Here is a 57,166-nt window from a genome sequence, read left to right on the forward strand (position 1 = left end):
TGGGGAACTGAAACATCTAAGTACCCAGAGGAAAGGACATCAAACGAGACTCCGCTAGTAGTGGCGAGCGAACGCGGACCAGGCCAGTGGCTTATATGAGTAAAGTGGAACAACTTGGAAAAGTTGGCTAAAGTGGGTGATAGCCCCGTACACGCAACACGATTATAAGTCCTTGAGTAGGGCGGGACACGTGAAATCCTGTCTGAACATGGGTAGACCACTATCCAAGCCTAAGTACTCGTGCATGACCGATAGCGAACCAGTACCGTGAGGGAAAGGTGAAAAGCACCCCGACGAGGGGAGTGAAATAGTACCTGAAACCGAATGCCTACAAACAGTTGGAGCCCAAGATTTGTTCTGGGTGACAGCGTACCTTTTGTATAATGGGTCAGCGACTTAGTGTATCGAGCAAGCTTAAGCCGGTAGGTGTAGGCGCAGCGAAAGCGAGTCTGAATAGGGCGATATAGTTCGATGCATTAGACCCGAAACCAAGTGATCTAGCCATGAGCAGGTTGAAGGTACGGTAACACGTACTGGAGGACCGAACCCATATCTGTTGCAATAGATTGGGATGACTTGTGGCTAGGGGTGAAAGGCCAATCAAACTTGGAGATAGCTGGTTCTCCGCGAAATCTATTTAGGTAGAGCGTCCAGCGAATACCCCCGGGGGTAGAGCACTGAATGGGCTATGGGGACTCACCGTCTTACTGATCCTAATCAAACTCCGAATACCGGGGAGTACTACTGGGCAGACACACGGCGGGTGCTAACGTCCGTCGTGAAGAGGGCAACAACCCTGACCACCATCTAAGGTCCCTAAGTTATGGCTAAGTGGGAAAGGATGTGAGGATCCCAAAACAACCAGGATGTTGGCTTAGAAGCAGCCATCATTTAAAGAAAGCGTAACAGCTCACTGGTCTAAATAAGGGTCTTTGCGCCGAAAATGTACCGGGGCTAAAGCCATACACCGAAGCTGTGGATGCACATTTGTGCGTGGTAGCGGAGCGTTCCGTAAGCCTGTGAAGGGACAGTCGTGAGACATCCTGGAGGTATCGGAAGTGAGAATGCTGACATGAGTAACGATAAAGGGAGTGAGAGACTCCCTCGCCGAAAGTCCAAGGGTTCCTGCTTAAAGTTAATCTGAGCAGGGTTAGCCGGCCCCTAAGGCGAGGCCGAAAGGCGTAGTCGATGGGAACCACGTTAATATTCGTGGGCCTGCAGGTAGTGACGGATCGCGTGTGTTGTACATTCTTATTGGATTGAATGTGCAGCGAAGCGGTTCCAGGAAATAGCTCCTGCATATAGACCGTACCCTAAACCGACACTGGTGGACTGGTAGAGAATACCAAGGCGCTTGAGAGAACTGCGTTGAAGGAACTCGGCAAAATGCACGCGTAACTTCGGAAGAAGCGTGACCTCCATTCAGGCAACTGGGTGGGGGTGGCACAGACCAGGGGGTAGCGACTGTTTACCAAAAACACAGGGCTCTGCGAAGTCGCAAGACGACGTATAGGGTCTGACGCCTGCCCGGTGCTGGAAGGTTAAGAGGAGATGTGCAAGCATTGAATTGAAGCCCCAGTAAACGGCGGCCGTAACTATAACGGTCCTAAGGTAGCGAAATTCCTTGTCGGGTAAGTTCCGACCTGCACGAATGGCGTAACGACTTCCCCGCTGTCTCCAACGCAGACTCAGTGAAATTGAATTCCCCGTGAAGATGCGGGGTTCCTGCGGTTAGACGGAAAGACCCCGTGCACCTTTACTATAGCTTTACACTGGCATTCGTGTCGGCATGTGTAGGATAGGTGGTAGACTTTGAAGCAGTGGCGCCAGCCATTGTGGAGTCATCCTTGAAATACCACCCTTGCCTATATGGATGTCTAACTGCGGCCCGTTATCCGGGTCCAGGACCGTGTATGGTGGGTAGTTTGACTGGGGCGGTCGCCTCCTAAAGAGTAACGGAGGCGCGCGATGGTAGGCTCAGAACGGTCGGAAATCGTTCGTCGAGTGCAATGGCATAAGCCTGCCTGACTGCAAGACTGACAAGTCGAGCAGAGACGAAAGTCGGTCATAGTGATCCGGTGGTCCCGCGTGGAAGGGCCATCGCTCAACGGATAAAAGGTACGCCGGGGATAACAGGCTGATGACCCCCAAGAGTCCATATCGACGGGGTTGTTTGGCACCTCGATGTCGACTCATCGCATCCTGGGGCTGGAGCAGGTCCCAAGGGTATGGCTGTTCGCCATTTAAAGCGGTACGTGAGTTGGGTTCAGAACGTCGTGAGACAGTTCGGTCCCTATCTGCCGTGGGTGTAGGAATATTGATAGGATCTGTCCCTAGTACGAGAGGACCGGGATGGACGTATCTCTGGTGGACCTGTTGTCGTGCCAACGGCATAGCAGGGTAGCTATATACGGACGGGATAACCGCTGAAGGCATCTAAGCGGGAAACCCACCTAAAAACGAGTATTCCCTATCAGAGCCGTGGAAGACTACCACGTTGATAGGCCGGGTGTGGAAGTGCGGCAACGCATGTAGCTTACCGGTACTAATAGCTCGATCGACTTGATCACTCCCATTTACAATATCCATCGAACAACGTTCGATAGATATCAGTTAAGACTATGTCCTTACGGCTGAGCGCCTGACTTCGTCAGGCTAGCCTGCGGACGGCACGCCGAAACATCGGCGACGGCCAGTCGGCCTTGCGAAGCTTACGCTTCGAGGCTCTTAAACTGATATCATTACAATCAGCACGAAAGACAACCAGCTTCTCAATTTGTGTTCTTCGCCGACCTGGTGGTTATGGCGGAGCGGCTGCACCCGATCCCATTCCGAACTCGGCCGTGAAACGCTCCAGCGCCAATGGTACTTTGTCTTAAGACACGGGAGAGTAGGTCGCTGCCAGGTCTGCTAAGCACACAAATCAAAACATCTTCTCAAATCCCATACAAAACAGATCATTTAAGCGATATACGCGAAAAAATACCAAAACCGGTTACAATATAACACCCATAACGCGGGGTGGAGCAGCCCGGTAGCTCGTCAGGCTCATAACCTGAAGGCCGCAGGTTCAAATCCTGCCCCCGCAACCAATCGACATAACAAAAACCCCGCTAAACCAATCGGTTATCGGCTTTTTGTTTTGGCTGCGCCAGGCGTGCAAGCCGCCCTATCAATAAAATCATCAACTTAGTTTTGCAGGTTCAAATCGGTGGCGTGTACCTCGCAACCAACCACACACCTGCGTATGATAGTCGCTTTGTCGGAAATTTGCATACAGATTTCGGACGCTACACTTGCGGGCCGTCCGAAATATCACTACATATTTCGGACATGACAGACACTGCACTAGATTTGAAAACCGCGATCCTGACGCGCATCGAAAAGGGTGCAACCAGAGGGGTTTGGACGCCGCGAGACTTCCTCGATCTTGGCGCGCGCGACGCCGTGGACAAGACGCTGCAGCGGCTGACACGCGCTGGAAGCTTGCGGCGGGTGGATCGGGGGCTTTACGACAAGCCATCATTCAACAGTCTGACACAGAAAAGCAATCCTCCCGACCCAAGACAGGTTATCGAGGCCATCGCTCGGCGGGACCAGATCCGCGTACTCGTCGATGGCATGACTGCCGCCAATGATCTCGGACTCACGAATGCGGTTCCTGCAAAAATCGTCGTGCACGCGGATGCTCGGCTCAAGTCGGTCTCGCTTGGCCAACTCGGAATCACGTTCAAGCCAACCGCTGCGAGCAAGTTATACTGGGCCGACCGGCCGGCCATGCGCATCGTCCAGGCATTGCATTGGCTACGTGACACCATGGGCCAGGTCGATGACGACGCAATTCTTAAGCGTCGTCTGAACGCAATTCTTCATGATCCGAAAGATGGGCCAGCGCTCCGGGCGGACCTGTTGTCGGGCCTGTCGACGCTGCCGAGCTGGATGCAGAGCCTGTTGCGGCCGATGTTGAAAGAACAGGCCGGCACATGATGAACCCCGCATTCGATCAGGTCATTGCAGCAGACGATGAGACAAGGTTGGGTCTTTATACGACGACGGCCCAGCGCCTCGGCACGACGCCCCAGAATGTCGAAAAAGACTTCTGGGTCTGTTGGACCCTTGATGCGCTCTTCAATGGATTGGCAGACAGGCCACGCTTGCTGTTCAAGGGCGGCACATCGCTATCCAAAGGGTTCGGCGTGATCAAGCGCTTCTCGGAAGATATCGATGTCACTGTCTTCCGTGACGATCTGGGAGAAGCAGCTTCCATCACGGAACTGGAAGCTCTCAGCGGTAAGAAACGCGGCAAAGCTCTGGATGCGATCAAAGCGGCGTGCGAGGCTTACATCAATGGCTCGTGCCTAGCGGGGCTGTCCGCGATCACAGGCGAAACGGCCAAACGCAATGGGTTGAGCACGGAACAGCTCCGCATTGAGCCTGACCCCGAAGACAGTCAGGCGCTCTATGTGCGTTATCCGACGGCAACACCCGAAGATGCCTATGTCGGCAAGGCTGTAAAGATCGAGTCCGGCGCGAAGTCGGCTCTCGATCCCAATTCGGATCGCGTCATCCGGCCGTATCTGGAAAGCGATATCCCGGATATCGACTTGGGTGTCGGTAACGTCACAACGGTCGATCCGGAACGGACCTTTTGGGATAAGGTCGTGATCCTGCATGGGTTGCGGCGCTGGTTCGACAATCGCGGAGAACTCAAAGGAAACGGCCAGCGGGTCTCGCGCCACTACTACGATGTACACCACCTGTTGGCTTCAGATACCGGACAAAGGGCGTTGAAAGATCGCGAACTGGGCGCCGACTGCGTGGCCCATGCCCGCATGTTCTTTAATCGCCCAGCCTTCGATCTCGCGGCGGCAACACCCCCCACATTCTCTCTTCGTCCTGAAGGAAAGATGCTCGACGACCTTCGCCGCGACTATCGCGCGATGTCGGGCATGATCTTCGGCGAAGCTCCTGCCTTTGAAGCGATTACTGAGGACATCATTGAACTTGAGACGGCTCTGAACGCTCCGACGGAAGGGGCTGAAGAAAGCGATAACCAGGAACATGGCTAAGAAGACAAAAAGCCTAAAGCCGCGCCGAAATCCTAAGCCATCGTCCAAACCGGCCAAGGCTGCATCCAGGGCTGGATCTAATGCAGGCCGGGGTTTTCGTTACCAGGATGCCGTGTCCGCTTGGTTGACGGTAGAAATATGGGCTGGTCAGCGAGCGCCCGCCATCGTGATTCCGGAAGGTGGTGACGACATTGAGCTGCGTGGCGAAGAAACGAGCTTTGTCCTGGTCAAGAGCCGGCGGGAACACCTTGGGGACTATACGGAAGGCGAGACGGCTGGACACATTGAGGACCTGTGGAATCGGTCGCTTGGCTCCGCACCGCAGCCGCAGCGATTGGAGCTCGTTCTTGAGCGAGAGGTGGCGGGCCTCAGTCCCCTCGACGACCAACCTGCAGCTCGTTTGATTGAAGGTCCGATCAGCACCAGACTTTCAAATTTCGGTGGGTCCTGTGATCTTCTCCCACGAACATCAATCGTCGTGGCGACCTCACCGCAGGAATGGGCGATCAGCCTGATCGTAGATCGGCTGAACTGCGCCCCGATCGCTGCCCAGATGTGCTTTGCCGAACTGCTTGTTCGCGTGGGCTCTTTGGCAGACGCCAATGGCCGGTTGGCGTCCGAGAACTATCGTGGCGTTTCGATCTCTGACACGGAAACGGCAATCAGAGATGTCTTGGCCGCTATCGACATTGACGCGATCGAATGCGCCCTCAGGGATGGCGTCTGTGAGCCGGTCGATTTCCTTACGCCTCTCAACGATCCAAACTTCTATCTCGGGGTCGATGTAGAACCCGGTCACATCGCGGCAGGTTTGGTGGCCGAACGTCCCCGAAGCAGATCGGCGTTGGTGGAGGGGATTGAACAACGCCGGGCCGCGTTGATCGTCGGACCGTCAGGGGCCGGAAAATCCGCTTTGATGTGGGAGGCCGCCAACGCGTTGCGCCATACGGTGCGGTGGTTTCGTATCCGTCGTCTGAGTGCGGAGGATATTCCATCTCTGCGCCAGTTAGTCCGGACGTTTCGCGCTGGACTTCCCCTTCAAAAGTGGAGGGCTTCTGTTAGATAAGACTGACAGGAGACATAGAGTTGAAGCAGCGAGAATTTACAGAAGAGTTCAAACGCGAAGCCGTTCGGATTTTAACGACGAGTGGTCGAAGCATTTCATCGGTTGCCGAGGACCTTGGCATTGGCAAATCAACACTTGACCGCTGGCGTCGTAATTTTGCTGAGAAAGATTTGCTCTCCGGTCCGCATGAAGACATGAGCCAGGAGCTTGCTCGGCTTCGCAAGGAAAACGAACTTCTGCGCCAGGAACGAGATTTATTAAAAAAAGCGACGGCCTTCTTCGCTCGGGAGACAAGTCGATGAAGTTTGCATTCATCGACATGGAGAAGGCCCACATGTCTCTGTCACGGCTTTGCGCTTTCGCAGGCGTCAGTATCAGCGGTTATTATGCATGGAAGCATCGTTTGCCCAGTCGTCGCCAACTCGACGATATGATCATTCTGGCTCACATTCGTAATCAGTTTGAGCTGTCACGTGAAACTTATGGCAGCCCTCGAATGCATGTTGAACTGAATGAAGAAGGTAAGAGGTGGCTCGGTTTGTCTGAACAGTTTCGGGCGTTTCGCTAAGTGGATTTCCGCCTCGATTATGCCGCCACCATCATTGGTGCCAGCGCGTTGAAGTAGGCCTGATCCGGTGTCTGCCGGTCAAGGGATGAATGTGGGCGTCGGCTATTGTAAAAGGTCAGATAGCGGCCGATGCCAGCGCGGGCCTCGGACACTGTTTTATAGGCGTGGAGGTAGACTTCCTCGTATTTGATCGAACGCCAGAGCCGCTCGACGAAGACGTTGTCCCGCCACGCACCCTTGCCATCCATCGAGATGGCGATTTCCGCCTTCTTCAGCACCGTCGTGAAGTCCATCGAGGTGAACTGCGAGCCCTGATCGGTATTGAATATGTCGGGTCTGCCATAACGGGCCAGCGCTTCCTCGACTGCTTCGATGCAGAAGGCTGCCTCCATCGTGATCGACAGTCGCCACGACAGAACCTTCCGGCTGAACCAGTCCACAACGGCGCAGAGATAGACAAATCCGCGAGCCATCGGAACATAGGTCAGGTCCATCGCCCAAACCTGATTGGGTCTGGTAACCGCCAGCTTGCGCAGGAGGTAGGGATAGATTTTGTGCCCAGGTGCCGGTTTCGACGTGTTCGGGCGACGGTAGATCGCCTCGATGCCCATCTTCTTCATCAGCGTGGCGACGTGCAGTCGACCGGTTTGTAACCCTTCTCCCCTCAAGAGCCCTTGCAACATCCGGCTTCCGGCAAACGGGTATTCGAGATGCAACTCGTCGATCCGGCGCATCAGAGCCAGATCGCCGTCAGACACCGGACGCGGCGAATAATAGACACTGCCACGGCTGAAGCCGAGAAGCTTCGCCTGACGCACGACGGACAGCTTGTGCTCGCGGTCGATCATTTCTTTCCGCTCAGCAATCCCGCCTTGCCGAGCGCTCCGGCTAAAAAATCATTCTCCAGCGTCAGCTCCCCGATCTTGGCGTGCAGCGTTTTGACATCGACGGTTGGACCCGTCGGTTCCGCCTTCGCTTCATCGCCGAAAACGCCTGTCGCCCCCTCAAGGAGCTGGTCTTTCCATTGCTTGATCTGGTTGGCGTGCACGTCAAACTGTTGGGACAGTTCCACCAGCGTCTGCTCGCCTCGAATGGCGGCGAGCGCCACTTTTGCCTTGAAAGCCGGGCTATGGTTCCGGCGCGGTCGTCTCGTCATGGTATCTCCTGTTCACGGCATCTAAGCCGAAGTCAGGCAGAAATTCCACTTATCCCCCCTGTTCAAATTTCCCGAGCCAGCTCTGTATTCGAGCAGGACGTCACCGCACGGCGCGACTGATGCGCGAAAACGGTCTTAAAGCCCGGCAGAAAACGCGCTTCAAACGCACAACCGACAGCAATCATGGTGAACCCGTCGCTCCCAATCTTCTGGATCAGGACTTTACCTGTAATGGACCGGATCAGAAATGGGGTATCGATATCAGTTACATATGGACCGCCGAAGGCTGGTTATATCTGGCGCACTGTATTCCAGAACAGAAATGACGCAACCAAAGCCATTGGCGAATATATTGACGGGTTCTATAATCCCGTGCGCAGACATTCTGCCCTCGGGTATAAATCGCCGATCCAGTTCGAGATCATGAACCGGAATTTTGAGACAGAACCTCTCCACTAAATAAGGGCAAGTCCACCGTGACCGCAGACGAAAAGGAAACCGATATCAGGTTGCGTTCCGTAGCCTCTCCCCATGAGGCGGTGATCGAACTCAAGCTCGGAGATGGACGCACAGCTAAAGACTTGCGCGACACAATCGAGAATCAGTTGGTGAAAAAGTACATGGCAGCGGAGCACAGCCGTGCCGGTGCCATGATGGTGACCCTTGCGAACGATCGGAAATGGGATCATCCAGATGAGGGCCGTAGAATCAACGTGGACGAACTTTTTTCCCTGCTGCGCGAAGAGGCGGAACGGATTGAAGAGGCGTTGGGTGGTGCTGTCGCAATCGCTATACATTTTCTTGACTTGCGACCGCGGTTGCCCCTTGAGAACGATCGCAACCGGAAAAGGGTAGAGAAAAAGCAGCTTTCAAAAGCTAAGGGAGAGGCCGATTGATGATTCCCGGATTGAAAGTGAGGACCCGCTAAATCGCAACTTCCAACAAATGTTGGTATCGGTAGTTGCATGCCCCCGCAACCAAATCCCCTTAAATCACTAAAAGCTCTGATGCATACGCCATCCTGGTCGTAGCTGTACGGCTCGTGCAAGCTTCATCGAGCAGCCATTCGACCGCAAATCGATCCTCTGGATCGATTTTTTTTTGCTCTCACCCCGGCAGGATCACAAGCCGAAGCGGGACGACGACAAGGAATTGATCCCGTGAACCAGTTCCCCGACGAACGGATCAAATCCGACCGGCAACAAAACATAAAACCCCGTGGCATATGCCGCGGGGTTTTTGCGTTGGTGAATGAAATTCTGTCTCAGAGGTGACTGCGAGGATTGCGGCATACGCAACCATCGCAGCTCTTTGCTCCTCGAAGTATCGTCATCGTAATCAAGGCTTGATGGGCCGCACTGCAACCCTGGGATCGACCACGATAGAGCCGTGCCATCGGGCTCGCTATCCAGCGAGCTGAACTGGACATTTGATATCCGCCAGCCAGATCGGGGAGGGTTCTGGACAGGATCAGCTGGGCTGGCCATTTCGTATGTAAGGCCATTTCCAATCCCTTATTTCCGGCATGTCCTCGCCATGTTCGCGAATATAGCTTCTATGAAGCGTCAGTTTCTCCTCGAATTTGGTAATCAGGGGGCCTGCAACCTCCTTGGTGAGTGGCAGTCGTTCGATGGCCGCAATTGCGAGATGGAAGCGGTCGAGTTCATTCATGACCGTCATGTCGAACGGAGTTGTGGTCGTTCCCTGTTCGATGAAGCCGCGCACATGAAAGTTGGGATGGTTGGTGCGTTTGTAAACGAGCCTGTGAATGAGGTAGGGATAGCCGTGATAAGCAAAGATTACTGGCCGGTTGGTTGTGAAAATCCGGTCGAATTCGTCGTCGGCAAGCCCGTGCGGGTGATGTTGAGGTGACTGAAGCACCATCAGGTCCACCACATTGATCACACGGATGCGCAAATGCGGTAGCGACTGGCGCAGAAGATCGACAGCGGCAAGGGTCTCCATCGTCGGAACATCACCCGCGCAGGCCATCACGATGTCTGGTTCCAGACCATCCTCGGTTCCCGCCCAATTCCATATGCCAAGACCGGCCTCGCAATGGTGCACGGCTTCATCCATGGATAGCCATTGCGGCTCGGGTTGTTTTCCCGCGACAATAACGTTCACGCGATCCCAGGTTTTCAAGCAGTGATCGCCAACCCACAGCAATGTATTCGCATCGGGTGGGAAATAGACGCGGATGATGTCAGCACTCTTATTGGCGACAAGATCGACAAAGCCAGGATCCTGATGCGAGAAGCCATTATGATCCTGACGCCACACATGAGATGTCAGGAGGTAGTTGAGCGAGGAGACGGGCTTTCGCCATTTCAGTTCGCGTGCAACCTGCAGCCATTTTGCATGTTGATTGAACATGGAATCGACGATGTGAATGAAAGCCTCGTAGCAGGAGAAGAAGCCATGCCTGCCAGTCAGCAGATAGCCTTCAAGCCAGCCCTGGCATAGGTTCTCGCTCAACACTTCCATTACGCGGCCATCGGCCGAAAGATGATCGTCTATGTCGAGGGTTTCAGCCATCCATACACGATCACTGGCATCGAAAACAGCGCTGAGCCGGTTTGAGGCGGTCTCGTCGGGGCCGAATACGCGAAAATTCTTCTCGGGTTCGTTCAGCTTAAGCACGTCGCGCAGATATTCGCCAAGTATCTTCGTCGACTGAGCGTCTGTTGAGCCCGGTTCAGTGACGTCAACAGCATATTGGCGAAAGTCGGGCGTATGAAGTTCCTTGCGCAGCAATCCGCCATTTGCGTGTGGATTGGCACCCATGCGTAACTCGCCTTTCGGCGCAAGCGCTCGCAGTTCAGGTTTCAATGCGCCTTTTTCGTCAAACAAGTCCTGCGGGTCATAGCTTTTCATCCAGTTTTCGAGGATTTTGCGGTGCGCATCATTTTCACGACAATTGGCGACGGGCACCTGATGCGAGCGCCAGTAATTCTCGACGATGAGACCGTCGACTTCCTTCGGGCCGGTCCAGCCTTTCGGGCTTCTAAGGATTATCATCGGCCAGCGGGGGCGGTCGGGAGACGTTACGTCGGCATTCTTTTTGATTTCTTCGATCCGCTCGAAGATCGTATTGAGGGTCGCCGCCATCTTCTGATGCATGGCTTCGGGTTCGCTGCCCTCGACGAAGAACGGTTCATAACCATATCCCTTGAAGAGATCGGTTAGATCGTCATCGGAAAGACGGGCAAGGACCGTGGGGTTTGCGATTTTATAGCCGTTCAGATGCAGGATGGGCAGAACGGCACCGTCGCGCGCAGGATTGAGAAACTTGTTGGAATGCCACGAAGTTGCAAGTGTTCCCGTTTCCGCTTCGCCATCGCCAACCACACAAGCGACAACGAGATCGGGATTGTCGAAAGCAGCGCCATAGGCATGCACCAGTGCATATCCAAGTTCGCCACCTTCATGGATGGAGCCCGGCGTTTCCGGCGCGACATGGCTCGGGATGCCGCCGGGGAACGAAAACTGCCGGAACAGCTTGCGCATGCCCGCTTCGTCCTCGCTGACAGTCGGGTATATTTCAGAATAGGAACCTTCGAGATAGGTGTTCGCCACCATGCCTGGACCGCCGTGACCTGGCCCGCATATGTAGATTATATTGGCGTCCCTTTCCTGAATGATGCGATTGAGATGGGCATAAATGAAGTTCAGGCCAGGCGTCGTACCCCAATGGCCGAGCAGTCGTGGCTTGATATGCTCCGGCTCCAGCGCTTTGCGCAGTAAGGGGTTCTCCATCAGGTAAATCTGTCCGACGGAAAGATAGTTTGCCGCTCTCCAGTAACGATCGATCAGTGCAAGTTGCTGAGGTGCCAAGGGCCCCTGGACTATTGCTTTGCTCATGCTCTGTCTCCTTCGCTGATTGTTATGCAGTCGCGACGGGCGCGGTTGCTGCGGCGTTCTGGATGGCCTCTCGTGTTTCGGAAGCGATGATCTGTTCTTCGTCGGTGGCGAGTACAAAAGCTGCCACCCGACATGATGGGTTCGTGATCCGGAAAGCGCTGGCATCGTTGGCGGATGCATCGATTTCAAAACCGAGCCATGCGAGGCGCCGGCAAACTGCCTCACGGATTGCGGGTTGGTGCTCTCCGATTCCTGCTGTGAAGATGAGGGCATCGAGACCGCCGAGCGAGGAAGCAAGACGGCAGATCTCCCCGGCTATGCGGGCGGTGAAGATGGCAAGCGCTTCCCGGGCGTGGGCATCATCGCTTGCAAACAGGTCGCGCGTATCGCCGCTCTGCCCTGACATTCCGAGCAGGCCCGAGCGATGATACATAAGATCCGAGAGCTCATCGGCCTGCATGTTTTCCTGTTGCAACAAATGCAGGAGAACGCCTGGATCGAGGGCCCCGCAACGAGTGGCCATCGGAATGCCGTCTAGTGTTGAGAAGCTCATGCTGGTATCGACGCTTTTGCCGCCATCCATGGCGCATAAACTGGCCCCACTTCCCAGATGGGCAGCCACGATTTTTCCACCTGCGAGCTTCGGCTCCCGCAGGGAAAAATTGCCGATGATGGATTTGTAGGACAAACCATGAAAGCCATATCGTTTTATCCCGCGCTCATGGAAGTCGCGCGGAATTGCGAAACGCCGGATATTGTCCGGTATGGTCTGATGAAAGGCGGTATCGAAGGAAGCCGTTTGTGAAAGATGAGGAAAGAGATGCCGGATAGCCTTTATCAGGGCGACACTTTTCGGCTGGTGAAGCGGAGCGAACATGGACAAGCGGTCGATAGCGTCGATATATTTGTCGTCTAACAATATCGGTTCAGCGAATTGGTCCCCACCAAAGACAACGCGATGACCGACGGCAAGAATGTCTGTCGGAGTGATATGGGCCGACAATTTTGCGAACAGTTCTTCGAGAATGGTGACAATATCGTCGGTACTTTTAGCCGACAGCGCAATGTCCAGGTTTCCTTTTTCACCGCGCAAACGAAAGGTCAGCGGCGATCCGTTCAGATCGACTTCACCTCTCGATACTTTCCGAATTTTCTGCCCGTCATATGCGAATGTACCGATCTTCACGGTCGAAGAACCGGCATTGAATGTAACAAACTGCTTGTCCACGCGGCAGCACCCCTTGGTCGTGGCTGATGTGGTACAACATAGAGGAATGTTTCGGACTGGCGATATGCCCGGTGCAGATCGTCTGATTTATCTTGACCACCCAAATTCATGGTCCCGAGCGGCCGCCGATATGGGGTTGAATTTGGCGAAAACTCTCGCCCGCAACTTTGTCGGGAACAAAATGGCCTCTGATTCATTTATTTGGAGCGTTCGTCCGAGAATCACCGGATGATTTGCTGTGTCCAGGTTTCCGGTCATGACAAATCGGGAGTTTGGGGCATTTCGATTTTTCAACGATTGGAGTTCATTATGGGGATTTTCGATAAGATTAAGAACGCTATTTGGGGGCAGGCACACGCAGCAACCCCTGGGACGGAAACGGCTGCACAGCCTGCACCGGCACCGACCGCTTCAACAAGCGCTGCCGCTCCGGCACCCTCTGCATCCGCACCCGCTTCAACGGGCGCGGTCGATATAGGTGCCATACTGGACGCTGCAGTTGCCAAAAGCGGCCAGAAGCTCAACTGGAAGACTTCGATCGTCGATCTGATGAAGGCCCTTGGCCTCGACAGCAGCCTGGACCACCGCAAGGAACTCGCCAAGGAGCTGGGTTATACCGGCGACACAGGCGATTCCGCGACCATGAATATCTGGCTGCACAAGCAGGTCATCCAGAAACTCAAGGATAATGGCGGCAAAGTACCCGCCGGATTGTAATCAGGAGGGTTCTCGATGGGAAGCGCAGGAATTGGCTGGATTGCGGCAATCATCATAGGCGGCCTTGCCGGCTGGATTGCCTCCAATTTCATGAACAGCAATACCGGGATATTCATGAACGTCATTCTCGGTATCATCGGCGCAGCCGTAGCGAGTTTTATATTCGGATTTCTCGGCGTTTCGTTCGGCGGCTGGCTGGGCTATCTGATCGCGGGCTTCGTCGGCGCGTGCATATTGATATGGCTGGGCCGATTGGTAAGTTAGCAAAAGGCGCCGAGAGGCGCCTTTTTCTGTTGCGGTCCAATTGGAACCCTATGCTGGGTAAGAACGGTGCGGCCATACGGATTGGCCACTTCGGCATATGGCTCACAGATTTCCGGTTGTGCGGGCGATAACCTTGATTTCAAAATCGAAACCGGCAAGCCAGTTGATGCCGACCGCTGTCCAGTTGGGGAACGGCGGATTGCTGAAAACCCGGTTCTTGACCTGCATGATGGTCTCGAACTGGTTTTCCGGATCGGTATGAAAGGTTGTCACATCGACGATATCGTCGAAGGTGCAACCGGCAGCCTTCAGTGTTGCTTCAAGATTATCGAAAGCGAGCTGAACCTGCTTTCCGAAATCCGGTTCCGGCGTCCCGTCATTGCGGCTTCCAACCTGACCGGAGACGAAAACCAGATCGCCTGAGCGGATGGCGGCGGAATAGCCATGCGCTTCATAAAGGGCATGGCGGTTTGTTGGAAAAATAGCCTCTCTTTTCGTCATTCTCGTTTTCCTTCGTCGTGTTGCGGCGTGGATCGTTGGGAGATTTTGCCTGTCCGTGGCTTCACAAGCGGTGGGATTATTTGATATACGCCATGTATATTAAACAGCACATATACGGTCTATATGTCAATTCATATACGGGCCGTATATAAAATGGATATGACGATGGCCGTGAACCTGCGCATCAAGGCGATGGAAGAAAATCGGGTGAAGCTGATCGCGGCGGCCCGGAAAGCTTTCGCTGAGAAAGGATATGCTGCTGCATCGATGGATGAACTGACCGCCGAAGTCGGTCTGACACGTGGCGCGCTCTATCATAATTTCGGCGACAAGCGCGGACTGCTGGCCGCCGTGGTCAGCCAGATGGACAATGAAATGGCGGCACGGGCGCAGGAGATTGCCGCGCGGGCGGATACTCTGTGGGAGGGGCTTCTGGCGGAAGGGGTCGCCTATATCGAGATGGCACTTGATCCGGATGTCCAGCGCATCGTCTTGCTCGATGGACCGGCGTTTCTCGGCGATCCCTCACAATGGCCGAGCCAGAATAGCTGTCTGCAAGCGTCGCGGCAAAAGATGACCCTGTTGATCGAGCAAGGCGTGCTGAAGCCGATCGACCCGGAAGCCGCCGCCCGATTGTTGAACGGCGCGGCGCTGAATGCGGCGCTCTGGATCGCGGCCAGCGACGATCCGAAAGCTATTCTCTCGAAGGCGATTGACGCCTTTCAAGCGCTTGCGACCGGCCTGCTTGCGAAACCGGTTTAGAACATTCCCACAAGGGTGATCCGGTTCATTTTTGCCCCGTTCTGGCTAACCATATGAATGTAATCACTAATCAGCTCCACTGCTACAATGCGAATGAAGTTTCAGCTCGGTTGACGGAGATGCATTAATTGTTCAGTTTTTATTGACTGGATATATTAGCAAAACACAACAAGCGGATTCCGACACGGAGGTCATATGGCGACTGAAGGACTTGGACAGACACTCGGACCCGCTGTGGTTCTACTCGCCGCCGGTGTCGTCGCGGTGCCCTTGTTTCGGAAATTGGGTCTGGGTTCCGTGCTGGGTTATTTTGCGGCCGGTGCTCTGGTGGGGCCGTCGGTTTTCGGCTTCTTCACCGACCCCGCTACGATCCTGCATTTTTCCGAGCTTGGCGTCGTCATGTTCCTGTTCGTCATCGGGCTTGAAATGCGCCCCGGCAAACTCTGGACGATGCGGCAGCAGATATTCGGTCTTGGCCTTGCACAGGTTATCGGCTGCATTGCCCTCCTGACTGGAGCGGGCGTTCTTCTGGGCTTGTCTCCGATAACGGCACTGATAGCCGGTGCAGGCTTCGTCTTGTCTTCTACCGCCGTCATCATGTCGATACTGCAGGAGCGCGGGGAAATCGCCACGCCGGATGGCCAGAAGGCAGTCTCCATTCTCCTGCTCGAAGATCTGATGATCGTGCCGTTACTGGCGCTTGTCGCCTTTCTTTCACCTGCTCAGCATGAATCCGGCGGGATTTTGGGTATTGCGATAGCTATTGGTGCCATTTTGCTGCTGATCGCTGTCGGGCGCTGGCTGCTCGATCCGTTCTTTTCGTTACTGGCGCGTGCCCGGACGCGGGAGGTTCTGACGGCTGGCGCCTTGATCGTGGTGTTGGGGGCAGCTCTGCTGATGGAGGCAAGCGGCCTTTCCATGGCGATGGGCGCTTTCCTGGCAGGGGTCATGCTGTCGGGTTCCAGTTACCGGCACCAGATCGAAAGCGACATCGAGCCGTTTAAGGGGCTTCTGATGGGGCTGTTCTTTCTGGCAGTCGGCATGTCGCTCGATCTTGGTGTGGTGGCTTCGGACTGGCCCTCGGTCCTCATCTTCCTCGTCGCCTACGTGGTTACAAAGGCAATTGGCATCTATGCTGTCGCCCGTATTTTCGGCTCCAGTCATTATTCCGCGCTCGAACGAACCCTGCTCTTCGCGCAAGGTGGAGAATTCGCTTTTGTGCTCTATACGTCGGCATTCGGTAACGGGTTGATTTCAGCGCGCGACAACGCGCTGTTTTCGACGGTCATCATTTTGTCGATGGCGGTCACCCCATTCGTGCTTCTTCTTGGGTCCCGGCTTCTGCGTGCGGAAGCACCATCGCTTGAAGGTGTTGAATCCGCGCATAATCTCAAAGGCCGGCTATTGATGGTCGGCTTCGGGCGCTTCGGACAAATCGCGGCACAACTGCTTCTGGCCCAAAGATCGGATGTTTCCATTATCGAGTCCGATCCCAACCGTATTCGTGAAGCGGGACGGTTCGGTTTCAAGATATTTTATGGTGATGGATCGCGTCTCGACATTCTGCACCATTCGGGTGCCGACGAGGCGGAAGTCATCATGGTCTGCGTGGACGACCGGAAAACGGCCAATCGGATTGTGGAGCTGGTCAAGTCCCATTTCCCCGCAGCAAAGCTCATGGTGCGTTCCTATGATCGCACGCATTCCATCGAATTGCTCAAAGCAGGCGTGGATTTCGAACTGCGTGAAACATTCGAATCCGCCCTTCTTTTCGGAAAGGAAGCGCTTTGCGAGCTTGGTCTCGATGAGGGGCTCGCCGAGGATACGCTACGCGATATTCGTCTGCGTGACGCAGAACGGCTGACGGCACAGGTGCAGGGTGATCTCTATTCGGGCCTTGATCAATTGCATACCGGCGTTCCGATTCCCGAACCGCTGACGCCTCCCGGCAAGGTCACAAAACTTGCCGGGGAAGAAGGCTCAAGCTGAACGATACGCTCTCAGAACCCGATTAGTCCCGCAGCGCCATCTGCAGTTCGGCCTGACGTCCCAGTGTCGTCATCCATTCGGTAAACTTGGGATTGGCCCCGATCTGGCGTCCGTAATGCCTGCGCAATGCGGTCGTCAGTTCGCCTTTGCGTCCAAGCTGTTCGTCGGCAAAGCCGATCATCTGGGAATTTGGCCAGGCCTGTGGACGAATAGCGATCAAACGGTTGAAGAGGCTTTCGGCCGCCTCGTCCGGATTGGCCTGCGCCATAAGAGAAACCATGGCTGCGGTCGAGCGCGACACACCCATATGGCAATGGACCAGCAGATGGCTCGGCGCTTGCGGGTTTTGTGCGCTCTGAAATTCCGAGCCGAACTGGAGAATTGCGTTCATGTGATCGGGCGTCGGCATTGTGTGGTTGTTGGCGGCGTTGATGATGTCATGAAAACGCAGCGTCACACGATGGTGTTGCTCGAAAGTCTGAAACGCATCCAGTTCCGGAAGGTCGGGATCGACCAGCGAAAGAACATGTGTGACTTTGCGCGCCCGCTGTTCGGGTAGTTCCTGAATTCCACACACTGTCAGTTGCGGGACAAAATGCACACTCATGCCGGTCTCCTTGAATTTCGGTTACGCTGCCCAATTCGAATGGACGCTGTGGTGATACATCGGCTGGACGACATTTTCATGGCTGCGATCAATCCTTGGGAAGCTGCCGTCTGGCCCATTCTCCTTCGGGAATGGCGGGACCGATATTGTAGCTGAATGAGTTGATTACCATGGTTTCCGCATTCGCCTTGCACGTGAAGTCGATTGCGTACCATTTGCGCTGGCTACGAAAAGCGCCATCGCTGACCGTAAGGCCGCTTGTCGAAACGGAGCCGCCTTCACGCGCGAGCATATCCGGAAAAGCGCCGCGCCGATGGCGTCGCACCTGTTCGAGCGCTTCGATGCTGCAAATCTGGATGATGCGGTCCTTGGGTGCGAGTTTCCCCAGCGCCTGTTTCACACGAGGATCGGACATGGCGTCCTTCGAATAGATTTCACGCGCCCGCGTCAGTTTTTTGGCTGGCGTCGCCGGTTTGGGAGCTTCCGCCTTTTGATCCTGCGCCGGTTGAGCTGTTTCGGCGGCGAGCTGGCCGGATTCGGAGGGCTTCTCTGTCTGCGGAAGCTGCTCGCCAGGCTGGGTCTCTGCCACAGACGGCTTCTCTTCCGTCTTGTCAGCATCCGTAGAGGCTGCAGCCTCTGATGGTTCGTCCGGCTTTTGCACCTCTTCAGGTGTCGTTGGCGGCAAGTCCTGTTCTGGCGGTGACTTCACCTCTTGCCTGGCCGCAGCGGACTCGAATGCCTGCGGTTGTGGTGGAGGTGGAGGGGGAGCCTGTTCCGGCCGTTTCGGTGCCTGCTGAGGCTTTTTCTCAGGCGGCGGTGGCTGAACCAGCTCGACATTGACGCTTTGTTCAGAAGCAGGCGAGGGAAGTTCCGGAAGGCGGACCAGAAAAAGCAATGCCAACGTAAGATGCAGAGCCACCGAGGCGGGCAAACCCCAGCCGGCCTCTCGCAAAACTCTTCTGGTGAACTGCAGCATGGCTCCAACGATCAGGGAATCGAAAGCTTCAATCTAGAGCGCATCCCGAAAAGTGTGAAACGGTTTTCGGAAAAGATGCACGTCGGAATAAGCAGTTAGAGACCGACATTCGGCCTGTCGATCACTTCACGCAGGGCAAAGCTGGAATTGATCTTCACGACATGCGGAAGGGCCGATAGCCAGTCACGATGGATGCGCTCGTAATCCTCAAGGTCGCGCGCCGCGACACGCAGAATATAGTCGTATTCGCCCGACATCAGATAGCAGACCAGCACGTTGGGACAGCGTTTCACTGCAGCCTCGAATTCGGCCAGCGTCTTGGCAAACTGCCCGGAGAGCGAGATATGGACAATCGCAATCATCCGGTATTCGAGCGCCTTCTGAGAGAGGCGGGCATGATACCCCGCAATCACCCCGTTTTTCTCGAGAATATCGAGCCGGCGCGAACAGGCGGAAGGTGACAATCCCACCTTTTCCGCAAGGTCTGCATTGGTGATGCGCGCATTGGCCTGCAATGTCCTGAGAATTGCAAGATCGATAGGATCAAGATTGCTCATTCGAAGAACCTTCGAAAAAGAGGGCCGCCTGCGCAATAATTCACCAAAAAACCGGGGTGTGCAAATCTTCTTTGCAAGGACATTGCATGCCGCAGATGTTCTCATTTTCGGATCGACAACGACCCACGGCAAGTGGGCAGAAAAATGAGAGGAACGCTTATGCGTGTCGGTTGCCCGAAGGAAATCAAGAACCATGAATATCGTGTCGGACTGACCCCCGCCGCAGTTCGTGAATATGTGGCTCATGGCCATGAAGTCTGGATTGAAACAAAGGCAGGTGCCGGTATCGGTGCCGATGATGCCAGCTACATCGCCGCTGGCGCGAAAATTGTTGCTTCCGCAAAAGACATTTTCGAGAAGTGCGACATGATCGTGAAGGTCAAGGAGCCACAACCCTCCGAATGGGTGCAGCTTCGCGAAGGCCAGCTTCTCTATACCTATCTCCATCTCGCGCCCGACCCGGAACAGACCAAGGGTCTGCTCGCTTCCGGCGTGACGGCAATTGCCTATGAAACGGTAACGGATGATCGCGGCGGGCTGCCGCTGCTCGCACCGATGTCGGAAGTGGCGGGTCGTCTGTCGATCCAGGCTGGCGCTACAGCGCTCCAGAAAGCCAATGGCGGCCTCGGCATTCTGCTGGGCGGCGTGCCCGGCGTACTTCCGGCAAAAGTCACGATCATCGGTGGTGGTGTCGTCGGGCTTCATGCAGCCAGAATGGCGGCGGGGCTTGGTGCCGACGTGTCCATTCTGGATCGCTCACTGCCGCGTCTGCGGCAGCTTGATGATATATTCAGCGGTCGCGTCCACACACGCTATTCCAGCATTCAGGCGCTTGAAGACGAAGTCTTCTCCGCCGATCTCGTCATTGGCGCTGTGTTGATCCCCGGTGCTGCAGCGCCGAAACTCGTCACCCATGAAATGCTGTCCGGCATGAAGAAGGGTGCGGTTATTGTCGACGTGGCTATCGATCAGGGAGGCTGTTTCGAGACCTCGCATGCAACGACACATTCCGATCCCACTTACGAAGTGGACGGGATCGTCCATTACTGCGTGGCCAATATGCCGGGCGCCGTTCCCGTGACTTCTGCTCACGCCCTCAACAATGCAACCCTTCAATACGGTCTAGCGCTTGCCGATCGTGGTTTGAGAGCAATCGCCGAGGACAAACATCTGCGCAATGGCCTGAATGTCTACAAGGGACGCATCACCAACAGACCGGTCGCGGAAGCGCTCGGTTACGAAGCTTTTGCGCCCGAAAGCGTTCTGAACGTGGCCTGAAGCTTTTGAAGCTTGGTAAGGCGGCACTGGTCATTCGGTGCCGCCTTCTTAGTTTGGGTGTGGACAGTCGGCGTATGGGTGGATTGACAAGCTGTCCGAACCGTCTATAACCGTAAATGCAGACTGAAGATTTAAGACCATCTGCAAGGATGGTCTTATTGTGTCTGGAATCCGGATAAGTCCTCTTGCAGATGTCTTAGCGACGTTGGGAGGACGCCGTAATGCACGGTAGTAAAATAGCCCTGAGGGGCGTGCCGGATATTATTTCCTACATTGATGCGAATGACGGTATTCGAGGCCGCGCCGGTATTATCTGGTGGCTTGCCCTCGGTGGCCTGTTCCTTGATGCCTTCGCCAATTCGGCGCTGAGCGCAGGGCTTGGGCCGATGACGCGCGACCTGGGACTGGATGCAGCGCAGGTCGCGCTGATGACATCCTTCGCCTCTTGGGTAGCGATTGCATTCAATCCGATTGGCGGCTGGATCGCCGATCGCTGGGGCCGCATGCGCCCGCTGGTCTTCGCAAAGCTCATCGCGCTCATCGGCGCGGTGCTGGTGATGACGGCCCATTCCTATGAAGTTATTCTTATGGGGCGCTTCTTCGTGGGTGCCGCCTACGGTATCGACTTTGCCATCGCAATGGCCGTGCTTGCCGAGTTCACACCGGCACGCCTGCGCAGCCGTCTCAACACCTGGCAGGGCATCTGGTACACAGCCGTTTGTACAAACGTGCTTCTGGCCATGCTGTTCTATAGCTGGGATGTGGGTGATGCCATCTGGCGCTATTCGGTTGCCGCAACCGGTGTCTTCGCCTTCGCGATCATGATGCTGCAGCTCGTGTTCATGGTTGAAAGCCCGATCTGGCTTGCCCGCAAGGAACGGCTGGAAGAGGCCGCCCGTGCGATGACCCGTATCTATCATCGCGATTTCGTCGCTGCCCTGCCTGAAGATCGTTTGCCGGTTCTCAATCAGGCTCGTCGAGGTATTGCCAACGTTGCCCTGATTTTCCGTGGCATTTATCTGCCGCGCACTGTTCTTGCCGCGACCGTTCAGATCGGGCAATCCATCCAGTATTTCGCCGTGGGCTGGTATCTGCCGCTCATCAGTGCGGCACTGTTCGGCAAGGATTTCCTTTATGCCATGCTGGGCACGCTGGTGTTCAACGTATTCGGCATCATCGGCGGATTCTCTTCGCCGGTCATCGGGCGCGTACTTGGCTTGCGCAAGGCTTCCGCCATCGGCTTCGGCGCAGTCTTCGTCATGCTGGTCATCATGGGCCTGTTCCATGACACCATGCCAACCTGGCTTGCGGTGATCGTGCCTTCGCTGTTCATCCTGTTCCATTCCGGCGGTCCGGGCGCAAACGGCAAGAGCCTGTCGTCGCTCTCGTTCCGCAGCGAACTGCGTGCAGGCGCCAATGGCATCATCGGTGCGCTCGGCGCCATGGGTGCGGCCCTTGGCCTGCTGGTCTTCCCGCTCTTCCGCGAGAACTACGGCCTCGGCCCGACATTCCTGATCCTGTCGGTGGTTCCGCTGATTGCCTGCATCATCTGCTCGATCATTCAGTGGGATCCGACCCGTACCGAGGTCAGCCCGGATGACGAGCCGAACGCGCCGCAGTTCGCAGGCGACCGGTAACAACGGAGGGTAATGTGAACGGACGCAGACAGGCCATTCTGGCCATTGATGAAGGAACGTCCGGAACCAGGGCCGCGCTTGTCGCGGCCGACGGTTCGGTCTCCGCCGTCAATTACACGACGCTTGCCGTATCTTCACCACGTCACAACGTGGTGGAACAGGACGCCGATGTTCTTTTGCAAAAGACCATCGAAGTGTGCGGCAAGACCATTGCAGCCGCACGTGATGCGGGCGTGGAGATTGCCGCAATGGCAATCGCCACGCAACGCGCAACCGGTGTTCTGTGGGATACGGAAACGGGCCGGGCGCTGGTTCCGGCCATGGTCTGGCAGGATTCGCGCTATGCCGAAGAGCTGAAACCGCTCGGGGCTATATGGGACGCGAAACTCGTGTCACTTGCCGGGCGCCCTGTCGGCGGACGCGCGATCTATCTGTGGGCGGCGCGCCACATGCAGGAGACGCCCGCCGTGCGCGAGGCATGGAAGGCAAAGCGGCTTGCTTTCGGCACGGTCGACACGTGGCTGCTGTGGCACCTGTCCGAAGAACGCAAGGCCGTCACCACGCCGACGAATGCGACTTCTGCCGGTGCCTATATTCTCGCTGAGAACCGCTATTTCACCGACTGGGTGGAGGCGCAGGATTTTCCATTGGAGCTGTTGCCCGAGCTGAAACAGGACGCTGACGATTTCGGTTATACGCGGCAGGATATTCTGGGTATCCGCATGCCGATCAAGGCATCTTGCGGCGACCAGCTCGGCGGTCTTGTCGGGCTTGGCTGTCACGATGCAGGGCAGGCCATGTGCGTGCACGGTACGGGAAGCTTCGTCGATCTTGTGATCGGAAAACAGACGCCAAAAAATCCCGGCCTCTATGAAGCAACTTTCACCATGACGGCCTGGCGAAGCGAGAACCTCTCGCATTTCGCGGTCGAGACCTATGCCGCCACAACCGGATCGGCGCTCAACTGGCTCTGCAATGAAATGCGCTGGTTCGAGAATGCCAAGGAAATCAGCGAACTGGCTGCAACCGTACCGTCTTCCGCAGGTCTGTTCTTCATGCCGACCCTGACGGGATTGCGCCAGCCGAACATCGTTCCCGATGGGAGGGCATCGCTGACCGGGCTTTCGATGGCACACAGCCGGGCGCATCTTGCTCATGCCATTCTGGAGGGCATTGCGCATTCGGTCGTTTCCTGTGCGGAGGCGAGCTCTAAAGTGGCGGGCGTTCCGGTTCGGGAAGTGGTGGCAGGCGGAGGGCTTTCATCCAGCGATACGCTGCTTCAGTTGCAGGCTGATCTCAGCGGTGTGCCGGTGCGGCGCATGGCGGATCAGGATCGCGCCAGTCTGCGGGGAGCCGCATTTCTGGCAGGCAGCGATGGCTTGCTCTGGAGCGACCTTGCGGAAGCTCGTGCCACGCTGCCCGAAGGTAATCTTTTCATCCCCAAGACCAGCGAAGCGGAAAGACAGGACCGTAGAGCGCGATGGCACTCCCTCACGGACGAGGAAGTCGCACGCGTTCAATCCGGTCACTACCACTAGTTTTTTGTTCTAACGCGCATTTTCCGAGAACCGATCCCACTTTTCGGAATGCGCTTTGACAGGAGTTGAAATGCTGAATCTGCGCTCCCGGCGCGCTGACAAAGATCGCGCCCGGATGATCCGCACCGAGCCGCTGCGGCTGAACCGGTCGGAACAGGAAGACCGTCTTGCCACCGAAACCTACGATATTCTGATCGTCGGTGGCGGTGTGACTGGTGCTTACTGCGCCTTCGATGCAAGTCTGCGCGGTTTTCGTGTTGCGCTGGTCGAGAAGGATGATTTTGCATCTGGCACATCATCGAAATCGTCGAAGATGGTGCATGGCGGCTTGCGTTATATCGAGCAAGGCAATCTCGGCCTGGTTCGTCACTCCCTGCTGGAACGCCAGCGTTTGCGCCGCAATGCAAGCCATCTGGTGCAGCGCCTGCCTTTCCTGTTTCCCATTCTGGAACGAGACGGGGTTTTTGATTCACGCTTTGCCAAGGCGTTTGAAGGCTTGCTCTGGACATATGATCTGGCTGGCGGCTGGCGCGAAGGCATTCTGCACCAGAAACTGACTGCTGCGGAAGTGCTGGCGCACTGCCCGACCTTCAAGGACGAATATCTGCGCGGCGGCCTGATGTATTTCGATGCTCGCGTCGACGATGCTCGCCTGACATTGGCACTTGCCCGCTCTGCCGGCTTTCATGGGGCGACGGTCCTCAATCATTCGAAGGTGGCCGAGATTACCCGCAGCTCGGGCCGGGTCGATGGCGCAATCGTTCATACCGTCGAGGGCAAGGAAATCCGGGTGCGCGCCAAGACCGTCGTCATGGCGACAGGCGTTTGGCTGCGGGACTGGATGGGGCTTGGCAAGGATGGCGAAAAGCCGTTGCATGTGCGCCCGGCCAAGGGCGTTCACGTGGCTATCCCCTGGTTGAAAATCCGCAACGATTGCACGGTGACGGTGCCGGTGCCGGGGCGCAGCCGCCGCGCGACCATCACGCGCTGGGGCAACGTTTCCTATCTCGGCACGACCGACGAGGATTATCAGGGCGACCTCGATGACGTGCATTGCACGCGTCGGGAGCTTGATTTTCTGATCGAGGGCGCATGCAGCGCGCTCAATATCGACCTGACACCGGATGATGTCGTCGGCAGCATTGCCGGGTGCCGGCCACTGGTTGCCGCTTCGTCAGGTGGCAGCACCATGGACGTCAAACGCGACCATTCCGTGCATGTTGCGCCTGATGGCCTTGTCACGATTGTGGGCGGGAAGCTGACGACTTCGCGCCATATGGCTGAACAGACGGTGGATGCCGCCGCAAAAGTTCTGGGTGATCGCCGTCGCTGCACCACGAAGAAGGCATTTCTGCTGGGTGCTGCCGGTTATGATGCGCAGGCAATCGTGGCTTCCGGCGGCATGGAAGCGCATCTGGGCGAACGTTACGGTACGGAATCGCGCTTTGTCAGCGATCTGATGGCCGCTCGTCCTGAACTGGCTGAACCGGTTGTGGAAGGACTGCCCTATACCAGTGGCGAAGTCGTCTACGCCGCCCGGCACGAACTTGCCCGGACCATCGATGATGTGCTGTCGCGTCGTATGCGTGCCCGTCTGATGGCGCGCGATGCTTCCGCCCGTGCCGCCGCCAAGGTGGGCGCTTTGCTGGGTGAGGAACTTGGTCTCCCCCAAACCGAAATCGACCGTCAGGTCGCCGCTTATGTGGCTGCGACCGAAAAAGAAAAATCCATTCTCACAGGAGCGAACTGAACATGATCAGCAAGGAAGCCATCAAGCGCGGTTATAATCGCGGAAATTATGTCGTTGGCGCCCCGACCCAGCCGCATTATGCCGGCAGCATCAAAGAAATCGGCACCGAGGCCGAACTGGCACAGGACGCCGTTTCAGTGGACGCTGCTCTCGTCGAGAAGCTGCAGGGCGTTGCAGACGAAGTTCTGACGGCGCGCGAAGATGTCGTCGTGAACACCCGCGACTGGTGGGCGCGCACGATGGTTGCGGAAACGGGCGGAAAGCCCGCAACTGTTGACGGCGTATTCGTTCGCGTTTCGACTGTGGAACAGGTTCAGGCCGTCATGCGCCTTGCGCATGAAGCCAAGGTTCCGGTCACGGTTTCTGCCGGGCGCTCCAACGTTACGGGCGCGGCACTGCCGTTGCGCGGCGGTATCGTGCTCGACGTCTGCAATCTCAACCGTCTTGTGGGCTTCGATGCCGACAGCCAGATCGTTGAGGTTGAAGCTGGCATGTTCGGCGATATTTTCGAGGAAACCATTCAGCGCGACTATGGCATGACCATGGGGCACTGGCCGTCTTCATACGGTATCAGCACTGTCGGAGGCTGGATCGCCTGCCGCGGGGCTGGCCAGCTTTCGACGCGTTACGGCAAGATCGAAGACATGGTCTACGGCATGGAAGTCGTGCTGGCCGATGGTTCGCTGGTTACGGTTGGAAATTATGCCCGCGCAGCAATCGGGCCCGATCTGCAGCAGATCTTCATCGGTTCGGAAGGCACGCTCGGCATCATTGTGAAGGCACGCTTTAAACTGCATCGCCTGCCGGATTATGCCCGCGCTATCGCCTATGGCTTCAAGAGCTTTGCCATTGGTCTGGAAGCCTGCCGCCGTATTATGCAGGGCGGTGCCAATCCCGCAGCGCTGCGTCTCTACGACGAGCTGGAAAGCGGTGTGCAGTTCGGCCTGCCGGAAAGCAATGTGCTGCTGATCGCCGATGAAGGCGCGCAGGAAATGGTCGATGCCGTGATGGCGATCAGCGAAAAGGTGTGCGCCGAACTTGGTGACAAGCTCGATGGCGATGCGATCTTCGAGAAGTGGCTCGATACGCGTTATCTGACCGGCAAGAGCGCCGAGGGCTTCAAGCGCAGCCCGGGCTTTGTTGCCGATACGCTGGAAATGACGGGTTGCTGGCGCGATCTGCCTGCGATCTACGACGAGGTCGTCGCTGCGATCAACGCAGTGCCGGGTACGCTGGCCGGTTCGGCGCACCAGTCGCATGCCTATGTCGATGGCGCCTGCCTTTATTTCTCGCTGCGTGGCGACGTGGAAGTGGAAAAGCGCGCTGAGTGGTATCGTGCTGCTTGGGATGCTGCCAATGCCGTTCTAATCAAGTATGGTGCAGCATTGAGCCATCATCACGGCGTCGGACTGCTCCGTGCGCCTTACATGAAGGACGCTCTCGGATCGGCATTTCCGCTGCTGGAAACGGTGAAGAAGGCGCTCGATCCGGATAACCTGCTTAACCCCGGCAAGCTCGGACTTTCGCTCGACATGCCAAGAGACGGAAAATGATGGAATGACTTTGGACAGAACGATCGGTGAGCGGCTTTTGCGGGCGCCTGTCATGGCAACGCTCTACGGCGTGGACAATCTTCAGGCATTTCTGGACAGCAAGGCGGAAGTGGGCATCGTCGCCAACATTGCCTTGCGCCATGTGGCTGAAGTGCTGAACGCGCTCAAGAAAAGCAACAAGCTGATCGTTCTGAACATCGACAGTTGCGAGGGTCTGTCACAGGACAAGGGAGCCATCGAATTCCTTGCCGAGATAGGCATTTCGGTTCTGCTGTCGACCCGCGTTCCAACAATCCAGAAGGCCGCGCAATGCGGCCTTCTGACCATGCAGAAAGTCTTTGTGACCGACCGTTCGACATGGCCCCGCAGCCTCAAGGCTATTTCGCAAAGCGCACCCAATCTGGTGCAGATCATGCCATCGCCGATGCTGGGCTATCTCTCGGTGGAGGATAAGCGCCGCCTGCCGCCTGTCGTGGCTTCCGGCTTTATTTGCAACGAAGCGGATGTCGGCACTGCCATGACACAAGGCGCAATCGCTGTTTCCTCAAGCAACAAGTCGCTCTGGAATTATTCGGGTGCTTCGGCCTTGCGCGGGAAGGGAAAAAGCTAGAGCGCATCCCGAAAAGTGCGAAGCGGTTTTCGGATGAGATACGCGTAAAAGCAAACAGATAGAGCATTTCCAACGATCCAATCAAAACAGGAAATGCTCTAGATTAGGCTTTCTCCCAAGTCTTGGCAGGAAAATCCCGTGCAGCTTAAATTTTCGCGATCGGCATTGTGTTTTACATTGATAGTTCTGGCGCTTCTCGCTCTGCTGGCGACAATGGGTGCGGGACTGGGCTGGATCAGAAGCTTTCTCGGGGATGTGGTCGCCGTCATCTTTGTCTATGCGGTGCTTAGAACCTTCATTGACGGAAACCGCCTGCTGCTTGTTTTGATCGCGTTTCTGACCGGGGTGGCGGTGGAATTCGGCCAATATCTCGCAATGCAGTTCGATATCGTGATCGGAAACCCGGCTCTGCGTATTATCCTTGGGGCCACGCCGGATTGGCTGGATGTTCTGGCCTATGCGATAGGAGCCGGAATCGTCGTCGTGTATCTGTTGGCGCGACGGCAGGCCGAGACAGCAAGCTAATTTATCCAATTTGTTGCACGACCTTGTTTTGAACAAGATGTGCACCTATATGACTGTCATAGGCATTGCTTAAGAGCGCTGGAACGCGTCTGTTGCTCGCAATTGCCTTCATCGCTTGATGCTTTTGACCACGGATGTACTGGCACTGGTAGAAAAGCGATGATCAGGAAGGTCGGTGCGTTTTCGCCCCGGCCTTTTTTGTTGTCTGCGGTTTCGCGAGAATAAAGCTGAACGGCCTGATTCAATGTTTCAGCAGGCCGTTCTGTTTAGAATTAGAGCGCATCCCGAAAAGTGTGAAACGGTTTTCGGACAAGATGCGCGTTAAGACAACGGATTAGAGCGCCGATCTGATTCAATCAGATCGAAACGCGCTCTAAGCAGCGAGTGCTTCGTCTTCCGAAGTCGGGACTTCGGAAATCGTCTTCAGGACCTGCGAAGCGATCTGATACGGGCAGCCCTGCGAGTTCGGGCGACGATCTTCCAGATAACCGCGATATCCATCCCTGACGAAAGCGTGTGGAACGCGGATCGAAGCGCCACGGTCGGCAACGCCGTAGGAGAACTTGTTCCACGGGGCGGTTTCATGCTTGCCGGTCAGGCGCATGTGGTTGTCCGGGCCGTAAACGTCGATATGGTCCTGCAAGTTCTTGTCGAACTGCGCCATGAGCGCTTCGAAATAGTCCTTGCCACCCACTTCACGCATATGTTTGGTCGAGAAATTGCAGTGCATGCCCGAGCCGTTCCAATCGGTATCGCCGAGCGGCTTGCAATGGAACTCAATATCGATTTCATACTGTTCGCAAAGGCGAAGCAGGAGATAGCGGGCCATCCAGATCTGGTCGGCGGCGTTCTTGGAGCCCTTGCCGAAAATCTGGAATTCCCACTGGCCCTTGGCCACTTCCGCATTGATGCCTTCGTGATTGATGCCTGCATCGAGGCAGAGATCGAGATGTTCCTCGACGATCTTGCGCGCGATGGAGCCGATATTCTTGTAGCCGACGCCGGTGTAATATGGACCCTGCGGGGCAGGGAAGCCCTGTTCCGGGAAGCCGAGCGGGCGACCATCCTTGTAGAAGAAGTATTCCTGCTCGAAACCGAACCATGCATCATCGTCTTCAAGGACGGTCGCGCGGCTGTTGGAAGGATGCGGCGTGACGCCATCCGGCATCATGACTTCGCACATCACGAGAACGCCGTTCTTGCGTGCGGGATCGGGATAGATCGCGACCGGCTTCAAGACGCAATCGGAGCTGCGGCCTTCGGCCTGCATCGTCGATGAGCCGTCGAAGCCCCAGAGCGGCAGTTGCTCAAGCGTGGGGAAAGCGTCGAATTCCTTGATCTGCGTCTTGCCGCGCAGGCCCGCAGCAGGGGTGCATCCATCGAGCCAAATGTATTCGAGCTTGTACTTGGTCATCGCTAGTCTCTCTGTCATCCTCGGTTGATCAATCACCGCAAGTCATGCGGTGTCGCGCGGCTCGGTGTTCGATTTAATAGAAGCAAGGACCGTGCCAGTTTTAATTTTGGCGCATTTTCAAGGCGACAAAGGCAATTGCGATCAAGCGGGCAAGATTTGTGCAATGGAAAGTGCAAAGTGTCTGCTCAAAAAACAGGCAATGGATTACAATTTCATCACGCCTGAAATACAGGCTGCATCATTCCAGTCTCGTGGCCTGTCATGCGGGGGCTGAAAGCCCGGAAATTCAAAGGCATAAAGCAAAATCGAACAGGCGGACAGAATAAGTCGTTGGACGCTCCGGCCACCATTCTTCACCTTGTCCTCAAACAAAAGGGGAGTGACTGATGGCACGTTCGATCAACAGAAAATCGGCTTTTCTGGCAAGCCTAGCGTTCAGTGTTTCGGCAATGACTGTTTTGGCGGCCAATGCGGCGGAAATCACCGTGATGGGTTATCGCGGCGCATTCCAGGACAATTACGTCAAGGCCGTCATCGAACCGTTCCAGAAGGAACATCCCGACATCAAGGTCACTTATTACGGGGTGCAGAATGCAGCGACATCGCTCGGCAATATGCGCGCCCAGAAATCTTCACCCCAGACGGATGCGGTAATCTATGACCTTTCGGTCGCCAAGATTGCCGATGAGGAAGGGCTGGTCGAGAAACTCGATCCGGCGTCGCTCAAAAATTATGCGGATATCGCCGATCTTGGCAAGGAACTCGCTGGCGGCGCAATTCCCATCACATATGACACGCTTTCGCTGCTTTATAATCACGATGCATTTGCGGAAAGTCCACCGGATAGCTGGGAAGCGCTCTGGGACAAGCAGCAAAGCGGCAAGGTCATCATCCCGGCACAGGGCGGCGGCGATATTCAAGCCATCCTGCTTACGATCATCGCGAACCGTCTCGCCGGTGAAGATGATTATACGAAGACCGTGAAACCGGGCGTCGACAAACTGGTGAAGCTCGCGCCTGCCGTGCAGACATGGGAACCGAAGCCCGATGCCTATACGCTGGTTGCAAACGGCACCGCCACGTTATCGATCGGCTATAATGCCCGCGCCCAGTTTTACTTCGACCAGACCGGCGGAAAGCTTCAATCCGTCGGACCGAAGGAAGGCACAGCCGCGCAGGTGAATGTCATCAGCGCGATTGCCAATGGCAAGAACATGGATGCAACCAAGACATTCATCGATTACGCAATAAGCCCCGAGGCGCAGGCCCGCTTCGCCGAGATCATGTTCTATGCGCCATCGAACACGAAAGCGGATGTGAACGACGAAACGAAAAAGCGCATTCCCTACATGGATACGGCTCAACGCGAAAAGCTCATTCCGGTCAACTGGATGACAATCGGTGATATGCGCGACAAGCTGCTCAATCCGTGGCGTCGCCAGATCATTCCGGCTGGTCGTTAAGTCCTACCTCACCCTGAAATTCACGCTTCCGCCCCGTTTCGCCGGGGCGGCAACGACCCCTCACAGGTTTCGATATGGTAGCAGAAAGCTCATTTCTACAGTTGAAGGCGCTCACCAAGCTTTACGGTAACAACTACCGGGCAGTGGACGATCTTCATCTCGATCTGCCGCGCGGAAAACTGCTCGGTCTCCTCGGTCCATCGGGTTGCGGCAAAACGACGACATTGCGCATGATTGCCGGTCTTGCATCGATCTCGGACGGCAACATCCTGATCGATGGCAACGATATTTCGCACAGGCCGCCCCATCAGCGCGACATCGGTCTGGTTTTCCAGAACTACGCGCTGTTCCCGCATATGACCGTGGCCGAAAATGTCGCTTTCGGTCTCGATATGCGCAAGGTCGGCAAGGTCGAAGCAAAGCAGCGCGTCGAAGAGGCGCTCGAGATGGTGCGGCTTCCCGGCTACGGCTCGCGCAAGCCGAAAGAAATGTCCGGTGGCCAGCAGCAGCGCGTGGCGCTGGCACGCGCGCTGGTCATCCGCCCGCGTATTCTTCTGCTCGACGAGCCTCTGTCCAATCTGGACGCGAAGCTGCGTGACGACATGCGGATCGAAATCCGCGAGATTCAGAAACGCCTCGATATCACGACGGTTTTCGTCACGCACGATCAGGTCGAAGCGCTCACCATGTGCGATGTTGTGGGCGTAATGGATAATGGCAAGCTGGCACAGCTCGGTTCGCCGGAAGAAATTTATGAAAAGCCGTCCTCCCTCTTCGTGGCCAAATTCGTGGGGCGCGCCAACGTCCACAATTGCGAGGTCGTCGACGAAAATGTCTGCCGCCTGGGCAGCGCCACCTATCGCTGCAACACGCATGGAAAGTCACGCGGGGCCGGGCAGATCGCCATTCGCCCGCACCGCATCAACCTGACGCCCAACCGCGATCGCAATCTGGTCAGTGTCGTGACCAACAGCGCGCATGGCGTGGTGGAACGCACAACCTATATCGGCGATATCGTTCAATATGACATCGAGATCGAGGGCGCCTGTCTGAAAGTGGAAGTGCCGACCGCCAGCGAAGGCCACGCATTCCGTACCGGCGACCGGCTATTGTGCGAATGGAAACCGGAAGACATGCTGGTTTTCGGGAGCTGATGTCATGACAGCGATCGCATCGACCGACATCATCCCGGCAAAGTCATCGAGACGCAGACGCTATAGTCTCGTCGCCGTTGCGCTGCTTCTGCCGATGGCCTTGATCAACCTTATCGCCTTCATCGCGCCGGTCGCACATCTGGCGCAGATATCTTTCCTGCAGAGCGAAAGCGGCGGTGTCCTGACGGACCGCTACACGTTCGAAAACTACATCAATTTCTTCACTGACAGTTTCAATTGGGGACTGGTGTTCAACTCGCTCTGGCTGAGCGCGGTCATCACGCTGGCAACGCTTGTCTGCGCCTATCCGATTGCGCTTTTCCTGCACCGTGTTTCGCCGGTCTGGCGCAACTTCCTTTTCGTGGTGACGGTCTCGCCGCTGCTCGTCAGCAGTGTGGTGCGCACCTATGGCTGGATGGTGCTTCTCGGCGATCAGGGGCTCGTCAATGGAGCCTTGATGAACCTCGGCATCATTTCCTCCCCCATCAGGCTCGTCAACAATACGCTCGGCGTATTCATCGGCATGGTGGAAATCCTGATCCCCTACATGGCGCTGTCACTGATTGCCGGTTTCGGGCGTCTGAACGCCTCGCTTGAGGAGGCTGCGGCATCACTCGGCGCTAATGCCTTCACGCGGTTTCGCCGGATCATTCTGCCGCTCACCTTGCCGGGTATCGCACTAGGCTGCCTGCTTTGCTTCGTGCTGGCGATCAGCTCCTTCATCACGCCGAAATTGCTTGGTGGCGGGCGCGTATTCCTGCTGGCGACGGAAATCTACGATCAGGCTGTGATCCAGCTTGAATGGCCGCGTGCCGCCGCAACCTCCGTCATTGTCCTGATCATCTTCGGTCTCGCCTTGATGGTCTATTCCCGCATCGCACGTCGCATCGACTGACTGGCAAAGGAGAAACGAGATGATTGGTTCAACTTCACTGCCATTCCGCGTTCTGGTCGGCTTGCTTTATCTGTTCCTGCTGGCCCCCATTCTGGTGGTCGTGCCGCTATCGTTCAGCAACGACAACTATCTCACTTTCCCGCCGCAAAGCTGGGGCGTGCGGTGGTATGCGGAAATGCTGCATCATGAAATGCTCATTCAGGCGCTCTGGATCAGCCTCGGCATTGCATCGGTCGTCACTGTCCTGTCGCTTCTGGCGGGTATCCCGGCCGCCTATGCGATCCGCCGTTATCAGTTCCGTGGACGCGAAGCGGTGCTGAACCTCTTCACCGCACCGCTGCTTCTGCCGTCCATCGTACTTGGCCTTGCCATTCTGCTGGTCTTCGTGCGGTTGGAACTGCTCGGCACGTTCACCGGTCTGGTCATCGCCCATCTGATCGTGACGACCCCTTACGTCATCCGCATAATGATAACGGCGTTCTCGACCTTGCCGCCATCGGTCGAAGAGGCGGCCACGATGCTGGGCGCATCGCCGTTCACCGTGTTTCGTCGCGTCACCTTGCCGCTGATGATGCCGGGTCTGGTGGCAAGTGCCGCACTGTCCTTCCTCCTGTCCTTCGATGAGGTGGTGATCTCGCTCTTCATCACCGGACCACGCATGACGACGCTGCCGGTGGAAATCTTCAACTATGTCGAAAGCCGTACTGACCCGATGACTGCAGCCATTTCGGTGGTGCTGATCACGGCGACGCTGCTCATCATTTTCGTCATCGAACGCACGCTCGGATTGTCACGCACAATCGGCAAATAACCTCCCAACTGAAAGTGACTGCAAGCATGGAAAATATCGCCCTCTGGATGTCGCAACCGCATTTCAGCTATCTGGAAATTGCCAGGACCTGCGGCTTCTCATCCTTCGTCCTCGAACTCGAACACGGAACCTTCGATCTGTCGACGCTGGACCAGTTTCTGGCTTTCACCAAGGCGCAGGGGCTCTCCACTTTGACCAAGGTGCTGGCGCCGACGCCAGAGGCCATCCAGCAGGCGCTGGACTTCGGATCGGACGGCGTCATCGTTCCGCATATTCTCGGTGTGGACCATGCGCATCAGGTTACGAAGGCCGCAAAATATCCGCTGGTTGGCACGCGCTCTTATACCGGTGGCCGCATTTTCGGCTATGCCCGCCCGGCGACCGATGCCTTCGAAAAAGAGAACAAGCGCACCAAATGCTTCGCCATGATCGAGACGGCAGAAAGTCTCGCCGACGTCGAGAAGATCATTGCGCTCGATACGGTCGACGGTTTGTTTCCCGGCCCGTCGGATCTGGCACTTGCACGCGGTCGGGGAGCCTATGCTTTCAATGATGAAGACAAGGCTGATCTGCGCCGCTGTGCGGCTGCGGCACGCGCTGCCGGGAAGCCATGGATTATGCCCGCCTGGACCGAAGCTGAACGGCGCTTCGCACTGGAAGAGGGGGCGGCGATGCTGGTCGTCGCCACCCAGAACATGACGCTTCGCCAGGGCATGGTTTCGACTGTCAACATGCTGAAGGGCGAAGCCCTGGTTGCCTGATTATTCCTGAACTGAATAGCCACTCATTTGCTGGAGGAAAAAATGAAGATTAGTCTGATCCAAACGAGCCCGCAGACCGACAAGGCAGAAAATCTGCGCATTACGCGGGGATTGATGGAGGACGCCGTACACACGGATTCTCCGGACCTGATCGTGCTGCCCGAATATTTTGAATATTACGGCGGTACTCCGGAAGAAAAGCTCGGCGCAGCCGAGAGTGTTCCCGGCGGTCCTGCCTACAAGATGGCGCAGGATTTTGCCCGCGAGCACAAGGTGTTCGTCCATGCCGGAACCTTGATGGAAAAGGTTCCAAACGAAAAGCGCATCTACAATTCCACCTTCGTCTTCAATCGTGAAGGCAAGGAGATCGCGCATTATCGCAAGATTCATATGTTCGATATCGTTGGGCCGGACGGGACGGCCTATAAGGAATCCGCAACCGTCAAGCCCGGTGAAAATGTCGTCGTCTATGACCTCGACGGGTTCAAGATCGGTTGTGCGATCTGCTACGACATCCGCTTTGCCGAACTTTACCTGGAGCTGGAAAAGGCCGGTGCCGATGTCATCGTTCTTCCCGCAGCATTCACGCTGCAAACCGGCAAGGATCATTGGGAGGTGCTGGCGCGTGCCCGTGCCATCGAAACCCAGACCTATTTTGCCGCCTGTGGCCAGACCGGCAGCACGGTTTCGAACGGCGAACGGCGTCATACCTATGGTCATTCGCTCGTCTGCGATCCGTGGGGGCATGTTGTGGCGCGGGCTTCCGACGGTGTCGGCTTCGTAACGGCCCGCATCGAGCGCGCGCAGATCGAGCGGGTGCGTGCGCTCATTCCCATGGTCAGCCATCGCCGCATCGGCAAGCAGTTGCAGGCCTGCGCTTAGGAGGCGTCATATGTATACGATCAATCCCATGCCGGAGCAGATCCCTGCAGGTGACCTTCAGCTCCTGTCGGGGGTCGAAACGGCCACTGTCGGACACTGGCGCTTCTTTGGTTTCATGCACCGTTCCATCCAGCCGCTCCTCCCGAAGCGCCGTGTGGTCGGCACCGCCGTCACCATCGCCATACCGGGCCCGGATTCCACCCTGCTTCACCACGTAACCGGAATGCTCCGCCCCGGCGATATTCTGGTGGTGGACCGGATGGGCGACGACCGCTATGCGTGCTGGGGCGGCGGTGTGACCATCGCTGCGAAGGCCTCTGGTGCCGTCGCCGGGATCGTGGATGGTCCCTGCACGGACCTGACGGAAATCGAGGATTCCGATTTTCCGATGTGGGCGAGGGGTATCTCGCCCATCACCACGCGGCTCTATGATCTGGGTGGCGGCATCAATATTCCGGTCTCTTGTGGCGGTGTCGTCGTCAATCCCGGCGATGCCATTCTGGCCGATGAGAGCGGCGTTCTGGTCCTGCCGCGTGACGAAGTGAACGCGGTCGCCTCACGCGCGCTGGATATACAGGACAAGGGCAAGGTGCGGGAGGCGTCTGTGAAGACTGGTCTCAAGCTCGGTGACGTGTCCGGTGCGACCAATAAAATTCTCGCCCACGCGGGAAGCTGATCTGATGCGGGCCGGTTTTGACCGGCCCCGATCATTTGTGGGATGGAATATGACTATTTGCTTATTTTCATCCCGCAAGTGTCTTAGAAAGAAAGGACGAATCTGGTTGCCCGGAGCGCAATAAGGGACTTCAAGAAACGCAGGCGCACGGGTGATTGAAATGGGAAGGGACATACCCGTCCATGAATATCCGTTTTCTGGAAACGGTCATCTGGTTGTCGGAACTGCGCAATTTCCGGGCGACGGCAGCTCGCCTCAACATGACGCCGGCAGCAATATCCAATCGTATCGGCGCAATGGAGCAGGAACTGGGTTTTCGGCTCTTCGACCGTGATGCCCGCGACGTCAGCCTGACGGCGGAAGGCGAAGCTTTTGTCGAGGGCGCGCGCGATGTGGTGCGCCGTTATCATGATCTGGTGGAAAGCCTGAGCCCACATAATGGGCTCGAAGGAACGCTGAAGATCGGCATCGTTCCAAGCCTCGCCATGACAATATTGCCGGGCATTCTCGATATTGTCCGGCAACGCTACCCGCAGATCCGCATCTCGATTACAACTTCGTCTTCAAAAGGGATCGTGCAGAAGCTGGAGCAGCGGGAGCTCGATATCGTTTTCGCCATCAGGCCTGAACCGATGCCTAATCTGCGTATCGTCGACATATGCACTTTCGGCATGTTCTGGATATCGCGCAGCGATCAGTTTCCGGGCGGGGCGGAAGATGCGCTGTCACGGGATGAACTGCTTGGCTGCAATCTCATTTCCTATGAGAGCGGTTCCTATAATTATCAGCAGATCATCAATTATTTCACGGAAGAGCGCCTGAAGGACGCGACCGTTCATTATTCCAACTCGCTCACCACGACGATCAACATGATTTCAGCGGGTGTCGGGATTTCCGTTATTCCGCCGGTGGTGATCCAGAAAGAACTGCGGACTGGCGAACTGCAGGTACTGAATACCAATGCCGCTTTTCCGGCGACGAGCTATAGCGCCATTTATCTGGAGAGCGCGGCAACGCGCCTGATCACGCTTGTGGCCAATATTGCCCGTGAAGCCGGACGCAATTTCAGCAGCAACTTCAGCGATAGTCTCGCTTTTCAGGACTAGCGCGCAGCTTCCGTTCAGGCTGGTTTCAATTTGCCTTGAACTTCATCCTCGCAATAGATGCTGATGATTTCTTCGGCGACCAGACGCTGCAATTCCCACAGATTGCGGTCGCGGATGCCTTTTTCTTCCAGATGCTTGACGGTGAGATAGAGATATTCGGCGCAGGAGCCCATATGTCCGCAGGCGCGCGCAAGCAGTCGGGCCACCGATGTCAGCGGCATGTTGTCCGAAAGCCTGTCCCCGCGTGGTCCGGCCCAGAAAACGAGCGCACGCACAGGCCCATCCTCGGTGTCGACCGACACCCAGCGAATGGAATAGGCATCGTCAATCGAACTGATTTCGCGCCGGATCATTCGGCGTAATTGTCCAAGGCGGTCCTCGTCGGACAGCCGGAAAACAATCCCTTTGCAACTGCCGCCCGACCGAAGCGCAAGCATGAGGCCCGGCTGGGCCATCGTCGCGCGCCAGCGCGTCAGCCGGAGGCAGAATGAGCGGTGCCAGCCGCTCGCCGTCCCGGCGCGCGCGGCCACCGCATCGAAATCCGGTTTCCAGATCAGGGAGCCATAGGCAAAAACCCAGAGGGCGTTGTCTCCTGCTTCGTGAAAGAGCTGATCGGCCAGTTCATCGACCTCTTTGTCGGTGATCGGTGTTCTGCCCGGATCGGGACCGCGATCGACCTCAAGCCGAAGGCTCAGCGAAACGAGCTCCTCGGTCAAAGCCATCGGGGAAATATCGGCAGAAGGTATGGCGTATTCAGGCTGATCGTACTTCTCGGTCATTCTTTCACGGTAAAGCATGTTCATGGGGCGTCGCCTCAGATATTCGCATTTTTGCGTATATCATCAAGCTGCCGCAACGATGAAAACAACAATTCCCGATCCCGCAGATGTTCCTCGTAGAGAGACGCGAAAATGGAATTCGTCGTCACATGCGGCTTGGGCGCGGACTGGGCGCGTCGCAGGCTATTGTTGGCCTTGCGCTTGGCGTCTTCGACTTCGGCAAGCAATTCCTGAAGCCTGCCGGAGCTGCCAAACGCGCGAACACCGGCTGCCGGTGCGCCTGGAGCGACTGTATTCGATGTCGAGTGGATCATGGTCTGCATCTCCAATGGCAAGATATAGAGCTGATCGTGGTGTCTGTTTATGATATAATGATGTTATAAAATGTACTAAATTACATTCTTGTGATGTCGTGTTTCAGGCATTGTTTTTGAGGAAAATTCTATTTCTTGCTGACTGGATTTTTAGCACTGTTGGCTCGCTGGAGACGAGGCATTCGATGCCAAAACAATCACTGAGCGAGGAAAATTCGCGCGGCAGCACTGCCCCGGATAGATCCCGGCTGCATCTCCAACATGCCGAAACCTCGGCGCAGTTTGAACGTCAACGCAACCGTCTATTGCGATAGGAAAGCCTCAGCGCTAGCCTGTAAATGTAGAATGATCGGTTTGGACCAAGGTGTGCGATGTCAGAGATAAAAACGCTGGGATCCAAGCGGGTCTATGAAAATCGTTGGATGAAGGTTCGTGAGGACCGGATTGTTTATCCTGACGGCAGCGAAAGCATTTATGGCGTTGTTGAGAAGAACGACGCCGCAATGATTTTCGCTATGGACGACGATGAGGGCGTTTATCTGGTGGAACAATTCCGCTATCCCGTTGGACGCCGTTTCTGGGAACTTCCGCAAGGGGCCTGGCAGGAATTCGAGAACGTCGATCCACTCGCTTTGGCTCACGGAGAGCTTCGGGAGGAAACCGGGCTGACGGCTGCAGAGATGGTCTATCTCGGCGAGACTTATGAAGCCTACGGTTTTGCGGCTAACAAGTGCCACATCTTTGTCGCCACAGGATTGCAGATGGGAAAGCCCAGCCTTGATGCTGAAGAGCAGGGGCTGATCTGCCGCCGCTTCCCTATCGGCGAAGCAATCGAGATGATCCTTCTCGGCGAAATCAAAGATGCCTGTACAATTGCCGCGTTCGGGCTTTTGCGCTTGAAAGGGATTATCTGATGCCTGTTTTATGGCGGCAACCATCGTTCACTGAAATCAGTGAGGAGTTTCCGAAGCAGATATAGGCCGCTATGGCTGGCCCATGATGCTGGCCTGCGATGGTTGGAAAGATGGCACCCAACCAAAGTCAAATCTGGTCAGCCAGTAATAGTCGCATCATTTCTTATGAGTCTCGATCCAGGTGATGCCGAAGACGACAGCGCTGACGGCCAGTATCGCTGTTATCTCAATCCAAAAAATCAACTGCATGGCGATGTCCTCCTGCATGGTTAACAAATAACGAACGAAAAGGTTCAGTTATACAGTTCGCGTCGATTGACATCGCGACGTCATGACGTCATGATGTCTTAATGAAAACTGTAGAAGACCATGCTCCGCTCTACGCCAGGGTGGAAACATCGCTGGCGGACGATATTTCATCTGGCCTCTTGCCTACTGGCAGCCAGCTTCCGCCGGAAGAGCGCCTGATCGAACGTTTCGGCGTCAGCCGGACGACTGTTCGCAAGGCTGTCGAGAATATGGTAGCGCGCGGACTTGTTGAAATCCGTCGCGGCAAAGGCACGTTCGTCGCCCAGCCCAAGGTCACTCAGAAATTGACGGAGTTGACCGGTTTCGTCGAAGACATGCAGGCGCTCGGTCGGGCCGCAACGGCGCAACTGCTCGACAAGGAGATCGTGTCGGCCGATGCAGACGTGGCAAAGCAGCTTGCCCTGCCGTTCGGAACTCTGGTCATGCGGATCCGACGCGTTCGGCTTGCTGACGGCGTCGCCATGTCTTTGGATGAAACATACCTGCCGCGTGAAATCGGCGAGAAGATTGTCACGCACGACCTGGACGTCGAACCGATCTTCACATTGCTTGAAGATCGATATGATTTGCCCCTTATCGAAGCGGAGTATCGGTTGGAAGCAATAAGCGCTGCGCCGGACGTTGCTGCAGCCCTCGCGGTTGAACCCGGCAGTGCGGTGTTTCTGATCGAGCGTACCTCCTACACCGAAGGGCACCGGGCGATAGATTACGAAAAACTCCACTATCGCGGCGATCTCATCAGCTTCGTCACTCGCCTGGCCCGGCGACCGCGCGATCGCAAATAGCTCCGGGGGCAAAATGCTGGCTTTATGGTTGTTTATAGCCGCTTTCGGTGCAAGCGCGCTCGGTGGCGTGCTTGGCATGGCAAGCGGCATCTTCATCGTACCGGCGCTCACGCTCTTTTTCGGCGTGGACATTCACGTCGCCATCGGTGCGAGCATCGTTTCGGTCATCGCCTGCTCCTGCGGCAGCGCGGCTCCGCTTTTGAAGCGACGGCTGACCAACATCCGCCTTGCCGTTGTTCTTGAGACGGCCACCACATTCGGCGCACTGACCGGCGTGTTCCTCATCGGTGTTGTTTCGACTTCGCTCCTCTACGGTTTGTTCGCGGCTATTCTGCTGCTTTCGGCAAAACAGATGCTTGTGCGGCGGCGCGAGGAAATCGGTAAAAGCGCGTCCGACGTGACAAGTCTGGCGACAAGCCTGCGCCTGCATTCCAGCTTTCCCGATCACATAACGGGGCAGGATGTGCATTATCGGGTCGGTCACGTTCCGTTGGGCATGGCGCTGATGTACGGGGCGGGACTGGTCTCCGCACTCCTCGGCATAGGCTCAGGCGTTCTCAAAATTCCGGCGATGGACACCGCCTTGAAGTTGCCCATCAAAGTCTCATCCGCCACCTCCAACTTCATGATCGGCGTGACGGCTGCTGCGAGCGCAAGCGCCTATTTTGTGCGTGGCGATATTGATATCGGGATCACGGGTCCGATTGCGCTTGGTTCGGTTATCGGCGCGCTGGTCGGTGCCCGACTGCTCATGAGCCTTCCGGCGGAAAAGCTGCGCATTTTCTTTGTCGTGGTTCTCATCGTGCTTGCTGTTCAGATGCTTTTGAGCGCTTTCGGTATTGAAATCGTTGGAGGTTCGAAATGAAAGCCAACGGAAATGCCGAGCGCCGGGACGAAATCATAGCATCGCTTCTGTGGTATGGCACATGGTTTGCCACTGCCATTATCGCAGTCGGTGTCATCATGACCGTCATCGAGCCGTCGCAGTCGTCAACGCCGCTTTTCATCAGCGGCTACGGCATCGTGAAAGCGGGTATTGCGGTGTTTATCCTCTTGCCGATTTTCCGGGTGATGCTGACGATGTACCTTTTTGTGCGTGAGCGTGATTACGTCTACGCCGTCATTGCCGCCACGGTTCTGCTGATCATCGCAACCGGCATTGTGGTGGATTTTGGCTCATTTTAAGCTCGGAGCATGTTCAGCTTCGAGAAATTGAGATGCGAAATCAAAGGGGGGCGTGACGCCGCGGCAATCGGGCTATCGCGAATATGTGCCGCATTCCGATAGGCACGCGGGGTGAGGCCCGTTTCCTGCAAGAAATAACGATTGAAATTGGACAGATTGTTGTTCCCCCGCGCTTCGCGTATCTCGGTATCCGACAGACAACAGGACGGATGAAACCGCTGCGGTTCCGCCTGCATCCGGGGCGTACTCTTCCAGAGCGGCATTAACTTTTCTCCGCTTCATTCAAACCGATCACCAGTCTCCTTGCTGGCGGCGGCTGGATGCCCTCCGGAGGTAAGTGCGATTTGATAAATATATATTTTGTTGATTTGAAATAATCATATGTATTTCGTCTTATGACGAGAGATGAATTATTTCAAATTTATAATTACATTGATATTATTTCAATATAATTGACAGAATTGATGATATTGCAAAATATGTTCTCTCAGGTCAGTGAGGGAGAGGACAATGGCTCGAATTCCAGGGACGACTGAAGACGATCATATCGTTGGAACAGACAGTGCGGATTATATCGCGACCTATGCTGGGGATGACGTTGTGGACGGCGGAAAAGGCAACGATTTCATCACAACAGGCCTGGGCGACGACCGTATCCGAACAGCAGATGGATTTGACAGAATTGACGGCGGCGGCGGAGACGACCAGTTTTCCATTTTTAATACAGGCGGTGCGATTGCGGGAGGAGCAGGGGCGGATCGCATGATCATCGATCTCTATCTGCGCGATCAGGATATCAGTCTCGGTGCCGGTCATCTCATGATGGGAGACGGGGCTGCCGACCATCTCTATTTCAGCAGTATTGAGCAGCTTGAGCTTCAGTCAGGCAAGGGTAACGACTATCTGGACGCAACTACTTTTGCATTCGTCAAAGCCAGCGGCGGTGCAGGCAATGATGTGATCATATCCGGCGTTGGCGATGATGTGTTGAATGGTGATGCCGGTAACGATCAGCTCTTTGCGGGTGCGGGGCGCGATTCCGTCTGGGGTGGCGATGGCGACGATCTGATCAACGGAGCGGATGGAGACGATTATGTTCTGTCCGGCGGCGCCGGCGAAGATAGGATTTTGGGTGGTGCGGGACGAGATTCGCTCTCTGGTGGCGCCGGAAACGACACATTGTTTGGTGAAACCGGTGATGACGTCATCTACGGCGATGAAGGTGACGATATTCTCGATGGCGGCTCGGGAAACGATACCCTGTCTGGAGGCGATGGTTTCAACGTCATGCGGGGCGGAAGCGGCGACGACTGGTTTTTAGCTACCGGCACCGGTGTGGCGGACGGCGGCGAAGGTTTCGACCATCTCGATGTTAGCCTTGATGGCAGGAGCGCGGCGGTGGATCTCGATCTTTCGACTGGACAAACCCCAACAGGTCTCAGCTTCATGAACATCGAGGAAATAGCTGTCACTGTATCCGGTGCTAACGACAACAGCCTCTATGGTTTTGAGGGTCGTGATATTTTCCAGACGGGTTTTGGCGCTGATTTCCTGTTGGGGCGAGCGGGCGACGATATCCTTAATTCCAATGCCGGAGATGACAGGCTGGATGGAGGTGATGGAAATGACCGTCTGGACGGCGGCGAGGGTGCGGATGAATTGATTGGAGGCACCGGCGCAGATAGTTTCGTATGGGATATCCTGGCACCTGACGGAACAGGCGTTGACACCGTTCGGGATTTTAGCGGGGCGGAGGGCGACGTTCTGGAGTTCTCCTACACCGCCCAGAACAGTACTGGAATCGACGACTTCGACAGTTTTGTAACGGCATCTCGGGACACGGATGCCGGCTTGTTCGTCTCCTTCAACGGGTCGACAGAGTATGGCATTCTGCTCGAGGGTGTGACCCTTTCGGATATCAGCCCGGACAGCGTCGTATTCGGCGACATCTGAAAGAAATAGCTGGTCACACGATGGACGTGGAGGCCAGCATCACGCTTCAGGTTGAAGTATTCAAGCAATATACCGTGATGAATATACGGACCGAACGCTACTGGGCTGGTGTTTCATTCTGCTGGGGCTGTGAAGCCTCGGTCGTTGCAGGATCAGGCTGCTGAGGTGTCGTTGAAGGATCTTCCGCAAGAACCTCATTCGTCTTGGATTTGATTTCTTCTGCCGTCTGCTGGCTAATTAGCCCCTGCGATGCGGCTAAGCCTACGACAATTGCAATGATTGCTCCGACGAGAGCGGCTTTGAGCTTCGGTGACATAGATGGCTCTCCTGCCGATGTATTTTATGTCCCGCCCAATTCGTTGATGTCACTCATACTATATTTGTATGGCGTCGTTCAATACCGGTCTTTTTTCCTTTGATGGTGTTCTACGTTGCTCATGTCGAGCGGCGGAAATACGCGTTCATGACAGGCAAGGCGGTGATAAGCCGCGACCTCTGGTGTGGCGCGGCTATTGCTCATCTTGGCAGTGCGGTCAGCGCACTTCGAGGACTTCGCCGGTGCGACGATCAATGACCACACGCATCTCGTTGTCACGGCGGTCTATTCCCCGGACAATATAGACGTTTCTACGTCTTGAAACGCCATCGACTTCATCCAACCCTTCGCTGCGCGCAATTCTTGCCGCCTGACGTTCGCTGATTTCATCGCGGCTGGGCCGCCGATCCCCGTCAGGATTGACCTGGATACCATTGGGGCCGATTTCAATACTTTGTGCGTGTGCGGGAACGGTTGAAACGAGAGCCGACATAGTTACAGCTACGATTGCCAAAAATTTGTACATGGCACCTATCCATTGTTGGTTTGCGCCCGCCATCGCCAACAACCTGCCAGCCGGTCACCGGTTCCGGTGATGATGGTCAATTCTCCTAACACCGCGAACATCCTGTGATAGCAATCCGCATGTAGCCGGATTGCAGTGCGGTTCATATCACTCATCTCCCTTTAACTTGCCGTCTTGACAGTATTCTATCGCCCGCACTACGCTGCAGTAACACGGCAGAATATTACTGAAGTGAGGGGAGGAATTCATGACTAAAGGTTCCATTTTTACAGGGCTGGGTCGGGTTTCAATTTCACGACGCCAGTTTATAACATCGAGTGCACTGGGCGCAGGCGCTCTGCTTCTACCGTCCTTGCCATCTTTTGCAGCGGACAAACCCAAAGTCGGTCTGGTTATGAAGTCGCTCGCCAACGAGTTCTTCAAGCAGATGCAGGCTGGCGCTGAGGACTATGCCGCCAAAAATACCGACAAGTTCTCATTCGCTGCTGTCGGCATGAAGGATGAGCGGGATTTTGCCGCCCAGGTCGATGCGGTCGAGAATTTTATCACACAGCAGTTCAACGTGATTGTGCTGGCTCCAGCCGATTCCAAAGCCATGGTGACGCCGGTGAAGAAGGCTCTGGAAGCCGGAATCAAGGTCATCAATATTGACGTGGCGCTTGATGAAGAGGCGAAGAAGCAGGCCGGTGTCGATCTTGCCTTTTTCGGTCCTGACAATCGCGAGGGCGCAAAGCTTGCCGGCATGGCGCTCGCCAAGGATCTGGGCAAAGGGGCCAAGGTGGTGATCCTTGAAGGCAACCCGGAAGCCGACAATGCCAAGGAGCGCAAGAAGGGTTTTGATGATGCCGTGGCTGAAGGCGGATTGACACTGCTCGATTCCAAGACAGCGCATTGGGAGACGGAAGAGGCCAACACGCTGATGACTAACTTCCTGACCCAATATCAGGACATTCAGGGTGTGATGGCCGCCAATGATTCCATGGCACTCGGCGTCGTGAAGGCGCTGGATGCTGCCGGAAAATCAGGTCAGATAAAGGTCGTGGGTTTCGACAATATTCCTGCTGTCCAGCCCTTGATCAAGGATGGCAAGATGTTGGCCACCGTCGATCAGTTTGGTGCGCAGATGGCGGCCATGGGCATAGATTACGGCCTTAAGGAATTGGCGGGCGAGAAATTTTCTGGCTGGGTCAAGACGGATATCAAGCTGATCACCGCCCAGGATCTCTGAAATATTGCCAATCATGGAGTGGCGCTCCAAGCGCCGCTCCTCTTCATCCGGCAGGCAGGAACAGACATGCAGTCAGCCGACGCCATTTTGAGGTTGGAAAATGTCGGCAAGACTTTTCCGGGTGTGGTTGCACTGAACGGTATAGCGCTGGAGCTGCAGCGCGGTGAGACGCATATCATCCTAGGCGAAAACGGCGCGGGTAAATCGACCCTCATCAAGCTTCTCGCGGGCATCTATCAGCCCGATACCGGTGAAGTTTTTCTGAATGGCCGTCCCTATAGGCCAAAGACCCCGCACGATGCGCAGGTTCAGGGTATTCGCATCGTTCATCAGGAACTCAACCTGCTTTCGCATCTTTCCATTGCCGAAAATCTGATGCTGGAGAGCCTGCCGAGGCGTTTCGGCATCCTGGATCGAGCAACGCTGAACCGGCGTGCCGATGAGTTGCTGGCCGAGGTTGGCCTGGCGGTCGATCCGCGCATGCCGGTTTCGGAACTGGGTGTTGCGCAAATGCAGTTGGTCGAAATCGCCAAGGCGCTCGGTTATGACAGCAAACTGCTGGTTCTGGACGAGCCGACGGCGACATTGACCCCGCCGGAAATCGAGCGGCTGTTTGCGATCATCAAGCGCCTGAAGGCGAAGGGTGTCACGATCATCTACATTTCCCACCGTCTGCATGAGGTCTTCGAAATTGGCGACCGCGTAACGGTGCTGCGCAACGGGCGTCTGGTCGAGACGCGCGACCTGCAGGGACTGAGTGTGCCGGATCTGGTGCGTATGATGATTGGTCGCGACATCGCGGACGAGTACAGCTTCAACGCCGATATAAAGCTAGGTTCCGTCGCGTTGGAGTTGAAGGGGGTGAAGCGCAACAGCAAGGCCCCACCGGTTTCGTTCTCGGTCCGACAAGGTGAAATTCTGGGTGTTGCCGGTCTGGTCGGGTCGGGTCGTACCGAAGTGATGCGTGCGATCTTCGGCGCCGATCCCAGATCTGCTGGGGAGATCGATGTCGATGGCAGGCCGGTAACGATCCGCGACCCGCGCGATGCTGTGCGCAACGGTCTCGGTTTCCTGACCGAAGACCGCAAAAGCCAGGGCTTGCTGCTGGATATGCCTGTGTACATCAATGCCACGATCACGGATTTGAAAAAAATTTCGCATGGTGGTTTGTTGAACAGCGATGTTGAGAAAACCGCTGTGACCGAGCTTATCGAGCGGCTGCGCGTCAAGACGGCTTCAATCGACACGCCGGTGCGTAATCTCTCCGGCGGCAATCAGCAAAAGGTGGTTCTGGCAAAATGGTTGTTCCGTGGGTCGTCCACACTGATACTGGATGAGCCGACACGTGGGGTCGATGTTGGCGCAAGGCGCGAAATCTATCAGCTTCTGTGGATGCTGGCGGCGAGCCAAAAGGCCATCGTGATGATTTCCTCGGATTTGCCCGAGCTGATCGGCATGTGCCACCGCATCATCGTTTTCTCCAACGGCAAGCTGGTGGGGGAACTGGACCGATCGCAATTTGACCAGGAGCGCATTCTCTCGCTTGCTTATCAGGAGCATGTTCACGCATGACAGAGCCCACTTCCTCACCCACCCGACATCCCGGCGCTGTTGATCGTCAGAAACTGAAGCGCTTTCTGCTGCGTGATGCCGGGGTATTTCTGGCGTTGATCCTGATTACGCTGGTATTTTCCGTCACCGCCCCCTATTTCGCAACGCCGGGCAATGCGCTGAAAATCTTCGTTCAGATCGCCATCAACACAGTCCTTGCGGCGGGCATGACTTTTGTCATCCTGACAGGCGGCATTGACCTTTCAGTCGGCTCGGTTCTCGCATTATGTACGGTCGTGGGCGCTCTTATCATGACGTCCGGTCTGGATCCGGCCTTGTCAATCCCGCTGGCCGTTCTGGCGTGCATTGCCGTTGGCGGGCTTTGCGGGTTCATTAATGGCAAGGTGTCGACCTACTGGAAAATCCCGTCCTTCATCGTGACGCTGGGCATGTTGAATATCGCCGCCGGCGCGGCGCGGGTGGTGTCGAACAATTCCACCATTACCGGTCTTCCGCAGGGCTTCGTCGATTTCGGAAATCTGATTGTCGGCGGGTTCCTGCCGTCGATTTTCCTGATCGCAGTGGCCGTGATTGCTGTTGGATGGTTCGTTTTGCGCTTCACCGTCTTTGGTCGCATGATTTATGCGGTCGGCGCCAATGACGAGGCGGTGCGCTTGTCGGGACACAATCCCGACGCCTACAAGACTGCTGCCTTTGTCATTTCAGGCGTCACTGCGGGCATAGCTGCGATAGTTTATCTCCTGCGCCTGAACATCGGAAGTCCGATTGCAGGGGTCGGCTACGAACTCAATGCGATCGCGGCCGTCATCATCGGTGGGACGAGCCTGTTCGGTGGCAAAGGTTCAATCGTCGGCACGCTGGCTGGTGCCTGTATCCTGCAGGTGCTCGCAACCGGCCTGCAATTGCTCGGCATCGGCGATAATTACAAACCGATCATCATCGGCACAGTGATCATCCTCGCCGTGATCGTCGATACCTATCGTGAGAGGCTATTGCGACGGGTTCGCTGACGGTAAGATAGGAGGAGTAGGTCGGAGCCAGTTGCAGGGGCCATCGATCAGATCGGCGCGTCTCAACTGTTTGTCTTAACGCGCCTCTTGTTCCGAAAACCGTTTCACACTTTTCGGGATGCGCTCTGGAACCCGGCGCATTATGTTTCAAATCGCGCCGGGCGGAAGCTTGCGTTATTTCTTCGAACTGGTGGTCAACGGAACTACGATTTCTTTCCAGAACTTGTCTTCATCGATGTAGTTCTGAATCGCAGCCTTTTGCGTGCCGACCGGTCCCGGTTTTGCTTCTGCATTGCCTCCAATATCATTGTTGGTGAAAGCAAGGCTTCGGCCATAGTCCAGGCCCAACTCTGTATTCACGTCAATATATACACCGCTGACAGGTGCCGCTGCACCGCCCTTCGGGCGAGGGGCGTTGTTCCAGGCCAGAACGATTGACGGATCTATAACATAGGCGGCGGCAAACAAGTCCCATACATTGTCGGGCCCGAATGTGGTTCCGCTCTGCGTCTTGATTTTTTCCTCCCTTGCAAGCCAGAGCTTCTGAATGCCGGGAGGGCTGTTATCGACCATTTTCCGATACAGGTCCTCCGGCATTCCGCCCGTGTGTTCGTTGGCTTCCAGACCGGAGATCACCTGATTGCCATATGCTTTGAAGGATTCGGAGTTCGGATCGCCCCATTTTGCCCGGACACTGATCTTGGCGGCTTCGGGGTCGGCCCACCAGTTGAACTCCGCCGACGCTGACGAATTTCCAGGAACATAGAACGCGCCACCCATATAAACAATTTCAGCGACCTTCGATGGAAAGCTCGGGTCTTTGAGGATGGCCCGCGCAATATTGGTGAGCGGGCCGATTGCTACCAGTTTAATCTGGCCGGGATATTTGTTGACGGTGTCGACGAGGAAGTCCACCGCGTCCTTGTTACCATCCGGGTCGGGATTATCCAGGCCATATACCCGTTTATAGGATGGCGCCTCGCCATATTTGTGCTTATAGACGTCGGACCATTTTGCCGTGGGATCCGCATCGATCTCATTGCCGGCATCCGGTCGCAGATAACCGCCCCAGCCTGTGATAGGACTGATCTGCAATTCGGCTGCCAGAACTTCCGGGTTTGCCCGATTTCCGCGCCAGTTGCGAATGCCGTATCGGCTGCCTTCATAGATGGGCACGTCGGAGCCGAGCGCTTCCAGTTGTCGGACACCTGCGGCCACACCCGCTGGCATGGGCGTATTCCCCGAAACGACAGTCACGCCGAGCAGATCGATGTTGGGGGCCCGCTCCAGCAGGAGCATGGCCGTACCATCATCGAATAGCTCGACCATGTCAGCGTCCAGGATGACTTTCGTGCGAGGCTCCTGCGAAAATGCAACGCTAGATATTGTTAGCGAAAAGGTTAAAGTCCAGGCAAAGATAGACGGCCTGATATCCATTCTGTCCTCCCTTTTTAATGAAACCGTTCCGACGGAACGGAACAAGACGATAGGATATTATGCGGTTTTTCTTGTCAATATGGATGAATACTGACCAGAAGAATGTCGGGATGAAATATCATGCTGCCTATATTCAGGAACTACATTTTAAGTTCTGGCGTGCATCGAGCCGTGCTCGATATTCAGCCCAGCCTCAGTTGTGACGGCTCGGAACGTAATTCGCCGTTCGTCCAGCGGATCGCCGTATCGGGAAGGTCAAGGTCGAAATGGGCGCGGTTCAGAAGTGCGTTCGTTATAACCGCACTCCTCCAAGCCATCAGGCTCAATTGTGGTTCTGCGATGCCATGGGAAAGCCTGCCAGCATTGAGTACAAAAATCCGGCGGTCGACAGACCCGTTCCAATCGAAAGCGAAATCCGCACCGACACGCAAAGACCTGCCTTCGACAACTGACAAGCGATGCTGGATTGCAGAGAGGCATTCAGGCAGTGAAAATTTGTAGCCCGTAGCAAAAGTCAGATGATCTGCGCTGAGCATCTCGATTGTGCCATCGAAACCGTTGCGCATCACAATTGACAGGCTGGCGCCATCCTGCTTGAGGTCGAGAACTTCCCGGTAAGGAAGCAAGGCGGCCTGCATGGCATCACTGCCCAGATGACGCTGCTCATACAGACGCCGATATATGGCTTTGATCGTCGATGCAGAAATGCCGTCACTTGCAAGCTTTTGATGCTCGACGATTGCATGTCGCCGCGGTTCGTCGACGGGATGTGTTGGAGCCCATTGCGAAAAGTGTAAAACGGTTTTCGGACAAGATGTTCGTTCAGACAGGCTGTAAGGGCGCCGATCTGGTTCAATTAGATCGAAACAGGCTGTAACGTATTCAGTTCAGGTTCTGCTTCATGCGCAACAGCCGGAAGGTTGGGACAATGTTTCTGGTCGGAAAAACCGCATTGCGTCGACCCGGTGACGCAATGCGGTTCCCATATCCATCCGTCAGTTCCAACAGGTTCGTGACGGTGTTTGTGCGGAAGACTTACTTCTGCCAGCTCTTGACCAATTCATCGTAATTGACTGTAACCGGCTTTTCCTTCTCGTTTTCTATCTTCAACTGCGGAGCGAGGTTGCCCTTGGAAACGGCATCCTTGTTCCAGTACTCGATGTCGTGTTCCTCGGCGAGTTTCGGTCCGATGTCACCCTGAACCCCTGCACGCTCCAGACGCGCGAGCACCTTTTCCTGTTCCGCACAAAGCGAATCCATCGCCCCCTGCGCCGTTTTCGCGCCTGATGATGCATCGCCGATCGCCTGCCACCAAAGCTGAGCCAGTTTTGGATAGTCAGGGACGTTGGTGCCGGTTGGCGACCACTGTACCCGGGCCGGAGATCGATAGAACTCGACGAGACCGCCGAGCTTGGGTGCCCTGTCCGTAAAGCTCTGGTGATGGATGGACGAGTCACGGATGAAGGTGAGACCCACATGGCTCTTTTTCACATCGACCGTCTTGGACGTCACAAACTGCGCATAGAGCCAGGCAGCCTTGGCGCGGTCATCCGGAGTAGACTTCATCAGTGTCCACGACCCCACGTCCTGATAGCCAAGCTTCATGCCGTCTTTCCAGTAAACACCGTGCGGGGAGGGAGCGACGCGCCATTTGGGCGTTCCGTCCTCGTTCACGACTGGCAGTCCGGGCTTGGCCATGTCTGCGGTGAACGCCGTGTACCAGAATATCTGCTGGGCAATATTGCCCTGCGACGGGACGGGACCGGATTCAGAGAAGGTCATGCCCTGGGCTTCCGCCGGAGCATAGGCCTTGATCCAGTCGAGATATTTCTGAATGGCGTAGACCGAAGCCGGCCCGTTGGTGTCGCCGCCGCGCGCAACGCACGAACCGACCGGACGCGACTGGTCATCGACCTTGATGCCCCATTCATCGACAGGCAGGCCGTTCGGCAAGCCCTTGTCACCGTTACCGGCCATGGAGAGCCAGGCATCGGTGAAGCGCCAGCCGAGTGACGGGTCCTTCTTGCCATAGTCCATATGGCCGTAAACCTTTTTGCCCTCGAGCTCGCGGCCGGTGAAGAATTCGGCGATATCCTCATATGCCGACCAGTTGACCGGAACGCCGAGATCGTAGCCATACTTGGCTTTGAAGTCGGCCTTGTTCTTTTCGTCGTTGAACCAGTCGTAACGGAACCAGTAGAGGTTTGCGAACTGCTGGTCGGGAAGCTGGTAGAGCTTCTTGTCCGGAGCGGTGGTGAACTTGCTGCCGATGAAGTCGTCCAGATCAAGGCCCGGATTGGTAACATCCTTGCCTTCATTGGCCATGAAGTCGGTCAGGTTGCGCACTTGCTGATAGCGCCAGTGTGTGCCGATCAGATCGGAATCGTTGACCCAGCCGTCATAAAGATTCTGGCCGGTTTGCATCTGGGTCTGGATCTTTTCGACGACATCCCCTTCCTGAATGATGTCGTGCGTGACCTTGATGCCGGTGATGGCGGTAAATGCGGGTGCCAGCACTTTCGATTCATAGTCGTGAGTGGTCAGCGATTCCGAAACGACCTTTATATCCATGCCCTGGAAAGGCTTGGCCGCATCGATGAACCACTGCATTTCCTTTTCCTGATCGGCGCGCGACAGGGATGAAAGATCGCCGATTTCCTTTTCGAGAAATTGCTTCGCCTCGTCCATTCCGGCCAAAGCAGAGCCCGTCATTGCCAGCACAATGAGTGCCGTCGTCGTCATTAGATGCCGTCGCATGTTGATCCTCCCAAAGCTTGCGAGTGCATTGCATATCGACTTCCGAGCGCGGTATGTCCCCCGAGCCCACTACTGCATGAAGCGGATTTAATCCGCTCCGGATTTCTCACACGAAGCGGAACACGCCGACGGCGTAGACCACTGAAATGGCAAGAGCCCACCAAAGGTTCGGACCAACCAGTCCAAGCCATGCCAGATTGATGAATGCGCTGCCAAGCAGCGAGATGAACAAACGGTCGCCTCGTGTTGTTTCGAACCGAAGGATGCCGTTGCGCGGCGAACCGCCGGGCGAGGCATATTCCCAAACGCACATGCCCAGCAACAGAAACGCTATGGCGCTGAAAAACGCCGCCGTCTGCCAGGTCCAGGCCATCCAGGAAAAGTCGGGCATATGAAACATTGTCATACCCTCCCCAGGGCGAAGCCCTTGGCGATGTAATTGCGGACAAACCAGATCACCAGCGCGCCGGGTATCAGCGTCAATACACCGGCGGCGGCAAGCAGCCCCCAATCCATGCCCGCAGCGGAAACCGTGCGCGTCATCGTGGCGGCGATAGGCTTTGCGTCTGTCGTCGTGAGCGTGCGCGCAATTAGCAATTCCACCCAAGAGAACATGAAGCAGAAGAAAGCTGCTACGCCGATGCCTGACGCGATCAGGGGCATGAAAATCTTCACGAAGAATTTCGGAAACGAATAGCCGTCGATATAGGCTGTTTCGTCGATTTCTTTCGGTACGCCCGACATGAAGCCTTCCAGAATCCACACTGCCAGCGGCACGTTGAACAGACAATGCGCGAGTGCGACTGCGATATGCGTATCGATGAGCCCGAACGCCGAATAGAGCTGGAAAAACGGCAGGGCGAACACTGCCGGTGGTGCCATACGGTTGGTCAGCAGCCAGAAGAAAAGGTGTTTGTCGCCCAGGAAATTGTAGCGTGAAAAAGCATAAGCCGCAGGTAGCGCTACCGAAACTGAAATCACCATGTTCATGACGACATAGATGATCGAGTTGATATAACCCGAATACCAGGCGGAGTCAGTGAAGATGGCGCGATAGTTCTGCAACGTCGGCTCATGTGGAAAGAGCGTCAGCGACGTCAGGATCTCCTGATTGGTCTTGAAGCTCATATTGATAAGCCAGTAGATCGGGATCAGCAATAACACGATATAGATCGTCGGGATCAACCAGCCGAACCGTGACGTATCGCGTCTGTTCGATCGCTGTTTGATGGTGCTTGCAACCGGCACAATGGCAGGCGCCCCGCCCGCAGAGGTTCCTACAGAAGTTCCGTGTACGGCGTTCATCTCACACCTCCTGATCATGGCTTGTCATGACGGTGTAGAACACCCACGACAGGAGCAAGATAATGAGGAAGTAGATCAGTGACATGGCCGCTGCCGGGCCTAGATCGAATTGCCCCAAGGCCATTTTGACCAGATCGATCGACAGAAATGTCGTCGAGTTGCCCGGCCCGCCGCCGGTCACCACGAAAGGCTCGGTATAGATCATGAAACTATCCATGAACCGGAGCAGAACTGCGATCAGCAGAACGCGCTTCATCTTGGGAAGCTGGATGTAACGAAACACCGAAAAGCGCGAGGCTCCGTCAATTCTCGCGGCCTGATAATAAGCATCGGGGATGGATACGAGGCTCGCATAGCACAGCAACACCACGAGGCTGGTCCAGTGCCACACATCCATAACAATGACCGTTACCCAGGCATCGAACGGATCGTTGACGTAATTGTAATCCAGTCCGAGCCAATTGGCGTAATAGCCGAGCAAGCCGATGTCGCTGCGTCCGAAAACCTGCCAGATCGTGCCGACGACATTCCACGGGATCAGCAAGGGCAATGCCATGGTGACCAGACACACCGGGACCCAGAAGCCCTTTTTGGGCATGTTGAGCGCAATCAGGATACCAAGAGGTATCTGGATGGCCAGGATGATGAATGAAAAAATGAGATTGCGCCCGAGCGCGTCCCAGAAGCGACCGGAGTGAAGAATCTGTTCGAACCAGTCTGTTCCGGCCCAGAAGAACTGGTTGTTACCGAACGTATCCTGCACCGAGTAATTCACCACTGTCATGAGCGGAATGACGGCGGAAAAGGCGACCAGCACCAGCACCGGCAGTACCATGAACCAGGCCTTGTTGTTCCAGCTTTTTTCCACGATCAGCCCTCCATTCTCACGCGCCAGGAATCCGCGAAAATGCCGATTGCCTTCGGATCGAAGGTCACATGCGGATCAGCGGGCACCTCGTCATCCTCGCCGATCACGATGGCCAGTTTCTGCCCCTCGAAGCCCGCCCGCACGATGCGGTAACGTCCGATATCCTCGACCTTGTCGACGCGGATCGGCAGACCTTCACGGACGAGCCTGACAAACTCCGGCCGGATACCCAATTCGACACGTGTTGCATCGCCAATCTGCGGTGCGCCGGGCAGCGGAATGGTTTGTGTACCCACTGTCGCGGTGCGGCCTTCAATCCGGGCCGGCATGAGGTTCATGCCCGGCGAGCCGATGAAATAGCCGACGAATGTGTGCTTCGGACGCTCGAACAATTCCGCCGGGGTGCCGATCTGTACGATTTCCCCGTTGTGCATCACCACGACCTTGTCGGCGAATGTCAGTGCCTCGGTCTGGTCGTGCGTGACATAAACCATCGTGAAACCCGATTGACGGTGCATGCGCTTCAGTTGCGAACGCAACATCCACTTCATGTGCGGATCGATAACTGTCAGCGGTTCGTCAAAAAGAATCGCGTTTACATTCGCGCGTACCAGCCCTCGACCCAGAGAAATCTTCTGCTTCTGATCGGCGGTCAGTCCGCGCGCGCGCCGCGCAGCAATACCGCCGAGGTCCGTCATTTCCAGAATGTCCTTGACGCGACGTTGCACTTCCGGTTCCGGCATACGTCGATTACGCAACGGAAAAGCAAGATTGTCGAAAACAGTCATCGTATCGTAGACGACAGGAAACTGGAAAACCTGCGCAATATTGCGATCCTCGGTAGCAAGTCCGGTCACGTCCTGGCCATCGAAAAGGATACGTCCCTCGGTTGGCTGCAGAAGGCCGGAGATGATGTTGAGCAGAGTTGTCTTGCCGCAGCCGGAAGGGCCGAGCAGCGCATAGGCACTGCCGTCCTCCCACTCATAATTGACCATGTTGAGCGCATATTCGCCTGCAGCCTGTGCCTTCGCATTATAGGCATGGCGGATATGATCGAGAGTGATACGTGCCATCGTCGCGTCCCTATGCCGCCAGATCGACCGTATGGCCGACCGCACGGCCGGATTCGTCGAATGCCATCAGGTGTCGCGTGTCGAGATAGACTTCGATTTCGCGGTCGGGTTCAATGGTCTGGATGCCATGCGCCAGCATGACCCACCGGTCTCCTTCGTAATCGAGATGGATGAAGCTCTCCGATCCGGCGATTTCGGACACCAGCGTACGTGCCCGAATGGGAACGGTTGTGTTCTCGGTTGGGCGAACAAGCAGGTGATGCGGCTGAAAGGCGATGGTCAGTGGACCGTCGCTTATACTGGCCAACTGGCCCGGCACGGGAAGGGCAGGGCGATCAGCCCGCAGGAAACGGTCGCCTGCCTTGACCATGCGCGCCGTGTTTAACGGTGGGTCGGCAAATGTGCGCGCTGTGATGAGGTCGAGAGGGCGGCGATAAACGTCGATTGTACGGCCAAACTGGGTGATGCGGCCTTGCGAGAGCGCAGCCGTATTGCCGCCGAGCAGCAGGGCTTCCGAAGGTTCGGTCGTTGCATAGACGAAGATCGCGCCGGATTCGGCAAAGATGCGCGGCAATTCTTCGCGTAATTCCTCACGCAGCTTGTAGTCGAGATTAGCCAGCGGTTCGTCGAGCAGAACCAGATTGGCCTTTTTCACGATGGCCCGGGCAATCGCCGTGCGCTGTTGCTGGCCGCCGGAAAGGTTGAGCGGTGTGCGATCCAGATAAGGCGACAGCTTGAGAAGGTCTGCGGCCTTGCGAACCTCGCTGTCGATTTCCGACTGTGCCGTGCCGGCAATGCGCATCGGCGAGGCTATATTCTCATAGACGGTCAAGGCCGGGTAATTGATGAACTGCTGATAGACCATCGCCACATTGCGCTTCTGCACGGGCATGCCGGTAACATCCTGCCCGTCGAACAGGATCGAGCCCTCGCTTGGCTTGTCCAGTCCCGCCATCAGACGCATCAGTGAAGTCTTGCCGGACAAGGTGGGGCCGAGCAGGACATTCAGGCTCCCGCGTGGAAGAATGAGGCTTGTGGGATGGATATGAGTCTCTCCTCCCACTATTTTTGTGATATTTCGCAATTCCAGCATATGTCCCGAGGCCTCCTCCAACCGTCGGAATTATTGCGCTTATTGGCAAATCCCCTCAATATGGACTTCCAGGGATTGTGCCTTACCCTTTATGAGCAACTTGCTCGGTCTGCGTCTTCCCAACAATTTATGTTTTGCGGCCAGTTTCGTCACGTGTTCAAGAAGCGCGCGTGCTTCAACCTTGGTGAGGGTGTTGACACACCGGTGTTTCCCCAAAGACCCTGTCCAACATACCACAGCACAGCACCAAGCGCTCAACAAGCGCGAGCCTTCACGTGAGGCAGCACGACAAGCAGTGGCATCTTCTGTGTTTGAACAATTTCGGTTGGGCTTATTTTGATAAGCAGACAGTTCGCAATTTTGAC

At 55.9% G+C, this 57,166-nt stretch carries 52 protein-coding genes, 1 tRNA gene, 2 rRNA genes and 2 pseudogenes (1 of these 57 running past the window's edge); 36 read left to right on the forward strand and 21 right to left on the reverse strand.

Annotated features, from left to right (window positions below; all coding sequences use genetic code 11):
- The 7 genes and pseudogenes from CQZ93_RS17290 to CQZ93_RS17320 all read left to right on the forward strand — a co-directional run.
- Positions 1-2,570, forward strand: a 23S ribosomal RNA gene (locus CQZ93_RS17290); it begins 335 nt to the left of the window's first position.
- Between the two features lie 222 nt (positions 2,571-2,792).
- A 5S ribosomal RNA gene (gene rrf, locus CQZ93_RS17295) occupies positions 2,793-2,907 on the forward strand.
- Positions 2,908-3,015: 108 nt separating this feature from the next.
- Positions 3,016-3,092, forward strand: a tRNA-Met gene (locus tag CQZ93_RS17300).
- Between the two features lie 241 nt (positions 3,093-3,333).
- The gene (locus tag CQZ93_RS17305; RefSeq protein ID WP_105543847.1) at positions 3,334-3,987 is read left to right on the forward strand and encodes a DUF6088 family protein; all 654 of its coding nucleotides are present in this window, start codon (positions 3,334-3,336) and stop codon (positions 3,985-3,987) included.
- Entirely contained in the window at positions 3,984-5,069 is a 1,086-nt protein-coding gene (locus tag CQZ93_RS17310) for a nucleotidyl transferase AbiEii/AbiGii toxin family protein (RefSeq protein WP_434059886.1), read from the forward strand. The genes CQZ93_RS17305 and CQZ93_RS17310 overlap by 4 nt, the downstream gene beginning before the upstream one ends.
- Positions 5,062-6,135: a hypothetical protein gene (locus CQZ93_RS17315; RefSeq protein WP_286154031.1), complete on the forward strand. Its 1,074-nt coding sequence runs from the start codon at positions 5,062-5,064 to the stop codon at positions 6,133-6,135. The genes CQZ93_RS17310 and CQZ93_RS17315 overlap by 8 nt, the downstream gene beginning before the upstream one ends.
- Before the next feature lie 14 nt (positions 6,136-6,149).
- Positions 6,150-6,658, forward strand: a pseudogene (locus CQZ93_RS17320) (transposase); the annotation flags it as partial.
- A 62-nt stretch (positions 6,659-6,720) separates the two neighbouring features.
- On the opposite strand, the gene CQZ93_RS17330 reads toward CQZ93_RS17320, so the two are convergent.
- Positions 6,721-7,859 (reverse strand): IS3 family transposase gene (locus CQZ93_RS17330; RefSeq protein WP_105541261.1). Its coding sequence is split into 2 segments (ribosomal slippage): positions 6,721-7,592 and positions 7,592-7,859, totalling 1,140 coding nucleotides; the frame shifts between segments, so codons are not numbered across the junction.
- A gap of 86 nt (positions 7,860-7,945) precedes the next feature.
- Between CQZ93_RS17330 and CQZ93_RS17335 the strand changes: the two are divergent.
- Together CQZ93_RS17335 and CQZ93_RS17340 are read left to right on the forward strand one after the other, a co-directional pair.
- Positions 7,946-8,318, forward strand: a pseudogene (locus CQZ93_RS17335) (IS3 family transposase); the annotation flags it as partial.
- 17 nt (positions 8,319-8,335) lie between these two features.
- Positions 8,336-8,755, forward strand: coding sequence for a hypothetical protein (locus tag CQZ93_RS17340; protein ID WP_210201109.1), 420 nt, complete (start codon positions 8,336-8,338; stop codon positions 8,753-8,755).
- A gap of 574 nt (positions 8,756-9,329) precedes the next feature.
- Here the strand turns inward: CQZ93_RS17340 and CQZ93_RS17345 are convergent.
- Together CQZ93_RS17345 and CQZ93_RS17350 are read right to left on the reverse strand one after the other, a co-directional pair.
- Positions 9,330-11,723 (reverse strand): phosphoketolase family protein, encoded by a 2,394-nt coding sequence (locus CQZ93_RS17345; protein WP_105543848.1) that lies wholly within the window; start codon positions 11,721-11,723, stop codon positions 9,330-9,332.
- A 22-nt stretch (positions 11,724-11,745) separates the two neighbouring features.
- Positions 11,746-12,951, reverse strand: a complete 1,206-nt coding sequence (locus CQZ93_RS17350; RefSeq protein WP_105543849.1) for an acetate/propionate family kinase — start codon at positions 12,949-12,951, stop codon at positions 11,746-11,748.
- A 309-nt stretch (positions 12,952-13,260) separates the two neighbouring features.
- Between CQZ93_RS17350 and CQZ93_RS17355 the strand changes: the two genes are divergently transcribed.
- Positions 13,261-13,668, forward strand: coding sequence for a DUF3597 domain-containing protein (locus CQZ93_RS17355; RefSeq protein WP_105545192.1), 408 nt, complete (start codon positions 13,261-13,263; stop codon positions 13,666-13,668).
- Positions 13,669-13,683: 15 nt separating this feature from the next.
- Complete coding sequence (locus CQZ93_RS17360) at positions 13,684-13,932, forward strand: GlsB/YeaQ/YmgE family stress response membrane protein (protein ID WP_105543850.1); 249 nt, start codon at positions 13,684-13,686, stop codon at positions 13,930-13,932.
- Between the two features lie 102 nt (positions 13,933-14,034).
- On the opposite strand, the gene CQZ93_RS17365 is transcribed toward CQZ93_RS17360, so the two are convergent.
- Positions 14,035-14,433, reverse strand: coding sequence for a RidA family protein (locus CQZ93_RS17365; protein ID WP_105543851.1), 399 nt, complete (start codon positions 14,431-14,433; stop codon positions 14,035-14,037).
- 165 nt (positions 14,434-14,598) lie between these two features.
- Here CQZ93_RS17365 and CQZ93_RS17370 point away from each other — a divergent pair, with 165 nt between their 5' ends.
- Together CQZ93_RS17370 and CQZ93_RS17375 are read left to right on the forward strand one after the other, a co-directional pair.
- Entirely contained in the window at positions 14,599-15,195 is a 597-nt protein-coding gene (locus CQZ93_RS17370; protein ID WP_105543852.1) for a TetR/AcrR family transcriptional regulator, read from the forward strand.
- 195 nt (positions 15,196-15,390) lie between these two features.
- On the forward strand, positions 15,391-17,184 hold the full coding sequence (locus tag CQZ93_RS17375) for a monovalent cation:proton antiporter-2 (CPA2) family protein (RefSeq protein ID WP_105543853.1): 1,794 nt from the start codon (positions 15,391-15,393) through the stop codon (positions 17,182-17,184).
- A gap of 22 nt (positions 17,185-17,206) precedes the next feature.
- On the opposite strand, the gene CQZ93_RS17380 is transcribed toward CQZ93_RS17375, so the two are convergent.
- From CQZ93_RS17380 to CQZ93_RS17390, 3 genes are all read right to left on the reverse strand, one after another.
- Positions 17,207-17,791 carry a tyrosine phosphatase family protein gene (locus CQZ93_RS17380; RefSeq protein ID WP_105543854.1) on the reverse strand — a complete coding sequence of 195 codons (585 nt, stop codon included), beginning with the start codon at positions 17,789-17,791 and terminating at the stop codon, positions 17,207-17,209.
- A gap of 88 nt (positions 17,792-17,879) precedes the next feature.
- A complete protein-coding gene (locus CQZ93_RS17385; RefSeq protein ID WP_105543855.1) occupies positions 17,880-18,767 on the reverse strand; it encodes a DUF930 domain-containing protein in 888 nt (295 codons plus the stop codon).
- A 95-nt stretch (positions 18,768-18,862) separates the two neighbouring features.
- Positions 18,863-19,324, reverse strand: a complete 462-nt coding sequence (locus CQZ93_RS17390) for an Lrp/AsnC family transcriptional regulator (protein ID WP_105543856.1) — start codon at positions 19,322-19,324, stop codon at positions 18,863-18,865.
- A gap of 159 nt (positions 19,325-19,483) precedes the next feature.
- Here CQZ93_RS17390 and ald point away from each other — a divergent pair, with 159 nt between their 5' ends.
- The 7 genes from ald (at position 19,484) to CQZ93_RS17425 (ending at position 28,215) form a co-directional block, all read left to right on the forward strand.
- Complete coding sequence (gene ald, locus CQZ93_RS17395; protein ID WP_105543857.1) at positions 19,484-20,602, forward strand: alanine dehydrogenase; 1,119 nt, start codon at positions 19,484-19,486, stop codon at positions 20,600-20,602.
- Between the two features lie 221 nt (positions 20,603-20,823).
- The gene (locus tag CQZ93_RS17400; RefSeq protein WP_105543858.1) at positions 20,824-22,239 is read left to right on the forward strand and encodes an MFS transporter; all 1,416 of its coding nucleotides are present in this window, start codon (positions 20,824-20,826) and stop codon (positions 22,237-22,239) included.
- Between the two features lie 14 nt (positions 22,240-22,253).
- On the forward strand, positions 22,254-23,777 hold the full coding sequence (locus CQZ93_RS17405) for an FGGY-family carbohydrate kinase (protein WP_105543859.1): 1,524 nt from the start codon (positions 22,254-22,256) through the stop codon (positions 23,775-23,777).
- Positions 23,778-23,847: 70 nt separating this feature from the next.
- Entirely contained in the window at positions 23,848-25,527 is a 1,680-nt protein-coding gene (locus CQZ93_RS17410) for a glycerol-3-phosphate dehydrogenase/oxidase (protein ID WP_105543860.1), read from the forward strand.
- Positions 25,528-25,529: 2 nt separating this feature from the next.
- Entirely contained in the window at positions 25,530-27,080 is a 1,551-nt protein-coding gene (locus CQZ93_RS17415; RefSeq protein WP_105543861.1) for an FAD-binding oxidoreductase, read from the forward strand.
- A gap of 4 nt (positions 27,081-27,084) precedes the next feature.
- Positions 27,085-27,690 (forward strand): glycerol-3-phosphate responsive antiterminator, encoded by a 606-nt coding sequence (locus tag CQZ93_RS17420; protein ID WP_105543862.1) that lies wholly within the window; start codon positions 27,085-27,087, stop codon positions 27,688-27,690.
- A 138-nt stretch (positions 27,691-27,828) separates the two neighbouring features.
- Positions 27,829-28,215 carry a ribosomal maturation YjgA family protein gene (locus tag CQZ93_RS17425; protein WP_105543863.1) on the forward strand — a complete coding sequence of 129 codons (387 nt, stop codon included), beginning with the start codon at positions 27,829-27,831 and terminating at the stop codon, positions 28,213-28,215.
- A 373-nt stretch (positions 28,216-28,588) separates the two neighbouring features.
- Here CQZ93_RS17425 and CQZ93_RS17430 read toward each other — a convergent pair whose 3' ends face one another.
- Complete coding sequence (locus CQZ93_RS17430) at positions 28,589-29,629, reverse strand: glutamine synthetase beta-grasp domain-containing protein (RefSeq protein ID WP_105543864.1); 1,041 nt, start codon at positions 29,627-29,629, stop codon at positions 28,589-28,591.
- A gap of 386 nt (positions 29,630-30,015) precedes the next feature.
- On the opposite strand from CQZ93_RS17430, the gene CQZ93_RS17435 reads away from it, so the two are divergent.
- From CQZ93_RS17435 to CQZ93_RS17470, 8 genes are all read left to right on the forward strand, one after another.
- A complete protein-coding gene (locus CQZ93_RS17435) occupies positions 30,016-31,092 on the forward strand; it encodes an extracellular solute-binding protein (RefSeq protein ID WP_105543865.1) in 1,077 nt (358 codons plus the stop codon).
- 74 nt (positions 31,093-31,166) lie between these two features.
- A complete protein-coding gene (locus CQZ93_RS17440; RefSeq protein ID WP_105543866.1) occupies positions 31,167-32,246 on the forward strand; it encodes an ABC transporter ATP-binding protein in 1,080 nt (359 codons plus the stop codon).
- A gap of 4 nt (positions 32,247-32,250) precedes the next feature.
- Positions 32,251-33,141, forward strand: coding sequence for an ABC transporter permease (locus tag CQZ93_RS17445; RefSeq protein ID WP_105543867.1), 891 nt, complete (start codon positions 32,251-32,253; stop codon positions 33,139-33,141).
- Between the two features lie 19 nt (positions 33,142-33,160).
- A complete protein-coding gene (locus tag CQZ93_RS17450) occupies positions 33,161-33,952 on the forward strand; it encodes an ABC transporter permease (RefSeq protein WP_105543868.1) in 792 nt (263 codons plus the stop codon).
- 26 nt (positions 33,953-33,978) lie between these two features.
- On the forward strand, positions 33,979-34,713 hold the full coding sequence (locus CQZ93_RS17455) for an HpcH/HpaI aldolase family protein (protein ID WP_105543869.1): 735 nt from the start codon (positions 33,979-33,981) through the stop codon (positions 34,711-34,713).
- A 42-nt stretch (positions 34,714-34,755) separates the two neighbouring features.
- Positions 34,756-35,595: a carbon-nitrogen hydrolase family protein gene (locus tag CQZ93_RS17460; protein ID WP_105543870.1), complete on the forward strand. Its 840-nt coding sequence runs from the start codon at positions 34,756-34,758 to the stop codon at positions 35,593-35,595.
- Positions 35,596-35,605: 10 nt separating this feature from the next.
- Positions 35,606-36,271 (forward strand): RraA family protein, encoded by a 666-nt coding sequence (locus CQZ93_RS17465; protein WP_105543871.1) that lies wholly within the window; start codon positions 35,606-35,608, stop codon positions 36,269-36,271.
- A 182-nt stretch (positions 36,272-36,453) separates the two neighbouring features.
- Positions 36,454-37,377 (forward strand): LysR family transcriptional regulator, encoded by a 924-nt coding sequence (locus tag CQZ93_RS17470; protein WP_105543872.1) that lies wholly within the window; start codon positions 36,454-36,456, stop codon positions 37,375-37,377.
- 14 nt (positions 37,378-37,391) lie between these two features.
- On the opposite strand, the gene CQZ93_RS17475 is transcribed toward CQZ93_RS17470, so the two are convergent.
- A complete protein-coding gene (locus tag CQZ93_RS17475; RefSeq protein ID WP_286154274.1) occupies positions 37,392-38,156 on the reverse strand; it encodes a gamma-glutamylcyclotransferase in 765 nt (254 codons plus the stop codon).
- Between the two features lie 35 nt (positions 38,157-38,191).
- Complete coding sequence (locus tag CQZ93_RS17480; protein ID WP_105543874.1) at positions 38,192-38,470, reverse strand: hypothetical protein; 279 nt, start codon at positions 38,468-38,470, stop codon at positions 38,192-38,194.
- A 371-nt stretch (positions 38,471-38,841) separates the two neighbouring features.
- Here CQZ93_RS17480 and CQZ93_RS17485 point away from each other — a divergent pair, with 371 nt between their 5' ends.
- The 4 genes from CQZ93_RS17485 to CQZ93_RS17500 all read left to right on the forward strand — a co-directional run bounded on the left by CQZ93_RS17485 (position 38,842) and on the right by CQZ93_RS17500 (position 41,663).
- Positions 38,842-39,384 (forward strand): NUDIX domain-containing protein, encoded by a 543-nt coding sequence (locus tag CQZ93_RS17485; RefSeq protein WP_105543875.1) that lies wholly within the window; start codon positions 38,842-38,844, stop codon positions 39,382-39,384.
- 350 nt (positions 39,385-39,734) lie between these two features.
- Positions 39,735-40,478, forward strand: a complete 744-nt coding sequence (locus CQZ93_RS17490; RefSeq protein WP_105543876.1) for a GntR family transcriptional regulator — start codon at positions 39,735-39,737, stop codon at positions 40,476-40,478.
- A gap of 13 nt (positions 40,479-40,491) precedes the next feature.
- Complete coding sequence (locus tag CQZ93_RS17495; RefSeq protein WP_105543877.1) at positions 40,492-41,343, forward strand: sulfite exporter TauE/SafE family protein; 852 nt, start codon at positions 40,492-40,494, stop codon at positions 41,341-41,343.
- Entirely contained in the window at positions 41,340-41,663 is a 324-nt protein-coding gene (locus CQZ93_RS17500; RefSeq protein WP_105543878.1) for a DUF1634 domain-containing protein, read from the forward strand. Before CQZ93_RS17495 ends, CQZ93_RS17500 begins: the two co-directional genes overlap by 4 nt.
- Here the strand turns inward: CQZ93_RS17500 and CQZ93_RS27415 are convergent.
- Entirely contained in the window at positions 41,660-41,926 is a 267-nt protein-coding gene (locus CQZ93_RS27415) for a helix-turn-helix domain-containing protein (protein ID WP_105543879.1), read from the reverse strand. The two genes, CQZ93_RS17500 and CQZ93_RS27415, sit on opposite strands and share 4 nt — an antisense overlap.
- 247 nt (positions 41,927-42,173) lie before the next feature.
- Between CQZ93_RS27415 and CQZ93_RS17510 the strand changes: the two genes are divergently transcribed.
- The gene (locus CQZ93_RS17510) at positions 42,174-43,616 is read left to right on the forward strand and encodes a calcium-binding protein (protein ID WP_105543880.1); all 1,443 of its coding nucleotides are present in this window, start codon (positions 42,174-42,176) and stop codon (positions 43,614-43,616) included.
- Positions 43,617-43,713: 97 nt separating this feature from the next.
- Here CQZ93_RS17510 and CQZ93_RS17515 read toward each other — a convergent pair whose 3' ends face one another.
- Together CQZ93_RS17515 and CQZ93_RS17520 are read right to left on the reverse strand one after the other, a co-directional pair.
- Positions 43,714-43,932: a hypothetical protein gene (locus CQZ93_RS17515; RefSeq protein WP_105543881.1), complete on the reverse strand. Its 219-nt coding sequence runs from the start codon at positions 43,930-43,932 to the stop codon at positions 43,714-43,716.
- Positions 43,933-44,149: 217 nt separating this feature from the next.
- On the reverse strand, positions 44,150-44,458 hold the full coding sequence (locus CQZ93_RS17520; RefSeq protein ID WP_105543882.1) for a PepSY domain-containing protein: 309 nt from the start codon (positions 44,456-44,458) through the stop codon (positions 44,150-44,152).
- A gap of 247 nt (positions 44,459-44,705) precedes the next feature.
- Between CQZ93_RS17520 and CQZ93_RS17525 the strand changes: the two genes are divergently transcribed.
- The 3 genes from CQZ93_RS17525 (at position 44,706) to CQZ93_RS17535 (ending at position 48,268) form a co-directional block, all read left to right on the forward strand.
- A complete protein-coding gene (locus CQZ93_RS17525) occupies positions 44,706-45,686 on the forward strand; it encodes a sugar ABC transporter substrate-binding protein (RefSeq protein WP_105543883.1) in 981 nt (326 codons plus the stop codon).
- Between the two features lie 66 nt (positions 45,687-45,752).
- Positions 45,753-47,258: a sugar ABC transporter ATP-binding protein gene (locus CQZ93_RS17530; RefSeq protein WP_105543884.1), complete on the forward strand. Its 1,506-nt coding sequence runs from the start codon at positions 45,753-45,755 to the stop codon at positions 47,256-47,258.
- Positions 47,255-48,268, forward strand: coding sequence for an ABC transporter permease (locus tag CQZ93_RS17535; RefSeq protein ID WP_105543885.1), 1,014 nt, complete (start codon positions 47,255-47,257; stop codon positions 48,266-48,268). The genes CQZ93_RS17530 and CQZ93_RS17535 overlap by 4 nt, the downstream gene beginning before the upstream one ends.
- Before the next feature lie 174 nt (positions 48,269-48,442).
- Here CQZ93_RS17535 and CQZ93_RS17540 read toward each other — a convergent pair whose 3' ends face one another.
- From CQZ93_RS17540 to CQZ93_RS17575, 8 genes are all read right to left on the reverse strand, one after another.
- Positions 48,443-49,705, reverse strand: coding sequence for a nucleoside hydrolase (locus CQZ93_RS17540; RefSeq protein ID WP_105543886.1), 1,263 nt, complete (start codon positions 49,703-49,705; stop codon positions 48,443-48,445).
- 182 nt (positions 49,706-49,887) lie between these two features.
- Complete coding sequence (locus tag CQZ93_RS17545; RefSeq protein ID WP_339561765.1) at positions 49,888-50,562, reverse strand: SidA/IucD/PvdA family monooxygenase; 675 nt, start codon at positions 50,560-50,562, stop codon at positions 49,888-49,890.
- A 178-nt stretch (positions 50,563-50,740) separates the two neighbouring features.
- Entirely contained in the window at positions 50,741-52,462 is a 1,722-nt protein-coding gene (locus tag CQZ93_RS17550; protein ID WP_105543887.1) for an ABC transporter substrate-binding protein, read from the reverse strand.
- A gap of 106 nt (positions 52,463-52,568) precedes the next feature.
- Positions 52,569-52,862: a DUF2160 domain-containing protein gene (locus CQZ93_RS17555; protein WP_105543888.1), complete on the reverse strand. Its 294-nt coding sequence runs from the start codon at positions 52,860-52,862 to the stop codon at positions 52,569-52,571.
- Positions 52,863-52,864: 2 nt separating this feature from the next.
- A complete protein-coding gene (locus CQZ93_RS17560) occupies positions 52,865-53,767 on the reverse strand; it encodes a carbohydrate ABC transporter permease (RefSeq protein ID WP_105543889.1) in 903 nt (300 codons plus the stop codon).
- A gap of 1 nt (position 53,768) precedes the next feature.
- Positions 53,769-54,635 carry a carbohydrate ABC transporter permease gene (locus tag CQZ93_RS17565; RefSeq protein ID WP_105543890.1) on the reverse strand — a complete coding sequence of 289 codons (867 nt, stop codon included), beginning with the start codon at positions 54,633-54,635 and terminating at the stop codon, positions 53,769-53,771.
- A gap of 2 nt (positions 54,636-54,637) precedes the next feature.
- Complete coding sequence (locus tag CQZ93_RS17570) at positions 54,638-55,708, reverse strand: ABC transporter ATP-binding protein (RefSeq protein WP_105543891.1); 1,071 nt, start codon at positions 55,706-55,708, stop codon at positions 54,638-54,640.
- A gap of 10 nt (positions 55,709-55,718) precedes the next feature.
- Positions 55,719-56,801, reverse strand: a complete 1,083-nt coding sequence (locus CQZ93_RS17575; RefSeq protein WP_105543892.1) for an ABC transporter ATP-binding protein — start codon at positions 56,799-56,801, stop codon at positions 55,719-55,721.
- Between the last annotated feature and the right edge of the window lie 365 nt (positions 56,802-57,166).

It is taken from the genome of Ochrobactrum vermis, from assembly GCF_002975205.1.
Classification (GTDB): domain Bacteria; phylum Pseudomonadota; class Alphaproteobacteria; order Rhizobiales; family Rhizobiaceae; genus Brucella; species Brucella vermis.

What these genes read in the sequence shown, in the direction of transcription:
- CQZ93_RS17510 (WP_105543880.1), top strand. Translation starts at nt 42,174, where the DNA reads ATGGCTCGAATTCCAGGGACGACTGAAGACGATCATATCGTTGGAACA.
- CQZ93_RS17345 (WP_105543848.1), bottom strand. Translation starts at nt 11,723, where the DNA reads ATGAGCAAAGCAATAGTCCAGGGGCCCTTGGCACCTCAGCAACTTGCA.
- ald (WP_105543857.1), top strand. Translation starts at nt 19,484, where the DNA reads ATGCGTGTCGGTTGCCCGAAGGAAATCAAGAACCATGAATATCGTGTC.
- CQZ93_RS17480 (WP_105543874.1), bottom strand. Translation starts at nt 38,470, where the DNA reads ATGATCCACTCGACATCGAATACAGTCGCTCCAGGCGCACCGGCAGCC.
- CQZ93_RS17385 (WP_105543855.1), bottom strand. Translation starts at nt 18,767, where the DNA reads ATGCTGCAGTTCACCAGAAGAGTTTTGCGAGAGGCCGGCTGGGGTTTG.
- CQZ93_RS17315 (WP_286154031.1), top strand. Translation starts at nt 5,062, where the DNA reads ATGGCTAAGAAGACAAAAAGCCTAAAGCCGCGCCGAAATCCTAAGCCA.
- CQZ93_RS17535 (WP_105543885.1), top strand. Translation starts at nt 47,255, where the DNA reads ATGACAGAGCCCACTTCCTCACCCACCCGACATCCCGGCGCTGTTGAT.
- CQZ93_RS17375 (WP_105543853.1), top strand. Translation starts at nt 15,391, where the DNA reads ATGGCGACTGAAGGACTTGGACAGACACTCGGACCCGCTGTGGTTCTA.
- CQZ93_RS17310 (WP_434059886.1), top strand. Translation starts at nt 3,984, where the DNA reads ATGATGAACCCCGCATTCGATCAGGTCATTGCAGCAGACGATGAGACA.
- CQZ93_RS17365 (WP_105543851.1), bottom strand. Translation starts at nt 14,433, where the DNA reads ATGACGAAAAGAGAGGCTATTTTTCCAACAAACCGCCATGCCCTTTAT.
- CQZ93_RS17500 (WP_105543878.1), top strand. Translation starts at nt 41,340, where the DNA reads ATGAAAGCCAACGGAAATGCCGAGCGCCGGGACGAAATCATAGCATCG.
- CQZ93_RS17390 (WP_105543856.1), bottom strand. Translation starts at nt 19,324, where the DNA reads ATGAGCAATCTTGATCCTATCGATCTTGCAATTCTCAGGACATTGCAG.
- CQZ93_RS17465 (WP_105543871.1), top strand. Translation starts at nt 35,606, where the DNA reads ATGTATACGATCAATCCCATGCCGGAGCAGATCCCTGCAGGTGACCTT.
- CQZ93_RS17525 (WP_105543883.1), top strand. Translation starts at nt 44,706, where the DNA reads ATGACTAAAGGTTCCATTTTTACAGGGCTGGGTCGGGTTTCAATTTCA.
- CQZ93_RS17490 (WP_105543876.1), top strand. Translation starts at nt 39,735, where the DNA reads ATGAAAACTGTAGAAGACCATGCTCCGCTCTACGCCAGGGTGGAAACA.
- CQZ93_RS17540 (WP_105543886.1), bottom strand. Translation starts at nt 49,705, where the DNA reads ATGGATATCAGGCCGTCTATCTTTGCCTGGACTTTAACCTTTTCGCTA.
- CQZ93_RS17550 (WP_105543887.1), bottom strand. Translation starts at nt 52,462, where the DNA reads ATGCGACGGCATCTAATGACGACGACGGCACTCATTGTGCTGGCAATG.
- CQZ93_RS17560 (WP_105543889.1), bottom strand. Translation starts at nt 53,767, where the DNA reads ATGAACGCCGTACACGGAACTTCTGTAGGAACCTCTGCGGGCGGGGCG.
- CQZ93_RS17450 (WP_105543868.1), top strand. Translation starts at nt 33,161, where the DNA reads ATGATTGGTTCAACTTCACTGCCATTCCGCGTTCTGGTCGGCTTGCTT.
- CQZ93_RS17370 (WP_105543852.1), top strand. Translation starts at nt 14,599, where the DNA reads ATGGCCGTGAACCTGCGCATCAAGGCGATGGAAGAAAATCGGGTGAAG.
- CQZ93_RS17445 (WP_105543867.1), top strand. Translation starts at nt 32,251, where the DNA reads ATGACAGCGATCGCATCGACCGACATCATCCCGGCAAAGTCATCGAGA.
- CQZ93_RS17360 (WP_105543850.1), top strand. Translation starts at nt 13,684, where the DNA reads ATGGGAAGCGCAGGAATTGGCTGGATTGCGGCAATCATCATAGGCGGC.
- CQZ93_RS17430 (WP_105543864.1), bottom strand. Translation starts at nt 29,629, where the DNA reads ATGACCAAGTACAAGCTCGAATACATTTGGCTCGATGGATGCACCCCT.
- CQZ93_RS17470 (WP_105543872.1), top strand. Translation starts at nt 36,454, where the DNA reads ATGAATATCCGTTTTCTGGAAACGGTCATCTGGTTGTCGGAACTGCGC.
- CQZ93_RS17555 (WP_105543888.1), bottom strand. Translation starts at nt 52,862, where the DNA reads ATGTTTCATATGCCCGACTTTTCCTGGATGGCCTGGACCTGGCAGACG.
- CQZ93_RS17485 (WP_105543875.1), top strand. Translation starts at nt 38,842, where the DNA reads ATGTCAGAGATAAAAACGCTGGGATCCAAGCGGGTCTATGAAAATCGT.
- CQZ93_RS17520 (WP_105543882.1), bottom strand. Translation starts at nt 44,458, where the DNA reads ATGTACAAATTTTTGGCAATCGTAGCTGTAACTATGTCGGCTCTCGTT.
- CQZ93_RS17515 (WP_105543881.1), bottom strand. Translation starts at nt 43,932, where the DNA reads ATGTCACCGAAGCTCAAAGCCGCTCTCGTCGGAGCAATCATTGCAATT.
- CQZ93_RS17440 (WP_105543866.1), top strand. Translation starts at nt 31,167, where the DNA reads ATGGTAGCAGAAAGCTCATTTCTACAGTTGAAGGCGCTCACCAAGCTT.
- CQZ93_RS17410 (WP_105543860.1), top strand. Translation starts at nt 23,848, where the DNA reads ATGCTGAATCTGCGCTCCCGGCGCGCTGACAAAGATCGCGCCCGGATG.
- CQZ93_RS17400 (WP_105543858.1), top strand. Translation starts at nt 20,824, where the DNA reads ATGCACGGTAGTAAAATAGCCCTGAGGGGCGTGCCGGATATTATTTCC.
- CQZ93_RS17475 (WP_286154274.1), bottom strand. Translation starts at nt 38,156, where the DNA reads ATGACCGAGAAGTACGATCAGCCTGAATACGCCATACCTTCTGCCGAT.
- CQZ93_RS17460 (WP_105543870.1), top strand. Translation starts at nt 34,756, where the DNA reads ATGAAGATTAGTCTGATCCAAACGAGCCCGCAGACCGACAAGGCAGAA.
- CQZ93_RS17530 (WP_105543884.1), top strand. Translation starts at nt 45,753, where the DNA reads ATGCAGTCAGCCGACGCCATTTTGAGGTTGGAAAATGTCGGCAAGACT.
- CQZ93_RS17420 (WP_105543862.1), top strand. Translation starts at nt 27,085, where the DNA reads ATGACTTTGGACAGAACGATCGGTGAGCGGCTTTTGCGGGCGCCTGTC.
- CQZ93_RS17495 (WP_105543877.1), top strand. Translation starts at nt 40,492, where the DNA reads ATGCTGGCTTTATGGTTGTTTATAGCCGCTTTCGGTGCAAGCGCGCTC.
- CQZ93_RS17355 (WP_105545192.1), top strand. Translation starts at nt 13,261, where the DNA reads ATGGGGATTTTCGATAAGATTAAGAACGCTATTTGGGGGCAGGCACAC.
- CQZ93_RS17570 (WP_105543891.1), bottom strand. Translation starts at nt 55,708, where the DNA reads ATGGCACGTATCACTCTCGATCATATCCGCCATGCCTATAATGCGAAG.
- CQZ93_RS17415 (WP_105543861.1), top strand. Translation starts at nt 25,530, where the DNA reads ATGATCAGCAAGGAAGCCATCAAGCGCGGTTATAATCGCGGAAATTAT.
- CQZ93_RS17455 (WP_105543869.1), top strand. Translation starts at nt 33,979, where the DNA reads ATGGAAAATATCGCCCTCTGGATGTCGCAACCGCATTTCAGCTATCTG.
- CQZ93_RS17380 (WP_105543854.1), bottom strand. Translation starts at nt 17,791, where the DNA reads ATGAGTGTGCATTTTGTCCCGCAACTGACAGTGTGTGGAATTCAGGAA.
- CQZ93_RS27415 (WP_105543879.1), bottom strand. Translation starts at nt 41,926, where the DNA reads ATGCCGCTCTGGAAGAGTACGCCCCGGATGCAGGCGGAACCGCAGCGG.
- CQZ93_RS17435 (WP_105543865.1), top strand. Translation starts at nt 30,016, where the DNA reads ATGGCACGTTCGATCAACAGAAAATCGGCTTTTCTGGCAAGCCTAGCG.
- CQZ93_RS17305 (WP_105543847.1), top strand. Translation starts at nt 3,334, where the DNA reads ATGACAGACACTGCACTAGATTTGAAAACCGCGATCCTGACGCGCATC.
- CQZ93_RS17575 (WP_105543892.1), bottom strand. Translation starts at nt 56,801, where the DNA reads ATGCTGGAATTGCGAAATATCACAAAAATAGTGGGAGGAGAGACTCAT.